General features: G+C 73.8%; 35 protein-coding genes and 6 pseudogenes. 13 read left to right on the top strand and 28 right to left on the bottom strand.

Annotated elements, in window-relative coordinates:
- The 4 genes from UG55_RS07435 to UG55_RS07420 all read right to left on the bottom strand — a co-directional run.
- A partial coding sequence (locus UG55_RS07435; RefSeq protein WP_066064676.1) for a type I polyketide synthase occupies nucleotides 1-7,938 on the bottom strand: 7,938 nt, incomplete at its 3' end.
- A 192-nt stretch (nucleotides 7,939-8,130) separates the two neighbouring features.
- Nucleotides 8,131-9,021 (bottom strand): alpha/beta hydrolase (locus tag UG55_RS07430; RefSeq protein WP_242423846.1); only part of this gene is annotated, 891 nt, incomplete at its 3' end.
- Nucleotides 9,018-9,863 (bottom strand): 2-oxo acid dehydrogenase subunit E2, encoded by an 846-nt coding sequence (locus UG55_RS07425; protein WP_396230833.1) that lies wholly within the window; start codon nucleotides 9,861-9,863, stop codon nucleotides 9,018-9,020. The genes UG55_RS07430 and UG55_RS07425, both read right to left, overlap by 4 nt.
- 62 nt (nucleotides 9,864-9,925) lie before the next feature.
- Nucleotides 9,926-10,153: an acyl carrier protein gene (locus UG55_RS07420; protein WP_066064666.1), complete on the bottom strand. Its 228-nt coding sequence runs from the start codon at nucleotides 10,151-10,153 to the stop codon at nucleotides 9,926-9,928.
- Nucleotides 10,154-10,466: 313 nt separating this feature from the next.
- Between UG55_RS07420 and UG55_RS07415 the strand changes: the two genes are divergently transcribed.
- The 3 genes and pseudogenes from UG55_RS07415 to UG55_RS07410 all read left to right on the top strand — a co-directional run.
- A complete protein-coding gene (locus tag UG55_RS07415) occupies nucleotides 10,467-11,237 on the top strand; it encodes an AfsR/SARP family transcriptional regulator (RefSeq protein WP_066064664.1) in 771 nt (256 codons plus the stop codon).
- A gap of 370 nt (nucleotides 11,238-11,607) precedes the next feature.
- Nucleotides 11,608-12,608 (top strand): annotated as a pseudogene (locus tag UG55_RS46855) (AAA family ATPase); the annotation flags it as partial.
- Between the two features lies 1 nt (nucleotide 12,609).
- Nucleotides 12,610-14,754: helix-turn-helix transcriptional regulator (locus UG55_RS07410; protein WP_206779351.1), on the top strand; the 2,145-nt coding region annotated here is incomplete at its 5' end.
- A gap of 147 nt (nucleotides 14,755-14,901) precedes the next feature.
- Here the strand turns inward: UG55_RS07410 and UG55_RS07405 are convergent.
- The 3 genes and pseudogenes from UG55_RS07405 to UG55_RS46845 form a co-directional block, all read right to left on the bottom strand.
- Complete coding sequence (locus UG55_RS07405) at nucleotides 14,902-15,930, bottom strand: LLM class flavin-dependent oxidoreductase (protein WP_242423845.1); 1,029 nt, start codon at nucleotides 15,928-15,930, stop codon at nucleotides 14,902-14,904.
- Between the two features lie 308 nt (nucleotides 15,931-16,238).
- A pseudogene (locus UG55_RS46850) lies at nucleotides 16,239-16,994 on the bottom strand (MFS transporter); the annotation flags it as partial.
- A 1-nt stretch (nucleotide 16,995) separates the two neighbouring features.
- A partial coding sequence (locus UG55_RS46845; protein WP_396230832.1) for an MFS transporter occupies nucleotides 16,996-17,675 on the bottom strand: 680 nt, incomplete at its 3' end.
- A gap of 203 nt (nucleotides 17,676-17,878) precedes the next feature.
- Here UG55_RS46845 and UG55_RS07395 point away from each other — a divergent pair.
- Nucleotides 17,879-18,544: a TetR-like C-terminal domain-containing protein gene (locus UG55_RS07395; RefSeq protein ID WP_242423844.1), complete on the top strand. Its 666-nt coding sequence runs from the start codon at nucleotides 17,879-17,881 to the stop codon at nucleotides 18,542-18,544.
- Here UG55_RS07395 and UG55_RS07390 read toward each other — a convergent pair.
- From UG55_RS07390 to UG55_RS07345, 13 genes and pseudogenes are all read right to left on the bottom strand, one after another.
- A complete protein-coding gene (locus UG55_RS07390) occupies nucleotides 18,470-20,584 on the bottom strand; it encodes an HAD family hydrolase (RefSeq protein WP_066064655.1) in 2,115 nt (704 codons plus the stop codon). The genes UG55_RS07395 and UG55_RS07390 overlap by 75 nt on opposite strands.
- Entirely contained in the window at nucleotides 20,581-21,627 is a 1,047-nt protein-coding gene (locus UG55_RS07385; RefSeq protein ID WP_066064652.1) for a 3-oxoacyl-ACP synthase III family protein, read from the bottom strand. The genes UG55_RS07390 and UG55_RS07385 overlap by 4 nt, the downstream gene beginning before the upstream one ends.
- Nucleotides 21,628-21,631: 4 nt before the next feature.
- The gene (locus UG55_RS07380; RefSeq protein ID WP_066064649.1) at nucleotides 21,632-22,057 is read right to left on the bottom strand and encodes an allene oxide cyclase barrel-like domain-containing protein; all 426 of its coding nucleotides are present in this window, start codon (nucleotides 22,055-22,057) and stop codon (nucleotides 21,632-21,634) included.
- A gap of 379 nt (nucleotides 22,058-22,436) precedes the next feature.
- Nucleotides 22,437-22,997 (bottom strand): hypothetical protein, encoded by a 561-nt coding sequence (locus UG55_RS07375; protein WP_128422885.1) that lies wholly within the window; start codon nucleotides 22,995-22,997, stop codon nucleotides 22,437-22,439.
- 400 nt (nucleotides 22,998-23,397) lie between these two features.
- Nucleotides 23,398-24,048: an RHS repeat-associated core domain-containing protein gene (locus tag UG55_RS07370; RefSeq protein ID WP_066064644.1), complete on the bottom strand. Its 651-nt coding sequence runs from the start codon at nucleotides 24,046-24,048 to the stop codon at nucleotides 23,398-23,400.
- A 57-nt stretch (nucleotides 24,049-24,105) separates the two neighbouring features.
- On the bottom strand, nucleotides 24,106-26,025 hold the full coding sequence (locus UG55_RS07365; RefSeq protein ID WP_242423843.1) for an ABC transporter ATP-binding protein: 1,920 nt from the start codon (nucleotides 26,023-26,025) through the stop codon (nucleotides 24,106-24,108).
- Nucleotides 26,012-26,504: pseudogene (locus UG55_RS33250) on the bottom strand (ABC transporter permease); the annotation flags it as partial. The pseudogene UG55_RS33250 and the gene UG55_RS07365, both read right to left, overlap by 14 nt.
- A 1-nt stretch (nucleotide 26,505) precedes the next feature.
- On the bottom strand, nucleotides 26,506-26,563 hold a 58-nt coding region (locus UG55_RS45940; RefSeq protein ID WP_304440391.1), incomplete at its 3' end, for a hypothetical protein.
- Nucleotides 26,564-26,859: 296 nt separating this feature from the next.
- Nucleotides 26,860-27,795: an ABC transporter permease gene (locus UG55_RS07355; protein ID WP_066064638.1), complete on the bottom strand. Its 936-nt coding sequence runs from the start codon at nucleotides 27,793-27,795 to the stop codon at nucleotides 26,860-26,862.
- A pseudogene (locus UG55_RS46840) lies at nucleotides 27,792-28,494 on the bottom strand (ABC transporter substrate-binding protein); the annotation flags it as partial. The pseudogene UG55_RS46840 and the gene UG55_RS07355, both read right to left, overlap by 4 nt.
- A gap of 1 nt (nucleotide 28,495) precedes the next feature.
- Nucleotides 28,496-29,153: ABC transporter substrate-binding protein (locus UG55_RS46835; RefSeq protein ID WP_396230831.1), on the bottom strand; the 658-nt coding region annotated here is incomplete at its 3' end.
- Nucleotides 29,154-29,285: 132 nt separating this feature from the next.
- Nucleotides 29,286-29,474, bottom strand: coding sequence for a hypothetical protein (locus UG55_RS27005; RefSeq protein ID WP_083986515.1), 189 nt, complete (start codon nucleotides 29,472-29,474; stop codon nucleotides 29,286-29,288).
- A gap of 394 nt (nucleotides 29,475-29,868) precedes the next feature.
- Nucleotides 29,869-30,972, bottom strand: a complete 1,104-nt coding sequence (locus UG55_RS07345) for a glutamate--cysteine ligase (protein WP_066064781.1) — start codon at nucleotides 30,970-30,972, stop codon at nucleotides 29,869-29,871.
- Nucleotides 30,973-31,541: 569 nt separating this feature from the next.
- On the opposite strand from UG55_RS07345, the gene UG55_RS07340 reads away from it, so the two are divergent.
- Complete coding sequence (locus tag UG55_RS07340) at nucleotides 31,542-33,071, top strand: alpha/beta hydrolase domain-containing protein (RefSeq protein ID WP_396230830.1); 1,530 nt, start codon at nucleotides 31,542-31,544, stop codon at nucleotides 33,069-33,071.
- Nucleotides 33,072-33,286: 215 nt separating this feature from the next.
- Here UG55_RS07340 and UG55_RS07335 read toward each other — a convergent pair.
- The 6 genes and pseudogenes from UG55_RS07335 to UG55_RS07315 form a co-directional block, all read right to left on the bottom strand.
- Nucleotides 33,287-34,269: pseudogene (locus tag UG55_RS07335) on the bottom strand (ABC transporter substrate-binding protein); the annotation flags it as partial.
- Nucleotide 34,270: 1 nt separating this feature from the next.
- On the bottom strand, nucleotides 34,271-34,365 hold a 95-nt coding region (locus UG55_RS46155; protein ID WP_313954588.1), incomplete at its 3' end, for a hypothetical protein.
- Between the two features lie 720 nt (nucleotides 34,366-35,085).
- The gene (locus tag UG55_RS07330; protein WP_083986512.1) at nucleotides 35,086-35,877 is read right to left on the bottom strand and encodes an SDR family oxidoreductase; all 792 of its coding nucleotides are present in this window, start codon (nucleotides 35,875-35,877) and stop codon (nucleotides 35,086-35,088) included.
- 104 nt (nucleotides 35,878-35,981) lie between these two features.
- Nucleotides 35,982-37,826, bottom strand: a complete 1,845-nt coding sequence (locus tag UG55_RS07325) for a rhodanese-like domain-containing protein (protein WP_066064632.1) — start codon at nucleotides 37,824-37,826, stop codon at nucleotides 35,982-35,984.
- Nucleotides 37,823-38,572: an alpha/beta hydrolase gene (locus UG55_RS07320; protein WP_066064629.1), complete on the bottom strand. Its 750-nt coding sequence runs from the start codon at nucleotides 38,570-38,572 to the stop codon at nucleotides 37,823-37,825. Before UG55_RS07320 ends, UG55_RS07325 begins: the two co-directional genes overlap by 4 nt.
- Nucleotides 38,573-39,103: 531 nt before the next feature.
- Entirely contained in the window at nucleotides 39,104-40,450 is a 1,347-nt protein-coding gene (locus tag UG55_RS07315; protein ID WP_066064627.1) for an FAD-binding oxidoreductase, read from the bottom strand.
- A 140-nt stretch (nucleotides 40,451-40,590) separates the two neighbouring features.
- Here UG55_RS07315 and UG55_RS07310 point away from each other — a divergent pair, with 140 nt between their 5' ends.
- From UG55_RS07310 to UG55_RS07290, 6 genes and pseudogenes are all read left to right on the top strand, one after another.
- Complete coding sequence (locus tag UG55_RS07310; protein ID WP_066064624.1) at nucleotides 40,591-41,487, top strand: LysR family transcriptional regulator; 897 nt, start codon at nucleotides 40,591-40,593, stop codon at nucleotides 41,485-41,487.
- 100 nt (nucleotides 41,488-41,587) lie between these two features.
- Nucleotides 41,588-43,306 (top strand): annotated as a pseudogene (locus UG55_RS07305) (M13 family metallopeptidase); the annotation flags it as partial.
- A gap of 1 nt (nucleotide 43,307) precedes the next feature.
- Nucleotides 43,308-43,543 (top strand): M13-type metalloendopeptidase (locus UG55_RS33240; protein ID WP_304440390.1); only part of this gene is annotated, 236 nt, incomplete at its 5' end.
- A gap of 215 nt (nucleotides 43,544-43,758) precedes the next feature.
- Nucleotides 43,759-44,013, top strand: coding sequence for an LLM class flavin-dependent oxidoreductase (locus tag UG55_RS33230; RefSeq protein WP_066064616.1), 255 nt, complete (start codon nucleotides 43,759-43,761; stop codon nucleotides 44,011-44,013).
- Between the two features lie 625 nt (nucleotides 44,014-44,638).
- Nucleotides 44,639-45,382, top strand: coding sequence for an alpha/beta hydrolase (locus UG55_RS07295; RefSeq protein ID WP_066064614.1), 744 nt, complete (start codon nucleotides 44,639-44,641; stop codon nucleotides 45,380-45,382).
- Nucleotides 45,383-45,414: 32 nt separating this feature from the next.
- Complete coding sequence (locus UG55_RS07290) at nucleotides 45,415-45,942, top strand: NUDIX domain-containing protein (protein ID WP_066064611.1); 528 nt, start codon at nucleotides 45,415-45,417, stop codon at nucleotides 45,940-45,942.
- Between the two features lie 28 nt (nucleotides 45,943-45,970).
- On the opposite strand, the gene UG55_RS07285 is transcribed toward UG55_RS07290, so the two are convergent.
- Entirely contained in the window at nucleotides 45,971-46,606 is a 636-nt protein-coding gene (locus UG55_RS07285) for a biliverdin-producing heme oxygenase (protein WP_066064608.1), read from the bottom strand.
- Nucleotides 46,607-47,002: 396 nt separating this feature from the next.
- Between UG55_RS07285 and UG55_RS07280 the strand changes: the two genes are divergently transcribed.
- Nucleotides 47,003-48,355, top strand: a complete 1,353-nt coding sequence (locus UG55_RS07280) for an ABC transporter substrate-binding protein (RefSeq protein ID WP_066064605.1) — start codon at nucleotides 47,003-47,005, stop codon at nucleotides 48,353-48,355.
- 104 nt (nucleotides 48,356-48,459) lie between these two features.
- Here the strand turns inward: UG55_RS07280 and UG55_RS29400 are convergent, their stop codons facing one another.
- Nucleotides 48,460-48,744, bottom strand: coding sequence for an AMP-binding protein (locus tag UG55_RS29400; protein ID WP_066064602.1), 285 nt, complete (start codon nucleotides 48,742-48,744; stop codon nucleotides 48,460-48,462).
- A gap of 370 nt (nucleotides 48,745-49,114) precedes the next feature.
- On the opposite strand from UG55_RS29400, the gene UG55_RS07270 reads away from it, so the two are divergent.
- Complete coding sequence (locus UG55_RS07270; protein ID WP_066064771.1) at nucleotides 49,115-49,885, top strand: crotonase/enoyl-CoA hydratase family protein; 771 nt, start codon at nucleotides 49,115-49,117, stop codon at nucleotides 49,883-49,885.
- Nucleotides 49,886-49,957: the final 72 nt, after the last annotated feature.

Genomic DNA, 49,957 nt, shown 5'->3' with positions numbered 1-49,957 from the left:
GATCTGGACGTCGGCGCCGAGTGCGGTGAGTTCGGCGGCGAGGTTGTCGGCGCCGGGGGCGGCCGGGCCGCGGCGGCTGGCCAGGAGCAGGTGGCGGATGCCGTGGTGGGTGACGAGGTGGCGGGCGGCCAGGGCGCCGAGGGTGCCGGTGCCGCCGGTGACGAGCACCGTCCCCGCGGCATCCAGTCCGTCTCCGGTGCCCGCGGCGGGCGCGGGCCGGTGAACCGGTTCGAGGCGCCGCACCCCGACCACACCGCCGCGCAGCTCCACAGCGCTCACGCCGGCCGAAGCGGCGGCGGTGACGGCCGCGCGCACGGCGGCCTCGTCAGGCGCCGCACCCGCGGGCAGGTCGTGCTCGACGAGCACGAACCGGCCCGGGTACTCGGCCTGGGCGGATCGCACCAGGCCGAGCACCGGCGCACTGGCCAGGTCGCCCGCCGGCACGACGAGCACCAGCCGGCCGCCGTCCGACCCGTCCGAGCGCAGGAACTCCCGCAGCCCGGCCAGGACGTCGGCGGCCCGCCGGCGCGCGGCCGACGGACCGGGCTCGGGCTCAGGTGGCAGCGTGCGGAAGGTGAGGTCGCCGGCGGGCGCCCCCGCCGGGTCGCCGGCCTCGGCAGCGGACGGCGCGGCGGACGAACCGCCCGCGGCCGGAAGCGGCTGCCAGGCGGAGCGGTAGAGGCCCAGGGCCGGGCCGGTGGTTCCGACCGTGCGGGCCGTCAGCGCGGAGAGCCGGGCCCGGGCCGCCGGTCGCAGCGAGACCGAACCGATCGTCGCCACCGGCTGCCCGGTGCCGTCCGCGACGGCGAGCGCGACCCGGGCGCCACCGTCGTCAGGGCGGCCGGCGTCGAGCGACGTGATCCGGACGCGCAGCACGCGGGCACCGGTCGCGACGAGGCTCACGCCGCTGAACGAGAACGGAAGCAGCATCGAATCCGCGGCCTCAGCACCGGTCCCGGTCCCGGCCCCGGTGAACACCGCGAGCCCGCCGACCACCGGGTGCAGCGCCGCGTCGAGCAGCGCCGGGTGCAGCTCCAGAGCGCCGCCCTGGCCCGGTGCGGGTGGGGCCGACTCCGCCTCGTCCGGCAGCGCGATCTCGGCGAACAGGGTCCGCCCGTCCGCGCCCCCGCTCCACAGCGCCCGCAGCCCCTGGAAGGCGGGCCCGTAGTCGTAGCCGGACAGGGCGAGCCGTTCGTACAGGCCCTCGATCGGCACCGGGACGGCCCCGGCCGGTGGCCAACTGCCCGCTCCTTCCGGGCCGGCGGACTCACCCGTCCCCGGCTCACGCGCTGCCGGCTCACGCGCTGCCGGCTCACGCGCTGCCGGTTCGGCGGTCTCCGGCTCGGCCGTCAGCACACCGGACGCATGGCGGGTCCACGGCACGTCGGCCGCGTCCGGGCGCGCGTACACCCGTACGTCCCGGCGTCCCGCGTCGTCGAGCGCCCCGACGGTGACCTGCACCAGGACCGCGCCGTCCGCCGGCAGCGGCAGTGGGCCCTCCAGCGTCAGCTCGGCCAGGTGCTGCTGCGCGGTGTGCCCCGCGGCGTGCAGCGCCAGCTCGACCAGTCCGGTGCCGGGCAGCAGGACAGTGCCGGCGATCGTGTGGTCCGCCAGCCACGGCTGGGCGGCGGCGGACAGGCGGCCGGACAGCACCAGCCCGTCGCGCCGTCCGGCCGGCTGGCTCACCGGGCGGTCGGCCGTGTCCGCCAGGTCCGTGACGTCGGCGATCTCGACCGCCGCGCCGAGCAGCGGATGGCCGGTGCCGCGCAGACCGGACTCCGCCAGGCCGGTGCCGGTGCCGGTGGCGGCGGCGTCGGCGAGCCAGAAGGTCCGGTGCTGGAACGGGTAGGTGGGCAGCTCGACCCGCGGTGGCCGGGGGCCGGGGAAGGCCGCGCTCCAGCGGACGGTGTGTCCCGTCGTGTGCAGGCGGGCGAGGGTCTCCAGCACGGTCCCGGTGTCGTCCCGCTCCCGCCGCAGCAGCGGCAGGACGAGGTCCGGTTCCCGGCTGCCACCGTGCCCGCTGTCACCGACCCGGCCGTCAGCGGTGCCGTCCGCGGCGCCGTCAGCGGCGCCGGCCGGGTGCTCCAGCGTGCCGCGGGTCAGGGCGGCGAGGGTGCCGTCCGGCCCCAGCTCCAGGTAGGTCGTGACGCCGAGCCGGCGCAGCGCCTGGACGCCCTGGTGGAAGCGGACGGTCCCGCGGACATGCCGGACCCAGTAGCCGGGTGTGGTGATCTCCGCCGGATCGGCGAGCTCCCCGGTGAGGTTCGAGACGAGGGGGATCCGCGGTGGTGCGTACCGGACGTCGGCGGCCACCGCGGCGAACTCGTCGAGGACGAGGTCGGTGTGCGGGGAGTGGAACGCGCCGGAGACGGTGAGCCGGCGGACCCGGATGCCCCGGGCGCGGGCGTCCTCGGCGACGGATTCCAGGACGTCCCCCGACCCGGAGATGACCGTCGCCGTCGGGTGGTTGGTCGCGGCGATCGACGCCACGGCCTCATGCCCGGAGAGCAGACCGGCGGCGGTCGCCTCGTCGGCGTCGAGGGAGAGCATGGTGCCGTCGGCGGGCAGGTTCTGCATCAGCGCGGCTCGGGCGACGACGAGCCGGGCGGCGTCCTCGAGGCCGAACACCCCGGCGAGGTGGGCGGCGGTCAGCTCACCGAGCGAGTGGCCGGTCAGATAGTCCGGCTCCACGCCGTGTGCGGTGACCAGCCGGTACAGCGCGACCTCGAAGGCGAACAGCGCGGGCTGGGTGAAACGGGTCTGATGGACGAGCGCCGCGGCGTCGCTGTCGGGCTCGGCGTGCAGGACGCTCAGCAGGGGGCGGTCGAGGTGCCGGTCGAGGGCCGCGCAGACCTCGTCCAGGGCGTCGGCGAAGACCGGCTGGGCCGTGTACAGGGCCTGGCCCATCCCCGGCCGCTGGCTGCCCTGCCCGGAGAACAGGAACGCCACCGTCCGGCGGTTGCCGGCGACACCGCGGCTCAGCCCGCGCGCCTGTGTTCCGGCCGCGAGCGCGTCGAGCAGGGCGGCGAAGTCCGCCGTGCGCCGCCCGACGAGCACCGCCCGGTGCGGGAGCGCGGCGCGCGTGGTCGCCAGCGCGTAGCCCACGGCACGGGGATCGTCCAACCCACCGGCCACCAACCCACCGGCCACCAACCCACCGGCCACCAACCCGCCGGCCTCGCCGGTTGCCGGGGTGGTGAGCGTCTCCCGCAACCGGGCGGCCTGCGCGCGCAGGGCCGCCTCGCCGCGCGCCGACAGCGTCCACGGCACGACCGGCGGCACTGGCGGCACGAGGGACACGGGCGGCACGAGGGACATTGGCGGCACGAGGGACATTGGCGGCACGAGGGCTGCCGGCGGTGTTCCGGGCGACTCCGGCTGCTCCAGGATGACGTGCGCGTTGGTCCCACTGATCCCGAAGGACGAGACGGCGGCCCGGCGCGGGCGTGCCACCTCCGGCCACGGTGTCGGCTCGGTGAGCAGGGCCGCGGCGCCGGCAGTCCAGTCGACGTGTGGGGACGGCGCGTCGACGTGCAGCGTCGCGGGCAGCACACCGTGCTCCAGCGCCTGCACCATCTTGATCACGCCGGCGACGCCGGCGGCCGCCTGGGTGTGCCCGAGGTTCGACTTGACCGACCCCAGGTACACGGGCCGGTCCGCGGGCCGGTCCTGGCCGTAGGTGGCCAGCAGCGCCTCGGCCTCGATCGGGTCGCCGAGCCGGGTGCCGGTGCCGTGCGCCTCCACCGCGTCGACGTCCGCCGGGCCCAGGCCCGCCCCGTGCAGCGCCGCGCGGATCAGCCGCTGCTGCGACGGGCCGTTCGGCGCGGTCAACCCGTTGCTCGCGCCGTCGGAGTTGACCGCCGAGCCGCGGATCACCGCGTGCACCCGGTGGCCGCGGGCCCGTGCCTCCGAGAGCCGCTCCACGATCAGCATGCCGACGCCCTCGGCCCAGCCCGTGCCGTCGGCGGCGGCGGCGAACGGCTTGCACCGGCCGTCGGGCGCCAGCCCGCGCTGCCGGCTGAACTCGACGAAGATGCCCGGGCTGGTGAGCACGGTGACCCCGCCGACCAGCGCCAGCGAGCACTCGCCGGCCCGCAGCGCGCCCGCCGCCAGATGCAGCGCCACCAGCGAGGACGAGCAGGCGGTGTCGACGGTGATCGCCGGACCTTCCAGACCCAGGGTGTAGGCCAGGCGTCCGGAGGCGACGCTGGTCGTGCTGCCGGTGAGCAGGTAACCGTCGAGGCCGCCGGCCGGCTCGTGCAGGCGGGGGCCGTAGTCCTGCGGCATCACGCCGACGAAGACACCGGTGCGGCTGCCGCGCAGCGCGGTGGGGTCGAGCCCGGCCCGCTCGATCGCCTCCCAGCCGACCTCCAGCAGGAGGCGTTGCTGGGGGTCCATCGCGAGTGCCTCCCGCGGGGAGACGCCGAAGAAGTCGGCGTCGAACGCCCCCGCGGCGGTGAGGAACCCGCCGGCGCGTACGTAGCTGGCGCCGGGGGTGGCCGGGTCCGGGTCGTACAGGCGGGTCAGGTCCCAGCCGCGGTCGGTCGGGAAGTCGGAGACGACGTCCGCCCCGGTGACCGCCACCTGCCAGAGGTCCTCCGGCGATCCGATCCCGCCGGGGAAGCGGCAGGCCATCCCGATGATCGCGATCGGGTCGTCGTCGTCCGCCGCGGCGGCCGCCCCGGCCGGGCCGTCCGCCTGCCGGCCGGTACCCGCCCGCTGGCGTGCCACCTCGTCCAGGTGCCGGACCAGCGCGGCGATCGTCGGGTGGTTGAACAGCAGGCTCGGTGCGAGCGGGAGCCCCGTCGCCCCGGCCAGCCGGTCACGCAGCTCGACGGCGGACACCGACTCGAAGCCGAGATCCTTGAACGCGCGGTCCGGGTCGATCGCGCCCGGGGTCACGTGGCCGAGGACGATCGCCACATGCGTCCGGACCAGGTCGAGCAGGGTCCGTCCCCGCTCGGGCGCGTCGAGCGCCGCGATCCGGTGGGCCCAGGACGAACCGGGAGCCCCCGCGCCGTTGGGCCCGGCGCCGCGGGCTTCCGTGCCGTCGGACGTCGCGCCGCCGGCTGGGAGCGCCGGCCGGGTCGCGGTGACGTCGCCGGGGGCGGCCGGTGCCTGGAGGGAGTCGCCCAGCCAGTGGCGCTCACGCTGGAACGGGTACGTCGGCAGCGGGACCGGGCGGACGCCGGCGACGGCGGGCTGGCCGCGCAGGACCGCGGCCCAGTCGACGCCGGCACCCCGGGTGAACGCCTGCGCGGCCGAGGCGAGCAGCCGTCCCCAGCCACCCTCGTCCCGCCGCAGGGTGCCGACCACGGCGGCCGTGTCGTGGCCCGCCCCGGCCAACGTCTCCTGCAGGCTGCCGGTCAGCACCGGATGCGGGCTCACCTCGACGAACAGCCGGTGCCCGGCGGCGAGCGCGGCCTCGGTGGCCGGCTGTAGCCGCACGGTGTGCCGCAGGTTGCGGTACCAGTAGTCGGCGTCGAGCCCGGCGGTGTCGAGCGCGCCACCGGTCACCGTGGAGTAGAAGGTGACCGTGGAGGAGGCCGGGCGGATGTCGGCCAGCGCCGCGCGCAGGTCGGCACCGACCGCCTCGACCTGCGGCGAGTGCGAGGCGTAGTCCACCGGGATCAGCCGGGCCCGCACACCGCGCTGGTCGTGCTCGGCGACCAGCGCGGCGACGGCCGCCGGGTCGCCCGCGACGACGGTGGACGCCGGCCCGTTCACGGCCGCGACCGAGACGCGCGCCGGGTCGGCGAGCGGATGGGCCCGCACCTGCTCGGCGGGCACGGCGAGCTGGGCCATCGCGCCGCGGCCGGCGAGCGCCACCAGCGCTCGGCTGCGCAGTGCGACGATCCGGGCCGCGTCGGGCAGGGTCAGCGCGCCGGCGATGTGCGCGGCGGCGATCTCGCCCTGCGAGTGGCCGATCACCGCGTCCGGCCGCACGCCGAGCGACTCCCACAGCCGGGCGAGTGAGACCATCACCGCGAACAGGGCGGGCTGGACGACGTCGACCCGCTCCAGGGAGGCGGCACCGGGAGCACCGCCGAGCACGTCGTGCAGGGACCAGTCGAGGTGCGGGGAGAGCGCCCGCGCGCAGTCGTCCACCGCCTCGGCGAACACCGGCGACTGCCGGAGCAGCGCGCCGGCCATGCCGACCCACTGCGAGCCCTGGCCGGGAAAGACGAACACGACCCGGCCCGCCTGGTCGGCGCCGGCGCGCCCCTCGTGCAGCGCGGCCGCCGGCAGCCCGGCGGCGAGCGCTTCGAGTCCCGCCCGCAGCTCCGTCTCGGTGGATCCCAGGACGACGGCCCGGTTCTCGAACGTCGCCCGGGTGGTGGCCAGGGACCAGGCCACGTCCGCGGGCCGCGGGCGGTGGCCGGCGTCGTCCGCGTCGAGATGGGCGAGCAGGCGGGTGGCCATCGCCGCCAGCGCCGCGTCGCCGCGGGCCGAGAGGACCCAGGGCAGCACCGCACCGCCGACCGCCCCGTCCACCGCCCCGTTCGCCGCCGTGCCAGGAGCCGGAGCCGGAGCCGGAGCCGGAGCCGGTGCCGGGGTCGCGGCGACGACGAGGTGGCAGTTGGTGCCGCCCATGCCGAACGAGCTGACACCCGCGACCGGCACGCCGGCACCGCCGGGCCACGCTCCGAGCCGGTCCTGGACGGCCAGGCCCAGGCCGGCCAGCCCGATCGCCGGATTCGGGCTGGTGTGGTGCAGGGTCGCCGGAAGTTCGCGGTGGTGCAGGGCGAGCACGACCTTGAGCAGCCCGACGATGCCGGCCGCGCCCTCCAGGTGCCCGACGTTCGTCTTCACCGAGCCGACCCGCAGCAGGCTGTCACCGGACCGGCCGGCGCCGAGCACCGCTCCCAGTGCCGTCGCCTCCACCGGGTCGCCGACCTTCGTACCCGTCCCGTGCAGTTCGACATAGCGGACGTCGCCCGGGTCGACACCGGCGTCGGCGTAGGCTGCCCGCAGGACGGCGGCCTGGGCGGCCGGGTCGGGAACGGTCAGGCCGGCGCCGCCGCCGTCGTTGTTCACCGCGCCGCCGAGGATCACCCCGTAGGTCTGCCGCCCCTCGGCGACCGCGCGCGACAGGGGCATGAGCAGGACGGTCGCCCCACCCTCGCCGCGGACATAGCCGTTGGCGCGCGCGTCGAAGGTGTAGCTGCGGCCGTCCGGGGAGAGGCCGCCGAAGCGTGCCGCGGCGACGCTGGTCTCGGCGAGCAGGTTCAGGTTGACGCCGCCGGCGATCGCCAGCGCCGTCTCGCCCCGCCACAGGCTCTCGCAGGCCAGGTGGACGGCGACCAGGGCGGAGGACTGGGCGGCGTCGACGGCGAGGCTCGGCCCGCGCAGCCCGAGCAGGTAGGAGACCCGGTTCGCGATCAGGGCGCGGGCCTGGCCGGTCATCGTGTGCCGGTCGATCGCCGCCGGACCGTACCGCCCGGCGAGGCTCGCGTACTCCGAGCCGATCGCCCCGACGAACACGCCGGTCCGGCTGCCCCGCAGCGCCTCGGGGACGATCCCGGCGTCCTCCAGCACCTCCCAGGCCAGCTCCAGCACGAGGCGCTGCTGCGGATCCATGGCGGCGGCCTCGCGCGGCGAGATCCCGAAGAAGTCCGCGTCGAACCGGTCGACGGCGTCCAGGAAGCCGCCGCGGGCGTACCGGGCCAGCCCGAGCTCGGCGAGCAGCGCGGAGTCCCAGCGGTCGGCCGGCGCGTCCGCCACCGCGTCCACGCCGTTCCGCAGCAGCCGCCAGAACTCGGCGGGGTTCGCGGCCCCGGGCAGTCGGCAGGACAGACCGACCACCGCGATCGGCTCGCGAGTGCCGCCGCTCTCGGGCGCCGCCCGCCCCGCCGTGCCGGCGGCCGGGTCGGTGGTCGCGTCGGCGGTCGGGTCGGTGGCCGGGTCGGTGGTCGCGCGGTGTTCCTCGGATCCCATCGGGGGTCAGTGCTCCTTCGTACGGGCTGCCTCGAGCGCGGCGGTCAGCCCGTCGACGACGGGACCGGTGACGCTCCGGAACCGAAGCAGGGTGAGGATCGTCCAGAGGCGGACCTCGTCCACGTGCCGCGGCGATCCGTGGACGTCGTCCTTCTCCAGCACCTCCAACCGCCGCAGCAGGCGGCGGAGCCNGGCGACGTCACCGGGCGGGATGATCTCGTCGCGCAGGCTCGCGGCGTAGGCGACGGGAATGTCGAGGGAGGCCAGCAGTTCGTCCGGGATGGCCCAGCCGGGCAGGTGATGGGGCAGGTCGGCGACCTTGGCCCCGGTCAGGTGGGCGAGCGTGTCCAGGGTGATCCGGGGGACGTGGGCCAGCCAGTCGGCGTCGGTGAAGAAGTCGTGCACGGGCGCGCCCGTCGTCACCACGCCGCGCAGGCGCGGGTCGGCGGCGGCGGCGCGCAGTGCCAGGTGGCCGCTGAAGCTCAGCGTCAGCGCGTAGGTCTCCGTGACGTCGGCCCGGTCCGCCACGGCGTCCAGCAGGTCGGGCAGCATCCGCCAGCTGCGCGGGCCGTAGGCCAGGCCGTTCTCGCCGATCCCGGGAAGTTCGGCCGCGATCGCGGCCACCCCGAGCGCGGCCGCGTCGGTGAGGGCCGGCGCGTGGCTCTCCTTGGTGCTCACGATGCCGCCCATCAGGATCACCAGCGGCCGGCGCTCGGTGGCGGACAGCCCGGCGCTCCACGCGCGCAGGCGCCCGCCGGGCAGGTCCAGCTCCAGGGACTGGATGTCGGTGCCCGCCCGGCGCCAGGCGTCGAACGCGCCGACCGCCCGGGCGTGCGCCTCCTGGCGCACCGGGCCGTCCACGTAGGGGAAGCGGGCCAGGTTGTAGAGCCGGACGGCGTCGAGCAGCGCGCCGCGGCGCTCGGCGTCGGCCGCGACCCGGCTCCAGGCGAGCGCCCACGAGCCGTCGGCGCCGTCCACGTCGTTGTCGATGCCGTCGAGCACCGGGCCGTAGACGTCCGCGCCGATCCCCTGGCTGCGCGCGTGCACCAGGGCGTACTCCCGCAGCTGCGCCACGTCGCTCACCGGGGCTGTCCTTCCAGGACCTCAGCCGGCACGTCATCGAGCGCGCCGGCGGCCGGTCCGGAGGTGGCTCGCCCCGCCGGCACCTCCTCCGCGCCGACGGTCTCCAGTGCCGTGCGCAGGTCGGCCAGCACGTCGGCGGCCTCCGCGCCGTCGATCACCCGGTGGTCGAAGGTCAGGCTGAGGCGCAGCAGCGGGGCGGTGGTGACCGCGCCCTCGCGTACCACCGGGCGCTCGGCGATCTGGCCGACCCCGAGCGTGATCGTGGTGCCGCCGACCGAGTGGAACCCGTCCACCGGGCGGTGCCCGAGCGAGGTCACGGAGAAGGTCCCCCGCACCGCCGCGCGCCGGCCGAGCGGAGCGGACGCCCGCCGGTAGGCGGCGCGGGCCACCGGGGCGGGCAGCCGGTGCAGTGCCCGGGTGCCGGCGAACTGCGGCATCGTCTCCGGGTCGCCGTCGCGGTACTGGTCGACGACCGCCTGGATCTCGTCGAGGGTCGCGCGCTCCAGGCCCGGGAGCACGGCCGCCAGCACGACCCGCTGGCCGGACAGGGTCCGGTCCAGAGTCAGCTTTCCGCTGACGGAGGTGAACCTCGCGATCTTCTGCCGGAGCCGGCCGCCGATCGCCGCGTTCGCCTCCGGGTGGGCCGCCAGCGTCCGGCCACCGGCGTGCAGGACGTAGCTGACGACCGAGTACCGCCGCCCCGTGCGCGCCGCGGCCTCGCGGTGCCGCAGCACCGCGCTCATGTCGACCTCGGTGTCGAGGTGGACGGGGGAGAACCGGCGCAGGTCGCCGAGGAAGTACAGCGTGTGCCGGCGCTCCCGGCGCACCGGGCGGACGTCCACACCGGTGCCGGGGGACGCCGCGGTGCCGGGGGCCGTCGTGGCCGGCTGCCGACCGCGCGGGCTCATCGGCCCGCCGCGAGCTGGTACAGCTCCGCCAGGCTGGTGGTCTCCAGCACCTCGGGAAGCGACAGCCGCCGGCCGGTCTCGCGTTCCAGCGCGGTGGCGAGGGCAAGCAGGTGGACGGAGTCCCAGCCGGCGAGATCGTCGAATGCCGTAGCCGCCTCCGGCGTCGCGACCGGGATACCCAGCTCATCACGGACGAGGTCCAGGAAGTCCTCGATGCTGTCCATACGTCGTCCTCCGTCGGGGTCGGTCGACCGAATGCTGCGTGCGCGACCTAAAGCATTGCTAATTGCTTGGAAGCTGATCCCGGTGACTGCCGTCACATTCGCGCCCCGGCGGGGCCGGGACATGTACGCGGATGCCGGCCGGGAGAAGTACGTAGTTTCTCGGATGTGGTTGTGTCGACCCACGTGTGATGATGGGCTCGCCCCGCTTCGCGTGTTGGTCCGGTCACTGGACATCCTCACCTGCATCCTGGGATGAGCAGCCTGCCGTCCCGACGGTGCGTTTGCCTGTTTCTTCGGTCGGAAGAGAGCCGTCGTGAGATACGAGGTACTTGGCCCGCTGCGGGTTCTCGGGAAGCCCGGAAGTCCGACGCTCGGCGCTCGCAAGGTGCAGATCCTGCTGGCCGTCCTGCTCATCCGGGCTGATCAGATGGTCACCATCGACCGGATCATGGACGAGATCTGGGACGGCGACCCGCCTCGGCGCGCCACGGCCGCGGTGCACGTGTACGTGTCGCAGCTGCGGAAATTCCTGTCCCGGCCGGATGTGCCGCGCCACCCGATAGTTACTCGGCCCGGTGGCTACCAGCTACAGCGCGGGGACGACGAAATCGATCTTCATGATTTCCAGAAACTGATGCAGCGCGGTCGTGCCGACGCTCGCGCGGGCCGGCACGCGGAGGCCGTCGAGAACTTCGACGCCGCCCTGCGGAACTGGAGCGGGCCGGTGCTCGTTGATCTCCGGGACAGCCCAATGATCTCCGCGTTCGTCACCTGGATAGAGGAAATGCGACTCGAATGCGTGGAGGCCCGAATCGACTCGGCGCTGTTGCTCGGGCGGCATCGCGAACTGGTCGGCCAGCTTTATTCCCTGACGGCCGAGCACCCGCAGCGCGAATCATTTTACCGGCAGCTCATGCTAGCCCTCTACCGATCCGAGCGGCAGGCCGACGCCCTGCGCGTCTACGGTCGGATACGCGACATCCTGCGGGGGGAGCTGGGGCTGGAACCGGGGCTGCCGCTGCGCGAGCTGCATGACGCCATCCTCGCCGCCGACGGCCGGCTTGACCTGCGGCGGGCTGGCTGAGGGCGAGGCTCTCGGCCGGCCACGTGATTACCACCACGCCGATCGGGAAAGGAGTAAACCCCTGCACGTCGCTCCGCGGGAAGGTAGCGTCACTGCCCATGGGCCGGTTCCGGATCCTGACCAAACGCCTTTACCGTGACGCGGTGCGAGACGCGTCCTCGCTCTGTTGTGAGATCGCCGCGTAGTCCGCGCGCACAGTCTGCTCCGCGCCGCACAGTCTGCTCGGTTGGCGATCGGTACCGCCCGCTGCCGTGGTTCGCGCGCGGCCACGTCTCGGCGTGGGGGACCAGCTGCCACCGCACTGGCCGGCGTTCGCCGAGACGGACGATCAGCCCGGCGGTAACTTCGGCGAAGGGAGCGTTGTTCCGCTGTGAGCCGCGTCGACACGATCAGCCGAGCCCCGTCCGACCGCTCAGCCGGCGGCCGGGGGCCGAACCCTCACGCGGCCGCGAGTCTCGCCCGCGCCCGCGCCGGCAGCGAGGAGGCGATCGCGGGCCGGCCTGACCGCCCCGGCCGCCCGGGCCCGGTGGCCAGCGGGCGAGCGGCCGACCTTGAGCGGGTCGTGCGTGAGGTCGACCGGCTTCACCAGCCCCTTCCCGGCACGGCCGGCCGGATCCTGGAGATCTCCGGTGAGCCGGGCATCGGCAAGACGTTCCTCCTCGCCGAGATCGAGCGGCACGCTCGCGGCAAGGGCGTCACCGTGGTCTCCGAGCAGTGCAACGAGTTCGAGCGCGACGTCCCGTTCGGCGTGTTCGCGGGCCTGTTGACGGAACGGCTCACCACCGGGATGCTCGCCGACCTGCCACCGCTGACTGCCGACGTGCTGGCCCGCAACCTCGGCCCGAAGGGCGAGCCGGGCGCCGGCGAGATCCCGCTGATCGCCGCGGACTCGGCCCGGTTCTCGCTGTACCGGGCCGCTCGGACGATGCTGGAGCGGATGGCCGCCGGCGGGCTGCTGCTCATCCTCGACGACTTCCACTGCGCTGACGAGAGCTCGGTGGAGTTCCTCGACTACCTGATCCGGCGCCCGGTCGAGGCGCCGTTGCTGGTGGTCGTCGCGCACCGCAGCCGGCAGGCCTCCGCCCGCCTGCGCAGCAGCCTGGCCCGCGGCGTGGCGATCGGCACGGTCGAGCGCCGCAAGCTGCGGGGCCTCTCGCTGGCCGAGGCGGCCGCGGTCGCCGGGCTGCCGGCGCGCAGCCAGCGGCTGCGTGACCTGCATCGCGACAGCAGCGGCAACCCGCTCTACCTGCTCGCGCTGGCGCGGGCCGGCGCGCACACCGGGTCGGGGCTGCGGCTTCCCGTCGGCGACGCCGACTTCGACCGGTACGTGGCGCTGGTCCTCGGTGACCTGCCGCTGCGGGGCGGTGGCCANGGGGGTGTCCTCGACGCCGCGGCCGTACTCGGGGACCGCTTCGACCTGCCCGGCCTCGCCGCCGTCGCGGATCTCGACGCCGCCGCCGCCTGCACCGCGCTCACCGAGCTCGTCCGGCGGGATGCGCTGCGCCCGGTCGAGGGCACCCCGCTGTACTCCTTCCGCCACCCGTTCCTGCGGATGATCGTCTACGCGAACATCGACCCGTGCTGGCGGGTGCTGGCGCACCGGCGGGCCCGAACGCTGCTGGTCGAGCAGGGCGCGCCGGCCGGCGAGGTCGCCGTGCACATCGAGCGGTCGCTCGCCGGGCCCGACGCCGACGACCTCGCCGTGCTCACCCAGGCGGCGCGGGACGCGGTGAAGTCCGACCCGCGGCAGGCGGCGCGGTGGCTGCGGGTCGCGCTGCGGGTACTGCCCCGCGACGCCCGGGGCAACGTCGCCGAACCCGGGCACGAGCTGGAGCTGCGGCTGCTGCTCGCACAGGCGCTCGGCCTGTCGGGCCGGCTGGCGGAGAGCCGGGAGATCCTGCACGAGCTCCTGCGGGCGTCCCCGGTGGAGTCGCCGGCGACGCGGGTCGCGGCGGTGACCTTCTGCGCCCTGATGGAGTGCCTGCTGGGCCGGTACGAGGAGGCGCGTGCGCTGGTCGGCGCGGAGCTCGATCTCGGGGCCCGCGACCGCCCGGCGGACGCCCTGCGCCTCATCACCGCGCAGGGGATCGTCGGGGTCTTCGACGGCAGGCTGACCTGCGAGACCGACGTCGCCGCGGCCGTCGCGACGGCACGGGCACTGGGGGACCGGACGGCACTGGTCGGCGCGCTGGCGCTGGCGGGCCTCAACGCGAGCCTGAGCGGCGACAAGGCGGGCGCGCTGCGTACCGTGACCTCCTGCGCGCCGCTGGTGGACGGACTGCCCGACACCGAACTCGCCCGGAATCCCGAGTACATCGCCGCCCTGGCCTGGACGGAGACCTACCTGGGCCGCACCGTCGGCGCCGAGCGGCACTTCCGCCGCGGGATGGCGCTGTCCGTGCGCGGCGGCCAGCGGCACATCCGGCCGCTGCTACTGATGGGGCTGAGCGTGACCTGCTACCGGGTGGGCAGGCTCACCGAGGCACAGCAGGCCGCGGGGGAGGCCCGGGACCTCGCCCGGGAGGTCGACGCCCACCACATCCGTGGGCTGGCCCTGGCACTGACCTCCCTGTGCAGCTCCTGGACGGAGCCTCGGGCCAGCCGCGCGGTGTCGCTGGCCGAGCAGGCGGTCGACACCCTGCGGGGCAGCGGCTCCTGGTGGAGCTACATCGCCACGATCTCGCTGGCGAACGCGGCCACCATCGCCGGGGACCCGGAGCGCTGCGTCGGGCTGCTGGTCACCGCCGGCGGCGGCCCGGACCTTCCGGCGGTTCCCTCGTTCCTGCGCGCGGCCTTCCAGGAACTGCTGATGACCGGCCTGGAGCACATCCACGGCAGCCGGCCGGCGTCCGGCTGGGCCGGGCAGCTCGACGGGCAGCCGGATGTCGACGAGCTCGGGGTCTCCTGCGAGCACGGCTACGCGCGGACGGTGCACGCGCACGTCATCCGCGCCCGGCTGGGGCCGGCGGCCGCCGCCGAGCTGTACGAGGCGGCCGCGTCGTCGTTCGCGGCCGCCGGAATGATCTACCTTGAGGCGTGGGCGCTCACCCTGGCAGCCCGGTGCGCCGCCGCGACCGGCCGGGGCGAGGACGCGGCGGTGATGCTCCAGCGGGCCCGCGAGCTGGCCCGGCAGTGCGGGGCGACGACCATCTACGAGGAGGCCGACAAGGAGCAGCGCCGCCTCGCCCAGCTCGCCACCGACCGCTCCGGTGCGGAGCCGCCGGTTGCGAACCGGTCCGGTGCGAACCGGTCCGGTGCGGAGCGATCGGGTGCGGAGCGGTCCGGTGCGGAGCGCGGCACCCGCGCCAGACGGGCCGCCGAATCCCCGCTGTCCGTCCTCACCGAGCGGGAGCGGGAGATCGCCGGAATCGCCGGAACGGGTAAGAAGACCCGCGACATCGCGGCGGAGCTCCACCTCAGCCCACGCACCGTCGACGTCCATCTGACCCGGATCTACCGGAAGCTGAATGTTCCGTCGCGCGCGGCGCTGGCCCGGCTGATGAGCGAGCTCAGCTGAGTCGTGCTCCGGGCCGGACGCCCAGCCCCACCGGTGGTCCCGGGGGAGATCACGGCACTGTGCCCTCGGGTGCCGGCCGTCCATCGGGTCCGGGACGGGTGAGCCCCACCGTGATGTGGCCGGTGCCATGATCTCCCCCAGGCCGGGTCAGCCGGCGCTGACGGTGGCGGCCGGCTGGTTCGGTACGGCGGCGGGCCCGCCCGTGAACGCCTGCGCGAGCAGCTCGTAGGAGCGGACCCGGGCGGCGTGGTCGTGCACGATCGTCAGGGCCATCAGCTCGTCGGCGCCGGAGGCCGCCAGCAGCTCCAGCGCGCGGCGGCGCACCGTCTCGGGGCCGCCGATGAGCTGCGGGGCGAACGACTCCCGGGCGATCTGGCGCTGCTGGGGGGAGTAGGGCGCCCGGTCGGCCTCCTCGGGGCTCAGGTAGGGGCCGAGGTTGCCGGTGAACAGCTCCAGGTGGGCGATCTCCACCGAGCTGGCGAGCCGGAGTGCCTGCGCGTCGTCCTCCCCGACGATCACGACCGCGGCGACGACCGCGTACGGCGCCGCGAGGTGCCCGGTCGGCCGGAACGCGCGGCGGTAGGCGGTCACCGCGCTCACCGTGTTCTGCGGGCTGAAGTGGTGCGCCGTGGCGAACGGCAGGCCGAGCTCGGCCGCGAGCCGGGCGCCGTTCGGGCTGGAGCCCAGCACCCACACCGGCGGCGGGGTCTCCGCCTGCGGGTAGGCGGCCACCGGCCCGCGCGGCCGGCCGCCGGGGGAACCGAGGAAGCCCAGCACCTCGCTGATCTGCGCGCCGAAGTTGTCGCCGCGCGGCTGCCCGCTGCCGCGCTGGAGCGCCTGGGCGGTGAACGGGTCGGTGCCGGCCGCCCGGCCGAGACCGAGATCGATCCGGCCGGGGTGGAAGGAGGCCAGCGTGCCGAACTGCTCGGCGACGACGAGGGGCTGGTGGTTGGGCAGCATGACCCCGCCGGCGCCGACCCGCAGCGTGGAGGTCGCGGCGGCGATCTGGCCGACGAGGACGGCGGGTGACGAGCTCGCGATACTGGGCGTGTTGTGGTGCTCGGCGAGCCAGTACCGGTGGTAGCCGAGGGCCTCCGTCTGCCGGGCCAGGTCGAGCGTGTTGCGCAGCGTCGTGGACGGGGAGGTGCCGCTCATCACCGGCGCGATGTCCAGCACGGAAAGCGTCGGTCGGGGCGTGGGGGACGGTGTTTCGGACAAGGTGGTGGTTCCCTTCAGGTCGTCGTTCGCGCGCTCCCGGCCAGGCGGCCGGCCGGGAGAAGCCGGTCGCCCGGCCGGCCGCCAGGCCAGCCAGTGCTGCCAGGCAGCCGCTAGGCGCTCGGTGTCGCGGTGTCCGTGGCCGCTCCGGAGCGGCTGGTCGCGCCCGCGGGGGTGACCAGCGGGTCCGGAGCGGACGGCTGCGGCGCGATCGTGCCCGTCGAGGTCGGTGCCGGGGTCGCCCCGGCTTCGGCCGCCTCGGCCGCCTNGGTCGCATCCGCCGCGTCGACTGCGCCGACGGCGAGCGCGTGCGGATCGGCCGAGCTGAGTTCGGAGGCCTTCGCGTTGATCACCACGATCGCCAGCACCGTCGCGACCACCAGGAAGATCACGGCCAGGCGGAAGGCCCCGACGATGCCCTCGGACAGCACGTACTGGGCCTGCTCGGTGGCGGTGTCGCCGACCGGGGAGCGCGCGGCGTCACGGCTGGCCGACCCGAACGCGGTGACCAGGATCGCCAGCCCCAGGGTGCCGCCGACCTGAGTGGTCACGCTGAGCAGGCTGGAACCGGCGCCGGCCTCCTCCGGGCGGATGCCGTAGACGGCGACGGCCGTCAGCGGCACCATCATGAGCCCGATGCCCAGGCCGATGAGCAGCAGCGGGCCGAGCAGGGTGTCGACGTAGCCGCTGTCCGGCGAGATGCCCTGGACCAGCCAGATCGCGGCCCCGGCGGCGACGAGGGCGCCGGCGGAGACCACCGGGCGCGGGCCGACCCGCATCATCAGCTGGGCGGCGATCTGGGTGGACGGCAGCATCACCAGCGTCATCGGGAGGAAGGCCAGGCCGGTGCGCAGCGGGCTGAACCCGAGCACCTCCTGGAAGAACTGGGTCTGGAAGAACAGCATCCCGAGCATGCTGGCGATCATCAGCAGGTTCACGGCGTAGGCGCCGGAGCGGTTGCGGTTCAGGAACAGGTGCAGCGGGGTCAGGGCCTCCCGCGTGCGGGGCTCGATGATGAGGAAGGCNACCAGCAGCACGGCGGCGACGGCGAAGGCGATCAGCGCCTGGCCGTCCCGCCAGCCGTCGGAGGCCGCCCGGACAAGGCCGTACACCAGGGCGCCGACGCCGAGCGTCGAGGTGAAGGCCCCGGGCAGGTCGAGGCGGTGCGGGGTGCGCGCGGCCTCGCTGAGGAACCGCGGTGCGAGGACGAGCACCAGGATGCCGATGGGCACGTTGATGAAGAAGACCCACGGCCAGGACGCCCAGGTGCTGATCATGCCGCCGCCGATCATGCCGAGCACGGCACCGGAGCCGGTAACCGCCGCGTACACGCCGACCGCGCGGTCGCGCTCCGGCCCGGCGCGGAAGTTCGTGGCGATCAGCGCGAGCGCGTTCGGCGCGGTGAGCGCGGCGCCGGCCCCCTGTAGCGCCCGCGCGGCCAGCAGCCAGCCCGCGTCCGGGGCGAGACCGGCCAGCACCGAGGTGATGGTGAACAGGGTGACGCCGGCGAGGAAGACCCGGCGGCGGCCGTAGATGTCGCCGATGCGGCCACCCAGGAGCAGCAGGCCGCCGGCCGCGAGCGTGTAGGCGTTCGGCACCCAGGACAGGTCGGTGGCCGAGAAGCCCATGTCCTTCTGGATGGCCGGCAGCGAGACGTTCACGATCGTCGCGTCGAGGGCGACCATCAGTTCGGAGATGGCGATCACGACCAGTGCGATCCCCGGCCGGCGGGTGAATCCGCCGCCGGGTGCGCGTGCCTCCACACCCGGTGTCGATGACGTGGACACTGGTACCTCCAGGCGATGGCCACCCCGCGGGTAGCGCGATTAAGGAACGGTGACGTCTACTATAGGGCTGGCCCATCGCGGACGGCAACGACCCGATGACGAGGTAGGGGGAGGTGCGCGCGGTGACAGCCACTCCGTCGCCTTCGGTGACTGATGGGCCGCCGGCGCCGCTGGCCGCCGGCGGGGCACCGGCGGCACCGGCGGCAGGCGGGGCGCCCTCGCCGACCCGCCGCCGCGGCTCGGCGCTGGAGGCGGCGATCTTCGAGGCGGTGCTCGACCAGCTTGCCTCGGTCGGCTACGCCCGCCTGACGATGGACGGTGTCGCCGCCGCTGCGCACACCGGCAAGGCGGCTCTCTACCGCCGGTGGCCGTGCAAGGAGGACCTGGTCCTCGCCACCGTCCGCCATGTGCTGCCCACACCCGACGCCATCGTGCTCACCGGGGACCTGCGGGCCGACCTGCTGGCGGTGCTCGGCTGCGTGCAGCGGACGGTCAACTCGACACATGGTTCGGTGTTGCAGATGGCCGCGCTGGACTCCGGCGCCGACTGCCAGTCGCTGATCAGCGATCTGGTGATGGGGCCGTGCGAGCGCCGGATCCTCGAGGTCCTGGCGGCGGGCGCCGCGCGCGGTGAGGTCCGGCCAGCGGCGGTGTCGCCGCTGGTGGCGGAGGTGGGCCCGGCCATGCTGCTGCGCCGGTCGATGGTGGATGGCTCACCCGTCCCCGACCCGTACCTGATCTCGGTCGTGGACGACGTCCTGCTCGCTCTGTGCGGGGTCGACAGGTAGGTCACCCGGAGCCGGGCCGGGCGCGCCGGGCAGGGCGCCGGTGTCGTGCAGGGTGAGGTGGTCCGGCACCGCCGGCAGCCCGGTGAGGTCGTGCGTGAAGATCCGCTCGCCGTCGCCGTCGCCGTCGCCGTCGCCATCGCCGTCGCTGGCGCTGGCGCTGGCACCGGGCTTGCCGGGGCCGGCGAACCCGTGCCGCGGGTAGAGGTCGGCGACGATGACGTTCTTCGCGGTCGCGCGGTAGTGGGCGACGACGGCTCCGGCACCGGCCTCGCGGGCCGCCCGCAGCACGGCGGCGAGCACCGCCTGCTCGATACCGCGGGAGAACACCCGGCAGCTGAGCAGGAAGTTCTCCAGAACGACGGTGTCGACACCGGTCCGTGGATCGGTTCCCCGGCGCAGGAAGACCGCCCCCACCAGGCCGTTCTCCCCGAACCGGTCCCGCGACCGGATCGCGAGCACGGTGTTGCCGGGAGTGTCGGCGAAGGCCCGCAGCTCGGCCTGCTGCAACCGGCGCGTCGTGGTGTGGAACTGGTTCGTGCGCAGCGTCAGCTGGCTGACCCGCGGCACCTCGTCGTCGCGCACCGGCGCGAGCCACACCTCGACGGCGAGCCCGTGCAGGTAGTCCGCCAGCGAGGAGGCCGCCGCGGTGAACTCCCGCCGGGCCTCGTCGGCGCGGTAGGCGCCGGCCCGGGCCCGGTCCTCGGCGGTCAGCTCACGGGTGTCGAACCAGCCGTCGCGCAGCAGGGCGTCCACGTGGCCGGCCGGGTCCTCGTCCACCGCCACCACGGCGACGCCGGGCAGCGTCTCGCGGACGAGCCCACGCTCGTAGGGGCTGTCGTCCACGAAGACGAAGCTGTCCACGCCGAGGTTCAGGCCGGCGGCGAGCTCCCGCAGGTTGTCGTGCTTCGGCTCCCAGTTCGCGATGACCCGCACGAAGTCGTCCGCGCGCAGGGTCATCCCCGCGTGGTCGGCGAGCGCGGCGCGCACGTTCGCCGCCTCGTTCTTGCTGACCGCGGCGACCAGCACACCCTGCGAGCCGATCTGGCGGACGACGCGCTGGAACGCCCGGAACGCCTCGCCGCGGAAGGTGTCGGCCACCTCGATGCCCTCGAGGCCGTCGTCACCGAGGATGCCGCCCCACACCGTGCCGTCGAGGTCGAGGACGAGGCACTTGCTGGTCCGCCCGGCGACGCCGCGGGCCAGGTGGCCGACCTCCCGGGCGTAGCCGGCCAGCAGCTCCCCGGAGAGGTATGCCTTCGCGTAGGCGGCGAGCCGCGGGTCGACGGCCCGGACACCCTCGGCCAGCAGCGGGTCAAGGTCCAGCACCACCACGGCGGGTTCACGCTCGGCGAGGCCGAGCAGCCGGGAGTTGGCCGCCCGCCACACGGCCCCGAGCCGGGCCCGCGACCGGTGGTCGACCAGCTGGGCGGCGTACCGCCGCGGCAGCGGCAGGGTGTTGAGGACCAGGGTGCCGCGGCCGGCGGCGGCGAAGTCGGCGACCAGCCGCTCGATCAGTGCCAGCTTCTCCTCGACTACCCGCGCGACGTCCTCCGGCCCCCACGGCAGCCCCACCTCGTCGAACACGACCGCCGGGTCGAGCACGGCGAGAGTCAGGTCCGGCCGGTGCCGGTAAAGGGCGCTGTCGGGATCGCTCAGTTCGAAGACCCAGGAGTCGAAGTCGCCGAGCCGGGGGATCGCCAACAGGCCGTGCCGGGCCAGCTCCCCGGTGAGCGCGGGCACCAGCGGCGCGAGCGTCCCGTGCCCGGTGACGGCGATGCGGACGGTGGGTGTCGCCGGATGCGCGGCCAGCACCTCGGCCGGGTCGAGCCGGGCCAGCTGCCGACCGGCACGGGCCAGCTCGCCCTCGGTCGCGTCCGCCAGCAGACCGGCGAGCCGCGGGAACGCGGCCGCCAGCTCGCCCGCCCGCGCCAGCGCGGTCAGCTCCTCGGCAGCCGTCCGCCCGGCGGCCGTACCTCCGGTGCCCGTACCTCCGGTGGTCGTACCTCCGGCGGCCGCGCGTCCGGTGGGCGCGGGGGTCACGGCGCCGCCGCCTTCTCCAGCGCGAACGCGGATCTGATCCACTTGCTCGACTCGATCGCCACCGCCACCGCCCGCTCGCCGGCGGTGAGCCGCGGCAGCAGCCGTTCGAGCTGGAAGAACGGCAGCGCGTTGCCGGTGTTGGCGGTGTCGGGCACCACGGTGACCTCCACCGCCCCCTCGACCGCCAGCTGCTCGACGATCCGCGCGGTCATCCGTCCGGACAACTGCGGCGGCAGCAGGTAGTCGATCTCTGAGCGCTTCCAGCCGACGTCGTCGAGCAGCTCGCCGAGCACCTGCTCGGCCAGGCCCGGGACGAGCTGCTCGATCGCCTTGTAGTCCTCGGCGACCCCGGAGCGCACCCGGTCCCGGTCGGCGACGCCGAACCACTCGACGACGTGCCCGGACGGCCGGCCGAGACCGCCGAGGCGCACCCGCACCTCCCGCAGCGCCACCGCACCTGGCGTGCCCTCGTCACCGACGCCCAGCACGGCCGCGCCGACGCCGTCCCCGAACATCGCGGCGCTGACGAGCTCGCCCTGCGGTATCGAGCGCGGGTCGATCGTGAGGTCCCACTGCTTGGCCGACACGTCACCGCCGAGCACCAGCGCCGTCCGGTGCCGGCCGCCGAGCAGCAGCTGGCGGGCGAGGTCGAGGGCCTGCAACGCACCCGAGCAGCCGGATTGGAGCTGGAAACTCGGGATGTCGTCGATGCCCAGCCGGTCGGCGATGACGTTCACGGTGGCGGGCATCAGCTGGTCGGGGGAGGACGTGGCGAGCACGAGCAGGTCGACCTCGCCCGGGGTGACGCCCGCCGCTGCCAGCGCCCGCTGCCCGGCCAGCGTGCCGAGGTCGGCCAGCCACCCGTCGACCTCGCCGGTGTTGAGGTCGACGGAGAGGTGACGGGTGCGCGTGCCGAGGAACGTCTCGACCCACTGCTCCCACACGTCGCCGAGCCCGAACCGCCGCGCGAGCGCGGCGTTGTCGATCGCGGGCCCGGGCAGCGCGGTGCCGACCGAGCGCAGCTGAACCTCGAGGCCGGTCACCGGGTCAGACCTCGGGGAAGAACACGAACCGCACGTCGACGTAGAGCTTGGGGTTGAGCACGCGCGCCTCCCGGATGCCCAGCAGGCCCTCGTACCGGCCGCCGGTGCCCACGATCGGGAACCGCAGCAGAACGGAGGACTGCGCCGCGGTGACGTCGAGCGGCCCCTCGTACGTGGCCGTGCCGTCGGGCAGCGTGATGTCCTCGACGTACCAGCTGAAGAGGTGGCCGTCGGACGGGCGCTGGTACACGCCCTCGGCGCGCCCGAACACCTCGCCGATCTTCTTCTCGTCCGCGTCGATGAGGTCGTCCTGGTAGGTGCCGTAGTCCCCGACCTTCGGCGCGCCGAGGACGCCGTCGCCAAGCTTGAGCTCGGTGGTCACCTCGGTGAGGGGTCCGATGATGATGAGACCGCTGGGGTGCTGTGACATGGCACCAGGATGGGAGGGGTCCCTAAAGGCTGGACTAAGCGCACCGGTGTCAGCGGGCGGGCCCCCGGTCCGCCCGGACGCGTTGACCTGAACCTGGGCGAGGAAGAGGCTCCGCGCAGGTCGCTGTCGGACCCGTCGGGTTCGGTGAGGTGCCCGACGACGTCGGAGCGGGTGATGTCACGGACGCCGCCACGGAATAATCGAAAGTGGGACCGCATGGGCAAGCGGCTGCCAATGTCCTGCGGGTTCCTGTGAATCCGAAAATACGACCGACGGCAGATAGATAGACCAGGCGAACAAGACTCGGAGCCAGCCTGAACGCCGATTAGCCTTGGTGTACCAGCTGGCCTGTGAGTGAAGAAAAATGAATAACAAAGCGCTAGCTAGTCCAGATGTCCAGGAGAATGGCCACCCAGACGGGAAGGAGCGCAAGCTCGTACATCGGCGGCCTAACGAAACTCCAACGGACCGGACCGTCGAGAAAGGTCGCCCGCGACTCCCGATACTCCAGAATCTGCTTGTGAATATCCTGCGGCGCCGATCTCCTGTTGAACATCAGAGAGTAGTTCATGGCCTCGACGGCGGTGGCGGTATAACTCTCGCCGTCGGCGGTTATCGTGAGCCATTTTCCCTTCGAATCGATGTCCTCGATGCGAGACCAGGGGATCCTTCGTTGAATAAACGGCCCCTTGATCAACAGAAAGAACGGACTCGCGACAATCTCCGCCCGAGAAAATATTATAATTCCGGCGTAACCGAACCCAGGGAGAACTAAGTCGTAGGCGTTGAATCCTTTATCGCCCTCGGGTCGCTCCCCGACGGCGATTATTAAGCCGGTCGCGAGCATGGTTCCCATGATCACGAATCCGCTCAACCTGTTCGCCTTGCCGTACCATCTTGGCTGGCCAGGTCTGGCAGTTTCATTCCGGATCCTCGCCACCTCCCCATCCTGCAGGTCACCGTGGACATGATCGTGTGCGACTGCGGTAATAGTAGCCGACACCCGCCTGTGCGGCATGCCCGCCCCACGGCCTTCGCCGTGCATGCGAGGGGAAGCCCGAGATGCGATCCATCCGCGTTCTAGCGCCAGGTCGCGAGTACCGAGCCCCCAGGGCGCCTAGCTTAGTCCCCGCAAGCCCCAACCCGACCACTCCGCCACGAGTGTTGGTCGCAGCATTCGAGCGAATGATTTCCGGAATCCGGGACCTCGAAAAGTTCCGCTGCTCGCTCGGGCGGATNCCCCCGCCGCCACAATTCCGGCCGCTATGCAGGTGCCAGCCGAGAAAAAGACGCAGGCACCGAAGCCCGCAAAACTCCCGGCGCGGGCTGCTTTCTTCCAGTTACCATCTTGGCTTTCTCCACTTCCCGTCGGGGTCGAAGCTGTTGTAGGGGTCCTGGTGAGCGTAGTCGTAGGGGTTGTCGGAGCAGCCGGGGACGGGGTCGACGGAGAGGAAGTGGCCGATGTTGGGGTCGTAGAGGCGGACGCCCATGAGGGTGAGGCCGGAGAGAGTGTCGCGGGAGCGTTGTTTGGCACCGAGCCAGCTGTAGCGGGGGTAGGCCGACGAGGGGAAGTAGGGGGTGCCGAACTCGGTCGATTCGGCGTAGCTGGCAGTCGAGGTGGCAGACGTCGAGTCGTCGACGGTGGCGACCACGTCGCCGTGCAGGTTGGCCAACTGCAGCGTGACGGCACCGGTGTCGGTCTGGACGGCGGCGAAGTCGCCGCCGATCCCGGTGATGTTCCCGGTCCAGCTGGACGCCGGGCCGGACCCCAGCGCGTAGGTACGGGTCGTGGCGCCGACGGTTTCGGAGGCGAACAGGTCGTAGCCGTAGCCGCTGGTGGTGAGCCGGTCGGCCTGGTCATGGAAGAAAGAGTAGGTCGACGGGCTGGTCGCTGTGGAGCATGTTCCCGTGGTGCTGCCGCGGGCGTCGGGATAGCTGGTGAGCGCGGTGCGGTTGGAATCGGCGTCGTAGGTGTAGATGCGGGTGGCCACTGATATCGGATGACGATGGCACGTGCTCGAGTTTCGCTCGGCCTCGACGATCGCTGATCAGGTGAGGGCCGCGGTGTCCAGGCGTGGAACGGCGGCGAGCAGGGCCCTGGTGTAGTCGTGGGTGGGTGCGCGCAGCACCTGCTCGACGTCGCCCTGTTCCACCAGTTCACCGTCGCGCATGACCAGGACCCGGTCGCAGGCGTGGTAGATGACCCCCAGGTCGTGCGAGATGAACAGCATCGCCACGCCGAGGGCGTCCTGGACGTCGGCGAACACGTCGAGGATCTGCGCCTGGATGGACACGTCCAGTGCGGACACCGGCTCGTCGCAGACCAGCACTTCCGGTTCGGGTGCCAGCGCCCGGGCGATGGCGACCCGCTGCCGCTGGCCGCCGGAGAGCTGGGTGGCGCGCCGCGGGAGCACCCCGGCGTCGAGCCCGACGAGGTCGAGCAGCTCGACGATCCGGTCCCGCCGCCGGGCCGCCGCGCGCCGGCCCGGCGCACCCAGTGCCTCCCCGACGATCCGTTCGACGGTGTACCGCGGGTCGAACGCGCCGAGCGGGTCCTGCGGGACGAGCTGAATGCGGTGCCGGTCCGGCCGCCGGGCCGCCTCCGACTGTCGTGACCAGGGTTTTCCGTGCAGTGTCACGGTGCCGTCGTCCGGCTCCAGCAGGCCGAGGACGATCTCCGCCGTGGTGCTCTTGCCGGAGCCGGACTCACCGAGGAGCCCGACCGTCTCGCCGACGCGCAGGGCGAACGAGACGCCGCGGACGGCCGGCCGGCGCGAACCGTCCGGCCCGCGGAAGCTCTTCCAGACCTCGTCGACCTCGATCACCGTGTCGTCGGCGTGCCGTGGCCGGCTGCGGGCCGGGCCCGCCTGCGGAGCGGGCCACGGCTCGTCCGTGCGCCAGCACCAGGCACGGTGCGCGGGGCCGACCTCGACCGCCGGTGGCTCCGCGGCCCGGCAACGTGCCTCGACGAGCGGGCAGCGGGTGGCGAACCGGCAGCCGGCGGCGTCCGGCGGGGCGACGGCCGGCTCCGTGGCCGCGTCCCGGCGGATCGCCAGCCGGGTGCCGCGGGCGTGCGCGGACGGAACGGCGGCGAGCAGCTCACGGGTGTAGGGATGACGCGGCGAGCGCAACAGCTCCTCGACGCTGCCTTCCTCGACGAGCGCACCCGCGTACATCACCGCGACCCGGTCCGCCAGCCGGCTGACGACGGCGAGATCGTGACTGATCAGCAGGAGGCCGACGCCGTCCGCCTTGCGGGCCGCGAGCAGGTCGAGGATCTGCGCCTGCACGGACACGTCCAGGGCGGTGGTCGGCTCGTCCGCGAGCAGCACGGTGGGCTGCCCGGCGAGCGCCGAGGCGATCAGCGCCCGCTGGCGCAGCCCGCCGGACAGTTCGAACGGACGCTGCCGGGCGCGCACCGCGGGCTCCGGCACCCTCGCCTCCGCCAGCAGCTCCACCGCCCGCGCGGCCCGCCCGCCCCGGGGGACCAGGTGATGGTTGGCCAGGGTCTCGGCGATCTCGGCACCGACCGTCCGCACCGGGTCGAGGGAGGACAGGGCGTCCTGGAGCACCAGCCCGACCCGCCGGCCGCGGATCCGCCGCCAGTCCCGTTCGCGCAGGTCACGCAGGTCCTGGCCGGCGAGTTCGAGCCGGTCCGCCGACACCGACCCGCCGGCGCCCACCAGGCCGACCAGCGCCCGGGCGGTGACGCTCTTGCCCGAGCCCGACTCGCCGACGATCGCCAGGCATTCGCCCGGCGACAGGGTGAAGCTCACCCCGCGGACAGCCGCGAGCGGGCCCCCGCGGGTGGCGAACGTGACCCGCAGGTCCGCCACGGTGATCAGCGGCTCGGTGCCCAGCGGCTCTGTGGCCAGCGGCTCCGTGCCCAGCCGCTCCGTGGCCAGCGGCTCTGTGGCCAGCGGCTCCGTGGCCAGCGGTCCCGCGCTGGTCGCCTCAGAACTTGCCAACGGGATGTCTCCCCTCGAACCGCCGCTGCAGGTCACGGCCGACGATGTTGATCGCGATCACGGTCACGGTGATCGCGAGCCCGGGGAAGACCGCCATCGCCCAGGAGATGGTCAGGAAGTCCTTGCCCTGCGCGAGCATCGAGCCCCACTCGGCGGTCGGCACCCGCGGGCCCAGCCCCAGGAAGCTCAGCGACGAACCCGCGACGATGGCCGCGCCGACACTGAGCAGCGCCAGGACCAGCAGCGGGGCGAACGCGTTGGGCAGCACGTGGCGCAGGTACACCCGGGCGCGCCCGGCGCCGAACGTCACCGCGGTGCGCACATAGCCGGCCTGGCGGATCACCAGTGCCTCGCCCCGCACCAGCCGGGCGAACCCGGGCGCGCTGGACAGGCCGATGGCGATGGCCACGTTGGTGCTGCTCGGGCCCAGGACGGCCACGACGAGCAGCGACAGCAGCAGGCCGGGGAACGACAGCAGGNCGTCGGTGATCCGCATCAGGATCTCGTCGACCGCCCGGCCGCAGGTGGCGGCGAGCATCCCCGTCAGGCAGCCGAGGAGCAGCGCGATGCCGGTCGCGCCGACCCCGATGAACAGCGACACCCGAGCCCCGTGCACCACCCGGCTGTAGACGTCCCGCCCCAGCTGGTCGGTGCCGAACCAGTGCGCGCCGCTCGGCCCGAGCAGGGCGTTCACCGGCTCCACCGCGTTCGGGTCGGCCCGGTCGAGCAGGCCCGGCCAGGCCGCGGCGAGGCCCATCAGCACCACCACGAGGGCGCTGATCGCCACACCGGGGCCGATCCGCCGGTGTCGCGCCGCGGCCGGTTTCGGCGTGGTCACCGGACGACCTCCTTCATCCGCGGGTCGATGACCCGGTAGAGCAGATCCACGGCGATGTTGAGCAAGGTGAAGATCGTCGCCGCCACCACCGCGATGCCGGTGACCAGCGGGAGGTCACGCCCGGCGATGGCGGTCGCGGTGATCCGCCCCAGACCCTCCCGGCTGAAGATCGTCTCGACCAGCACGGCTCCGCCGAGCAGCGTGCCGATGATCCATCCGGCGAGCGTGACCATGGGGATCAGCGCGTGCCGCAGCGCGTGCCGCAGCCGCACCGCCGTCTCGCCGGTGCCGCGGGCCCGGGCGCTGAGCACGAACGGCTGCTCCAGCGCCCGCTCCAGGCCCTCCCGCATGACCTGCGCGAACACACCGATCAGGCCGAGTGCCAGGGTGACGGCGGGCAGCACCAGCCCGTCCAGGCTGTCGCCGCCCGCCACCGGGAACAGTTGCAACCGGAACGAGAACGCCGTCAGCAGCAGCACACCGACCCAGAAGCCGGGCGTAGAGATCATGAGCAGCTCGGCCGCGGACGACAGCCGCCGCCACCCGGACCGGCGCCCGGCCGTGGCGACGGCGAGCGCGGCCGCCACCACGAACGCGAGCCCGAACCCGGCCAGCGCGAGCTGCACCGTCGGCCACAGCTGGCTTCCGATCACCTCCGCCACCGGCTGGTGCAGCTGGTAGGACCGGCCGAGATCACCGCGCAGCAGCTGGCCGAGGAACCGGCCGTAACGGACGGGCAGCGGCCGGTCGTACCCGAGCTCGTGGCGGGTCTGCTGGTAGACCTCCGGGCTGGGGGCCGCGCCGCCCATCATCACGTGCACCGGGTCCCCGGGCACCACCTGCAGGGCCCCGAAGGCCACCGTCGCCGCCCCGAGCACGACGAGGACCGACAGCGCCAGCCGGCGGGCCAGCCACCGCGCGGTGGACGTCACTTCGTCGGGTCCAGCCAGGTGTCGAAGAACGTCAGGTTCGAGGACTGCTCGAAGCGCAGACCGTGCACCTTCTCCGCCGCACCCACCAGGTTCGCCCCGACGGTGAGCGGCACCGCCAGCGCGTTGTCGATGATGTACTGCTGGGCCTCCGCCCAGTTCTTCGTCCGCACCGCCGTGTCGGTGGTCGTCGACGCCTCGTTCAGCAGGCGGTCGAGCGTGGCGTCGTTCAGCCCGTACAGGTTGCCGCCGCCCTTGGTGATCCCCTGGTCCGAGGCGAACGCGAAGCGCAGGATGTCGCCGTCCGGCCGCTGGTAGCTGCCACCCCAGATGTCGAGGTCGGCGGCGAAGATGTGCTGGCTGAAGGTGCCGACGTCCTCCGTGACGTACTGCAGGTCGATGCCGACCTTCTTGGCGTCCGCCTGGACGCCCTGCGCCACCACGCCGCGGCTGTCGCGGTCCAGCTGCGCACCGGTGCGCCAGACGACGGTCAGCCGCTTCCCGTCCTTCGTGCGGAAGCCGTCACCGTCCCGCGCCGTCCAGCCGGCCTCGTCGAGCAGCCGGTTCGCCAGCGCCTGGTCGACCTTCCAGGTGCCCTCCAGCGACTTGTCGTAGCCGATCGTGGTCGGGCTCAGCAGACTCCAGGCCCGCCGGTACTCGCCGAAGTACACCGAGGTGACCAGCTCGTCGAGGTTCACCGCCNGCAGCAGCGCCCGGCGGACCCGCACGTCCGACAGCGGCTCGCGGGTCGGGTTGAGGAGCAGCGAGAAGGTCAGGCCGGGGGAGTCCGCGCGCAGGTACTGCAGCGAGTTGTTGGCCTTCAGCGTGCGGATGTTCGCCGCCGGCACGTTGTTGATGACGTGGACCTGACCGGAGGCCAGCGCACCGAACCGGGCGGTGTCGTCGGAGATGAACTGGAAGGTGATCCCGTCCAGGTAGGCCGGGCCGTCGTGGTCCGCGGCGTCCGGCGCCCACTGGTAGGCGGTGTTCTTCGCCAGCACCAGGTCGCGGTTCTTCGTCCAGCTCACGAACGTGAAGGCACCGGAGCCGACGGGCTTGGTGCACAGTTCCTCCGCCGAGCGCCGCAGCGACGCGGGCGACTGGATGCCGAGCGAGGGCGACCCGACGCTCTGCAGGAAGGTCGCGTCCGGCCGCTTGAGCACCACCTCGGCCGTCCGCGGGTCGATCACCCGGGTCTCCTGGTAGGCGCTCAGCAGCGCACCCGCGTACAGCGACTTCGTCGCCGGGTCGACGGCGTGGTCGAAGGTCGCCTTCACCGCGGTGGCGTCGAACGCCGACCCGTCGTGGAACCGCACCCCGTCGCGCAGGGTGAACCGGTAGGTCTTCCCGTCCGGGGAGATGGTCCAGCTGGTCGCCAGCCACGGCTTCGTCTCGCCCGCCGAGGTCTGCGAGACGAGCGAGTCGAAGATGTTGCGGTTGATGACGCCGGTGACCGTGCTCGGGTCGTAGCCCGGGTCGAGGCAGCCGGGCTCCTAAATGGTCGCGTAGGTGAGCTTCCCGCCGGCTACCGGCTTGGCGTCGGTGGCCGCCGGGCCGGTCGCGTCGTCCGAGCCGCCGCACGCGGCGGCGGTGACGCTCGCCAGCGCCAGTACAGCGACGAGGCTGGTAGTTCGCCGGACGGCCCGCGTGCGCCGCCCGCCCCCCTGGATCATGGTGTTCATAACTTCCTTATCAGTTGGTACGGCGGTGCCGCTGGTACGGAGCGGCCGCACCGGCGGGACGGCCTGGCGCGTCACGCCGGGCCGCGTCGGCATCCGCGTTGTGTCGGCCTGCCGGGCGCGGCGGACCGGACCGGACCGGCCCCGCGACCGGCCCCGCGACCAGCCCCGGGCCGGTTGCGGATCCGGGTCCGGGGCTGGGGCTGGGGCTGGGCCGACCGTCACCCGGCCGGCGGAGACACCCGTTGGTCAGGCCGGTTCGGCCACGCCGCGGGCCAAGATTCGCAGACCGGTCGGCTGCTCCACATCAGAAGAACTACGTACCTGTGCCGACAGCCGGGGGTGTAGGTGCCGAGGGGGGAGCGGCACCAGGGAGGATCATCAGCTGGTGGGTCGGCTATCGCGGGTCGGTCTCCCGCGTGATCAGATCGACGACGTCGGACATCCGGCCGCGGCGGCGCAGCGCGGCGCGTTGCCGGTCGGCACCGGTGCCGCGGCTGAACAGGTCGTCCACCATCCCGGCGACCGCGTCCAGGTCACCGGCCGCGGCCAGGGCCGGGGTTGTGCGGGTCACCAGCTGGTCGACCAGCGTGCGGGCCTTCACCAGCTCGCCGGTGGTGGGGTCGAGCAGCTCGCCCTTGAGGCCGTCGCGGGCCGCCCGCCAGGTGGCGGCCCGCAGCACCTCCGGCCGGGTGTCGGGCACCGGCCGGCCGTCCGCCCAGTCGGCCGCCGCGGTGGTGACGAGGCCGCGGGCGAGGGCCGCCAGCAGAACGGCGTCGTCGACCGAGAGGCAGACGTCGGCGACCCGCAGTTCCAGGGTCGGGTAGCGGCGGGAGAGCCGGGCGTCGAAGTAGATCATGCCGTCGTCCATCGCCGCACCACTGCGGACCAGCAGGTCGACCACCCGCTCGTACTCCGCCGGGGAGCCGAACACGGCCGGCGCCCCGGCCGTCGGCCAGCGCGCCCAGACCTGGGTGCGGTAGCTGGCGTAGCCGGTGTCCTCGCCCTGCCAGAACGGGGAGTTCGTGGACATCGCGGTCAGCACCGGCAGCCACGGGCGCAGCCGGTCCAGGGCGCCGACCGCCTCCTCCGGCGACTCGACCGCGACATGGACGTGGCAGCCGCAGGTGAGCTGTTCCCGCGCGGTGATCCCGAACTCCGCGTGCATCCGTTCGTAGCGCGGTTTGGGGGTGACGGTCGGGTCGGCGGGGGTGGGGCTGGTCGCCGTGGCGGCGAGCGCGACGCCCTCGGCGCGGGCCGCGCGGGCGGCCGCGTGCCGCAACGCCGACAGCGACGCCCGCAGCGCCGCGAGCGAGGTGTGCGGGGCGGAGCCGCTCTCCACCTGCTCCGCGGCCAGCTCGACGTCGAGGTCACCGTCGAGCCGGCCGCCGTACTCGCTGCGGGACAGCACCCGGGGGGCGGCGGCCCGCACCGCGAGGTTGTCGGGATCGAGCAGGAGGAACTCTTCTTCGACGCCGACAGTGCGGGGGGAGGCGGTCATGTGGCACTGCTTCCCCGGCGTGACCACCAGTAACGTGGCGGCCGCCACGGCCGCGCGCCTATAGCGGGTCTCGTGTTCGGTCGGCAGGCACCACGCGCGCGCGAACGTTTCCAGCTCGGCGGTTCTTCGACCGGTCGAGGGTCACCCGGTAGATCCCGGGGATGGGATGGTGCCCGGGCTCGTAGTCGATCTCCGTCGCCGCCGGCTGACGCTCGTTCCCCCTCCGCCCTCCGCCCGGCCAGTGGTTGCGTGTGATCAGTGGACGGGCCAGGCTCCGCCGCATGGCCTGGAACCGGCGGGCCGCGTCGTGGACGCGTCCGGCGTGCCGGCTGCGGGTCTCCTTTCGACAGAGGTGGGCGATGAAGAACTTCAGAACCGGCTCCCGCTACGGGCGCGCCGAGGCGGGCGGCCCGGTGCGGAGGCGATCCGGATACCCGGACGGCACGGACGCGGCGGGTGCCGCCGCCGGGCCGGGTGGTGCGACCGGGCCGGCGGCCGGGCTGGGTGGTGCCGGGCGAGGGCACGATGGTGCCGGTGGGCGGGGTCGCCGGCGGTTATCCCGCCGCCCGATGCGCGGGGCGGGTGTGCTGGCGTGCGCGGCGGTGCTGTTGCCCGCACTGGCGGCCTGCTCGGGGGATGTCACCGGCGGTCGGGGCGGTTCCGGCGGCTCCGGGTCCGCGGAGGGCGAGCACCCCGAACCCGCCCCGACGGCGGTCACCCGGACGGTGCCGCGGGCCGGCGGCCCGGCGGCGGACCTCTCGGCCGAGCTCACCGGGGGCAGGGGCGTGTTCATCGGGGCGCCGACCCCGGCGGACCTCGAGCCCGCCGGCTATGTGCAGCACGAGTACGCCGCCGTGGGCACGGCCACCTCCTACCGGGCGGCCGGAGAGCTCACGCCAGACGGCCGGTGGACGTTCGCCACGGACACCACCGCGCCGTACCGCACCCGGGTGCTGGTGCGCCGCCCCGCGGCGGCGGACCGGTTCAGCGGCACCGTCATCGTCGAGTGGCTGAACGTCAGCGGTGGCGTCGACGCCGACCCGGAGTGGACCACCCTGCAGGAGGAGATCACCCGACGCGGCGACGTCTGGGTCGGGGTCTCGGCGCAGCGCATCGGCGTGCTCGGCGGCCCGGTGCTGGTCACCGCGCCCGGCGGTGAGGGCGTGTCGGGCCGGGGGCTCAGGGCCCTGGACCCGGCCCGGTACGGCTCGTTGAGCCATCCCGGCGACGGCTATTCGTTCGACATCTACACGCAGGTCGCCCGGGCCGTCGGGGCCGGGGCCGGGCTGGGCGGCGCGAAGCCGTCGGTCGTGGTCGCGGCCGGTGAGTCGCAGTCGGCGGCGGCGCTGGTCACCTACTACAACGGCGTGCAGCCGCTCACCCGCGAGTTCGACGGCTTCTTCGTGCACAGCCGCGGCTCCGCCGGCCTGCCGCTGGTCACGGGCGACCAGCCGGCCGACCTCGCCGGCGCGCTGCAGGGCACGCCGACGATCTTCCGCACCGACCTGGACGCGCCGGTCCTCAACCCGCAGACCGAGTCCGACCTGCTCGGCGTGCTCAACTCCTACAAGGCCCGGCAGCCCGACGGCGACCGCTTCCGGCTCTGGGAGGTCGCCGGCACCGCCCACGCCGACGCGCACCTGCTCGGCCCGAACGCCAGCGCGATGAACTGCGGCGTCCCGGTCAACGACGGCCCGATGCACGTCGTCGGCAAGGCGGGGCTGCGGGCGCTGAAGACCTGGATCACCACCGGCCGGGCTCCGGAGGTCGCGCCGCGCATCGAGGTGACCGCCGGCGGCACCCCGGCGATCCGCCGGGACTCCGACGGCATCGCGGTGGGCGGTATCCGCACCCCACCGGTGGACGTGCCGACCGCTGTGCTGACCGGTGAGCCCGGGCCCGACGCGTCCATCATCTGTCTGCTGCTCGGTTCCACGAAGCCGCTGCCCGCCGCCAGGCTCGCCGCGCTCTATTCCGACCGGGACGTCTACCAGCAGCGTTATGACGCCGCGGTGGAACACACGGTCAGCGCGGGCTACGCGCTGGCCGATGACCGCGCGGCGCTGGCCGGGTTCGCCGGCCCGGACGCGCTCGGATGACGCGACGGGGGGTTTCCCGGGGCCGTGACCAGACCCCGGGAAACCCCCCGGATCGCCGTGCCGACCGCGGTGCCCGGCCGAAGTGGGTGCCCGGCTGAATTGGGTGCCCGGCCGGAGTGGGTGCCCGCTAGCTGAAGTCGGTGAAGGTGGGTTCGGTCCAGACGTGTTCCCGGGTGACGGGCCAGCAGATGAACGGCTTGGTCCGGTCGCCGACNGGTTCGAACTTCCCGTCGTGCACCTTGACCACGGTGATGCACTCCTGCTTGTAGCCGTGGGTCACCGGGTCGTCCTCGGTGGGCGGGAAGTGCTGGCGGCTCCAGTCGATCGGGTCGGTCAGGCCGTCGGCGCTGTAGGCGGTCATCCGGTTGGTCGCGGCGATCACCGACTCCCGGGTGAAGCCCTCCCCGGCGGCCTTGATGCCCTGGTAGGCGAGGTCGGCGTCGATCCAGCCGAGCAGCGCGTACTCCGTGCGCTCGGCCTTCGTCCGGTCCATCCAGGTGAAGAAGTCCTTCAGCCCGGAAGTGCCGGGGTCGGCCTCGAAGGGGCGGAAGCGGGGCAGGACGTAGTCGCCCTCGAACAGCGAACCGCCCTCGGCGACGAACTTCTGGTCGTAGGTGTTCTGGTGCACCATCGGCACCGAGCCGATTCCCTGGCGTTCCATCTCCTGGGAGAACGTCTTCATCGAGTTGAGGTCGATGCAGCCGACGACGAGCTGGGCGCCGGCCTTCTTCATCGCCGTCACCTCGGGGCCGGCGCCGTTGGGCAGGCCGTAGGCCAGGCTGTCGTTCGCGTAGACGATCTCCTGGCCGAACTGCTCACCGAAGGTCTCGATCGACTTGACGACGCCGTTGGCGCAGTTCTTGGACGCGGGCGCGACCCCGATCCCGAGTGCGGCGATTCTGGTGGCGCCGGCGAGCCTCGCCAGGTAGGGCCAGTACGTCTGGGTGCACTCGATACAGAAGACCCCGGTGGAGCTGAACACCGACTCCTTCCCGACCATGTCGGTGGCGTTCGCGGGCAGCCCGTAGACGGGTATCCCGGCCTTGGCGAGCGCGTCGTAGCCGCTGGCCAGCAGGGGTGCGGAGAACGTGGCGAAGGTGTCGTTCGCCGAAATGATCTCCAGTGACGCCTGCTGGTTGTTGCCCAGCTGGTCGTCGATCGTCCTGGAGACCACCAGTTCGCGGCCGAAGAGCCCGCCNTCGCTGTTGCGGTAGGCGAGATAGGCGTTCACCCCGGAGGCGAAGCAGTCCAGGATGCAGGTTCCGAGCGGGTTGTTGCTCCTGGTCCCGACCATCGCGAACCGGATCTCGCTGTCGGTGACGCCGGGCGCGGTGGACCCGCCGCCCGCCGACGTGCCGCTGCTGGCCGGGGGCTTGTCCGTCTCGCCCGTGGAGTTCGAGCAGGCGGCCACGGCGAGCGCGAGGGCCACCAGCAGAACGGGCAGGGTGCCTAAGCGGGTACCCGGCGGCTTGCGCCACGGCCTTCGCCGGGGCGTTTCCCCTGGGCCGCCGCGGGACCTGCTGTCGGAACCGTTCACCTGTTGCTCCCTTTCGAAGGGGGCGCGCTCGTCCACGGCTCTCGGGTGCCCTGGCGGCGGGTGCCGTCAGACGGTGGGTTGCCGGTCGAACGTGCTGGGGGTGGTTGGGCCTGGCCGGCGCGGCGCGCCACAGTGGGCCGACCGCCGGGCGGGCCGCCTACGTGACGTCCGTCATGTCCGGCCGATCTGGCGCAAAAATATATACATGTATTCGGGTCGTCAAGGGTGGTGCCGGAGGTTGTTCCGGTGGCCCGAAAAAGGGTCCTGATCCCGGAGGCGGCAACGCCCGAACGCAAGCCAGGCCGCGAACGTGCGGGCCGGGCAGGGGTGACGCCCGCTCGCGGGCCGGGGTGGGAGTGCCGGGCCAGGCGACCTCGACCCCGCCCGGACCCGCAGTCAACATCTAAAGGTCTTGGCGGTCCAGTGGCCCGTATCGAACCAGCGGGTGTGCCGTCGGCGGCGGCTGTCGGCGGCCGCTCAGAACTGGGTGCCGCCGTCGATGTTGATGACAGCTCCGGTCAGGTAGCCGGCGCGGGGCGACAGCAGGAACGCGAACAGCTCGCCGACCTCGGTGGGAGTGCCCGGCCGGCGCAGCGCGACGTCCATGTGCCACTCGTCGACCATGACCCGCTCCAGCAGGCCCTCCGGCGGCACTCCGCGCTGGGTGGCGAGGGCGTGCCGCAGGCCCGCGAGCGAGTCGGTCTCGATGGCGCCGGGGCAGACGCAGTTGGCCCGCACCCCGGCGGCGCCGTAGGCCCGGGCCACTGTCTTGGTGAAGGCGGCGATGCCGCTCTTCAGCGTGAGGTAGGGCAGTCGATCGGGGTGGTAGGCGCGCATCCCGTAGGCGGCGGTGGTCACCACGGTGCCGCCGCCCGCCGCCACCAGGTGGGGGACGGCCGCCCGCACCGTGCGCACCGTTCCCATGAGCACGTCGTCGAAGGCCTGGGACCACACCTCGTCCGTCGCGGCTTCCAGCGCGCGGTGCGAGCCCTTCCCGGTGCCGGTGGTGACGGCGATCCCGGCCAGCTCGCCGAGAAGATCGACGGCCTCGGCCACGACCCGGTCGGCCTCGCCGGGGGCGTTGACGTCGCCGACCACCGCGGTGGCGTCCGGGCCGAGGCGCAGCGCGGCTGCCTCGGCCCGCTCCCGGTCACGGCCGACGACCACCAGCCGGGCACCCTCGGCCGCGATCACCTCCGCCGTGGCCAGCCCCATACCGGCGGTACCGCCGACCACCACGAACCCACGACCACGCACCCCGAGATCCATCTCGCCGGCCGCCTTCGCTCACATCCGAAACATCTAGATGTTCACCGTAGGGCCGGCTGGCGAGGCAGCGCAAGCCGCTGCCTCGCCGATCAGGTCAGGTCAGGTCAGGATGGCTCCGGGCCGGTCGCGGCCGGGCGGGCCGGGTCCGCCGACCAGGCGGACCAGGAGCCCGGGAACAGCGTCGCGTCGAAGCCCGCCGCCGCCAGCGCGGCGATCTCGTGCGCCGCGGTGACACCGGATCCGCAGTACACGCCGACCGGGCCGCCGCCGGCGCCGACCCCCGCCGCGGCGAACCGCGCGCGCAGCCGCTCGACGGGCAGGAAGCGGCCGTCCGGGCCGAGATTCTCGGCCGTGGGCAGGCTGCGCGCCCCGGGAATGTGCCCGGCGCGCGGGTCGACCGGCTCCACCTCGCCGCGGTAACGCTCGGCGGCCCGGGCGTCGAGCAGCACGCCGCCGGCACCGGGCAGCGCGGCGGCGGAGTCGGCGTCCAGCACCGGCAGCTGCCCGGCCGACAGCTCGATGTCGCCCTCGTCGGGCCGGTGGGCGCCGGTGGCCAGCGGCCCGCCCGCCGCGTTCCAGGCGGCGAGGCCGCCGTCGAGGATGCGGACGTCGCCGACACCCGCCCAGCGCAGCAGCCACCAGGCCCGGGCCGCGCTCAGCCCGCCGACCGCGTCGTAGACGACGACCGGCTGCCCGGTGCGCAGCCCCCAGCGCCGCGCGGCCCGCTGCAGGTCCGCGGGCTCCGGCAGCGGGTGACGGCCCTGAGCAGCCGAGGCCGGCGCGGCGAGCTCGGTCTCCAGGTCCACGTAGACCGCACCCGGCAGGTGCCCGTCGAGGTAGTGCTTCTCGCCGTCGGGGTCACCGAGCGCCCAGCGCACGTCCAGCAGCGCCGGCGGCCGGGACCCGGCCAGCTCGGCGCGCAGGGTCCGCGGGTCGACGAGGACGGTCGCCGCGGCGAGCACCTCGGCGAGGTCGTCGACGGGCAGCGAACCGGGCGCCGTCCGCTCGGCCACGGCGCGCTGGACCCGCGCGGCGAGGCCGGCGTTCACCGGGGCGCGCCGGCCCAGCTGCCGGGCGAGCAACGCGATCTCCCCGTTGAGGAAGTCCGTCTCGGCGTCCCGGGCGCGGGCGAGGCTCTGCCAGGTCGAGCTGCCCGGCCGCTCGCGCCCCTCGACCGGGTGGATGACGAAGTCGTCCAGGCGCGCGGTGCTCTCCGTCGCCAGGTCGGCGATCCCGAACCCGGCCGCGGTGAGCACCGCGCGGGCCTCGGCCACCACCAGTGCCGCCGCCCGGTCGCGTTCCGGGCCGGCCGGGTAGAGCGCGTCGAGGGCGAAGGTCACGCTCGCCAGCAGCTTCGCCGCCTTCCACCGGGAAAGGTCGGCGACCAGCTGCGTCTCGAAGCCGGCCGCCGCCAGATCGGCCGCGATCGCCCGCGCCGCGTCCGAGGCGGGCCCGTCCGGGTGGCTCCCCAGCCAGAAGACGCCCACCACGGGCGCCCCGGGCGAGGCGATCTCGCCGTCGGCGACATAGGTCGACGGCACCCACAGCACCGACCCGACGACGGTGGAGAAACGGCGCAGCGCGGCGCGCTCGGCCTCCAGCCCGTTCTGCACGGTGAGGACGGGCAGCACCTCCCCGGCCCGCCACCGGCCGCCGGCGACCGGCGCCCGCGCCCACTCGGCGAGCGCCTCCTCGGCCTGCTGGGTCTTGGTGGCCAGCACCAGGACGTCGTCGGCCTCCAGGGCGATCTCGGCCGGACCCCCCACGGCGGGCAGGTCGAGCGTGCGGGCGCCGTCCGGCCGGAAGTAGCGCAGCTTCCCGGCCCGGGCCAGCTCCAGCTGCCGGCCGCGGGCCACCAGGACGGCCGGCCGGCCCACCCGGCTGAGCTCGGCGGCGAGGGTGACCCCCGCGGCACCGGCACCGATGATCACATAACGGGGCACCGTCATCCCTCCCGCAGCGGCTCGGTGACGGCGATCGGCGCGAGGTCGGAGCCCGCGCGCAGGCGCTCGAGAAACTGTACGACGGCCGCGGCGACCGTGCGGTGCGTCGCGTCGTTGAGGGCGTCGTGCCGGCCGCCGACGATGGTGACGAGCTCGGCGCGGGGGACGGCGGCGTACCAGCGGCGGGCTTCGTCCACCGGGCTCACCGCGTCGTCACGGCCGTGGACGCCGAGCACCGGCACCCTCAGCAGGCCGGGGACGGCCGGGTCGAACCACTCGTCGGGCAGGCCGGCGAACAGCGCCGCCCGGCGGACCGCGCCCGCGCTGATGCGCCCCTGATGGGTCGGGCAGGCGGTGCGGATCGTCAGCTCGTCGTCCCACTCCGCCGCCGGCGCGGCGGACGGCGCGGTCGGCAGTCCGGCGAGGATGAGCGCCGCCACCCCGTCGAGGTGGCCGGTGGCGGCCAGGTGGGCCGCGAAGGCCGCCCCGGCGTCGGAGCCGACCACGACCCGGGGCAGGTCCGGGTCGGCCTCGGCGATGACGCCGAGCAGCTCGTCGCGGGCGCGGTCCGGCTCCGCGCTGGGCGCGGCGACGGCGTGCACCCGGTAGGCGTCGGTGGCCAGCCGGCGGCCGAAACGCTCGTACACCTGGGGCGATTCACCCCGGCCCGGCAGCACGACCAGCGTCGCGCGCAGCGGCGGCCCGGCGGACTCGTGCCAGGTGGAGACAGTGGCCTCGCGCGCGAGGGTCATCAGCGACCTTTCGGTGGGAGATGGGGTGGGATGCGCCGGACGGGCGGCCCGGCGCCAGGTGCGGGCCGACCCGCCCGCGGTGCCGCGGAACCGCCCTTCGCCGAGGCCCGAGTGGCCGCGGGCTGCCCGGCCGGCGGGCTGCCCGGCCGGCGCGGGCCGCCGCCCGCCCGGAGGGCCTGCCGACAGCGGTGCCGCGGCGTGGGCGTGGGCGGCGGGGACGTCCGGCACGGGGAACCGCCCCCTCGGGGGCGGGCGTCAGCGACAACACATGGCGCAGTGACGCATGAAGTCGATCACCCGGCGCCTGGTGAGATGCCGCCCGGCCCCGGCCCCGGGCTCGGCCCCGGAACCGGGCGGAAGAGCGGCTGGGCGGTGGTCGACCGGCCGCGGCGCGGGACGGCCCGCCGGCGTGATCTCCACCATGCCGATCAACCTAGTAGTTGCCCCCAGGAGTGACCAGCGACGATTCGCGATCGTGGCGATCGCGAGCGCTTATCGGTAACCGCGGCGGCCAGGCGCCGGCCGCCGGCCTCAGATCGCCTTGCCCGGGTTGAGGATGCCCGTCGGGTCGAAGACCGCCTTGATCTCGCGTTGCAGCGCGTCCACGTCCTCACCCAGCTCGACCCGCATCCACCGGCGTTTGAGCACGCCGACCCCGTGCTCGCCGCTGACCGTCCCGCCGAGGCGCAGCGCGGTGCGGAACAGACCGTCCGCGGCGGCCTCGACCGCCGGGTCCGCCGGGGTCTGCCCGGGGGACAGCACGATGATCGGGTGCAGGTTCCCGTCGGCGGCGTGCGCGAAGGTGTGGATCGAGGTGCCGGTCGCCGCCGCCGTGTCGCGCACGGCCGCGACGGCCTCGGGCAGCCGCGAGCGGGGGACGCTGATGTCCTCGATCAGCACCGGCCCGACCCGCTCGAGCGCGGGCAGCGCGGCGCGGCGCACGGCGGTCAGCCGGGCGGCCTCGGCCGGGTCCGTCGTCACCTCCAGATGCCCGGCGCACTCGCGCAGCACCCGCGCGGCCGCGGCCGCCTCCTGGTCCGCGGCGGCACCGTCACACTGCAACAGCACGAAGGCGGCGCCTCTGGACCGCAGGTCGGTGCCCAGATACTCGTCGATGCGCGCCAGCGTCGGCCCGTCGATGAACTCCGCGACGGCCGGTACGACGCCCGCCGCGCGGACGGCGGCGACCGCGGCGAAGGCGGCCTCGGCGTCCGGGAAGTAGCCGGACAGGGTGGCCGTGGCGGCCGGCAGGGGCCGCAGCCGCAGGGTGGCCCCGACGATGACACCGAGCGTTCCCTCCGAGCCGACGAACAGCCCGGTCAGGTCGTAGCCGGTGACGCCTTTGATCGCCCGCCGGCCGGTGTGGATGAGGCGGCCGTCCGCCAGCACCACGTCCAGGCCCAGGACGGCGTCCCGGGTGACGCCGTACTTCGCGCAGCGCAGCCCGCCGGCGTTGGTCGCGATGTTGCCGCCGACGGTCGAGATCTCCACGCTGGCCGGGTCGGGCGCGTAGCGCAGCCCGTGCCGCCCCGCCGCGCGGTCGAGATCGGCGGTCAGCACCCCCGGCTCGACGAGGGCGAGCTCGTCGCCGGGCAGGACCTCCACGATGCGGTTCATCCCGGTGAGGTCGAGCACGATCCCGCCGTCGGCGGCGGTGGCCGCACCGGCCAGCCCGGTTCCCGCACCGCGGGGCACCAGCGGCGTTCCGGTCCGGTGCGCGTGGCGCAGGACGTGCCGCACCCCGGCGACGCCACGCACGGAGGCCACGGCGGCGGGCCGCACGTCCGGGGTCCAGCCGGAGCGGTCGAACCGGTGCGCGTCGAGCGTGGGGGCGTCCGTCCGCCAGTCGACCTCGTCGTGCGGGGGCAGTGCCGTCATCGGACGCCCGCGGCGCTGGCCCGGGCGGTCGCGGCGCTGGCCCGGGCGGTCGCGCGGCCCCGAAGCTGGCAGCCCCGCGACAGCGAGCCCAGGCCCCGGTTCCACTGATCGCGAAACGATTTCACGGTTATCCTATCGACATGGGGGGCGTTCTCGACATCGTCGCATTGCGCAGCCTCACGTCCATCGCGGACTGTGGCGGCTTCCGCCGGGCCGCCGACAGCCTGCACCTGTCCCAGTCGGCCGTGAGCCAGCACGTCCGGCGCCTTGAGCAGGTCTGCGGCTGCCCGCTGGTCACTCGCAGCCGCACGGGGGTCGGGTTCACCCCCGACGGTGCGCTGCTGCTCGCCGAGGCGCGCCGGATCCTCGCCGCGCACGACGACATCCTCGAACGGCTGCGGCTGGCTGACGCCCCCCGCCGCACGCTGGTCATCGGTTCGACCGAGCACGCGGCGGACCTGCTGCTCCCGTCGATCACCGCGCGGCTGCGGGCCGGCTTCCCGGGCGCCGCCGTCCGGTTCCGCATCGACCGGGGCAGAGTGCTCAACGACCGGATCGACACCGGGGCGATCGACGCATCGCTGTTCATCGGCGACGTGCGCGGGCGTGACGCCCGCCCCGCCGGCCAGCTTCCGCTGGCGTGGTTCGCCGCGCCGGGGTGGCAGCCGTTGAGCGGCCCGCGGCCCGCCGTCCCGATCGTCGTCATCGACGAGCCCTGCACGATCCGCCGCCGGGCCCTCCAGGTCCTAGCGGACCACGGCATCGAGGCGTCCGTGGTCTGCGAGGCCGGTCACCTGGCCGGCGTGCTCAACGCCGCCCGCGCCGGTCTCGGCGTCGCGCTGCTCGCCCATGTCGGCGGGCCGCCGGAGGGTCTGGAGCTGCGTCCCGACCTGCCACCGGTCGAGCCCGAGCCGCTGCACGTCCGGGGGCGCCGCGGTGCGCCCAGCGCGCTGGTGCCCGCTGTCGCCGAAGCGGCCAGGGCCCTGCTCACCCCCGCCGGGGCCCCCGCCCCGCCCGCGGCGCCCGCGGCGGGCTGACCGCCGGAACCCGGGGGCGTGTCCGGAACGTTCTGCTGGTCGACGGGCCAGGTGCCGACATCCTTTCCTGAACACCCCGTCGGAGGGAGACTTCCGTTCTGTGAGCATCCTCGACGACGCCCGCGCGGGCATGGACCTCGACGTACGACCGCAGGACGACCTCTTCGGCCATGTGAACGGCCGGTGGCTCGCCGAGGCGGAGATCCCGTCGGACCGCTCCAGCTGGGGCCCGTTCGTGCAGCTGGCCGACGCCGCCGAGCAGCAGGTCCGTGACATCATCACCGACCTCGCCGCGCAGGACCCGGCGGATCAGAGCGAGGACGCGCGGAAGATCGCCGACCTCTACAACTCCTTCATGGACGTCGAGGCCATCAAGGCGCTCGGCGTGGGCCCGGTGCGGCCCCTGCTGGACGCCGCGCGCGGCCTGGCCGACATCCGCGAGCTCGCCGCGTTCCTCGGCGGGTTCGAGCGGATCGGCGGCCGCGGGCTGTTCGGCTCCTACGTCGACACCGACGACCGCAACTCCGACCGGTACCTGTTCCACCTCGTCCAGGGCGGGCTCGGCCTGCCGGACGAGTCGTACTACCGCGACGAGCGGTTCGCCGAGATCCGCGAGAAGTACGTGGCCTACCTGACCCGCATGCTCGGGCTGGTGGAACACCCCGATCCGGCGGGCGCAGCGGCGCGGATCCTCGCCCTGGACACCCGGCTCGCCGGCGGCCACTGGGAGCGGGCCGAGACCCGCGACGTCCAGAAGACCTACAACCTGCTGACGGCGAGCGAGCTCGCGGCCCTGTGCCCGGCCTTCGCCTGGGACGACTACGTCGCCGCGCTCGGCGGGCAGCTCACCAGCCTGGACTCGACGCTGGCGGAGGTGTGCGTCCGGCAGCCGTCGTACTTCGAGCACCTGTCGACCGTGCTGACCGACACCCCGATCGAGGTGTGGCGCGAGTGGGCGCTCAGCCACGTGCTCCGCTCGGCGGCGCCCTACCTGACGGACGAGTTCGTCGAGACGAACTTCGACTTCTACGGCCGCACGCTCAGCGGCACCCCCGAGCAGCGGGCCCGGTGGAAGCGCGCCGTGGCGTTCGTCGAGGGCGCGATCGGGGAGGCCGTCGGTGAGCAGTACGTCGCCCGCCACTTCCCGCCGCACGCCAAGGCGCAGATGGACGACCTCGTCGCTAACCTGCTCGCGGCCTACCGCTCGTCGATCTCCCAGCTGGACTGGATGACCGAGGAGACCAAGCAGCGGGCCTACGAGAAGCTGAAGACGTTCCGGCCGAAGATCGGCTACCCCGACCGGTTCCGGGACTACTCGGCGCTGAAGGTCCGCCGGGGCGACCTCGTCGGCAACGCCCAGGCCGCCGCCGCGTTCGAGACCGACCGGGAGCTCGCCAAGATCGGCGCCCCGGTCGACCGCGACGAGTGGTTCATGCTCCCGCAGACCGTGAACGCCTACTACAACCCCGGCACCAACGAGATCTGCTTCCCGGCCGGGATCCTGCAGCGGCCGTTCTTCAGCCCGGACGCCCACCCGGCGGAGAACTACGGCGGCATCGGCGCGGTCATCGGCCACGAGGTGGGTCACGGCTTCGACGACCAGGGCGCCCAGTACGACGGCGCCGGCAACCTCAACGACTGGTGGACGCCCGCCGACAAGGCCGCGTTCGAGGTGAAGTCCAAGGCCCTGGTGGAGCAGTACAGCGCCTTCGAGCCGCGCAACCTGCCCGGGGAGAAGGTGAACGGCGCGCTCACCGTCGGCGAGAACATCGGCGACCTCGGCGGCCTGACGATCGCGCACACCGCCTACGTGATCTCCNAGGGCGGCGAGGCGTCCCGCGACGACCGGCGGCGGCTGTTCATGAACTGGGCGTATGTGTGGCGCACCAAGCGCCGGCTCGAACTGGAGCGCCAGTACCTGACCACCGACCCGCACAGCCCGCCGGAGCTGCGCGCCAACATCGTGCGCAACCTCGACGAGTTCCACGAGGTCTTCGAGACCACCCCCGGTGACGGGCTGTGGCTGGACCCGGCCGAACGGGTGCGTATCTGGTAGGGGTCGGGCGGCTGCCGTGAAGCTTCACGGCAGCCGCCTCCTACTTAGTACGATTTCCTCGTCGGTGGTCGCGCCGACCCTGGCCGCGCAGATGGCCTCGACCTTTCAGCGGCTGTCGGGCGGGCGGCTGCTACTCAACGTCGTCACCGGCGGCGGTCCGCGTCGCCGCCCGTCATGCCGACGTCTACCTGACGTGGGGGGAGCCGCCGGACGCCGTGGCGGCGAAGTGCGCCGAGGTCCGCGCCGCCGCGCTGGCGGTGGGGCGGGCACCGCGGTTCGGGCTGCGCGCGCACGTGATCACCAGGGACGCCGCGGAGCAGGCCTGGGCGGCGGCCGGCGAGCTCATCGCCGGGCTCGACCCGCCGACCAGCACCGGGGCGGTACCGTCACAATCGGAGCGAGTGCTACTTTCCGGGCATCGCGCTTTCCGGCCGGCGGAACCCGAGGACTGGTACGCGCAAAACTGTTGACATTCGCTTCGCGGCCACCGAGAGTCATACTATGCCGTGGCTGGGTTCGTCGACACAGGATCTTGCGTCGGCACAGGATCTTTCGGCGGTACCTGCTCTTCCGGCGACGCGCGGCCTGGCCCCGAGTCCGTCGAGCTCAGGGGTTCTGCGCGCGGTGCGCCTCGTGACCCGCTGCCACATTGATTTCCTGCTCGTCTCCTCCGCGGCCTGTATGCGGCCGTCCGCGGGCTGAAAGCACCGGACCTCGCTCGGTCCGCGGCTGCCCGTAGGGGCGCTTCCCGCGGTTCTCCTCGTTGCTCGCCGTGCCCGGCTTTCTGCGGTCGGGTACAGCGTGTGAATAGTTCGGCCCAGGCCGGACATCGCGCCGGCCGGCTGACGACACTGCCCGAGTGTCTCCGCTGAGCTCGCGAAACGTTTCCCATCGGGCTCGGCGGAACCATCATTCGGCCGGATTCCNGCGGTCGTCCCCGGCGGAGGCACCGGCCTTCCGCCGGAAACCGGCCACTGGTTTCCTCGGCCGAGGAAACACCGTGTTCTTCCCGGTTTCGCGACCGAAACCGGATCCTTCCCCACCTGGGACAGCCGGGCCGCCGGCGCGGATGTCCCCGTTCTCAGGAGCAGTTGGATGTCCTCTTTGACTGGCAGCCGACAGACGCCGGTGCGGTCCAACCGTCAGGTACGCGGATATCTCGGTCGCGCCGCGACCCGGGTGTGGCCGGCAGCCGACGGCAACGGCGTTCCCCGGGCGTCGATCGTGCTGATGCCCGGCCGCGGTGAGGAAGTCGCGCTCTTCGAAGGGATTGCGGTCAGGCTGGCGGTCGACGGTTACGACGTCACCTTCCTGGCGTCGGGCGAGCGCGCCGACGTCGCGCTCGCCGAGGCGCGGCGGCCCGGTGCCCCGTTCGTCCTGCTCGGCTCCGACACCGGGGCGTTGCGCGCGCTGGACCTGGCCGGGTCGCCCGCGCTGCGGCCGGACGCACTCGTCCTGCTCGGCCTGCCGTTGCTGCACCGCCCGTTCGCCGGCGAGGCGCTCGCGGAGCTGCCGCCGCGGGCGCTGCCCGATCTGCCCACGCTGCTCATCCACGGCCGGCAGGACGACGTCAGCCCCCATCACCTGGCGCGGATCATCACCCGGACGGTGCGGACGGCCACGCTGGAATCGGTGCCGGGCGGCCACCGGATCCTGGCCGGCCCGGGTGCGCGGCTGGTCGCGGCGCTGACCGTGCTGTTCGTCGAGTCCCTGCTCCAGGGGGACGGCACGGCACCCGCGGGCGGCTCTCGGATCGGCCATCCCGCCGCGCGGCCCGCCGTCGCGCGGTGGGCCGCGGACGTGCCCCGCCAGATCGGTGTCACCGCCTGGGGCCGCTGACCGCGGGTCGCGGCCCGATTATCGTCGGGCCCATGCGGAATTCGTTCTGCTCGTGCTGCGGTACGAGGTATCAGCCCGATGCGGTGTGGCCGCGGGTCTGCGCCGGCTGCGGGGAGACGACGTGGCGCAATCCGACTCCCGTGGCGGTGGCGCTGCTGCCCGTCGCCGAGGCGGACGGCGGGCACGGGCTGGTGGTGGTGCGCCGCGATATCGAGCCGGGCCGCGGCGAGCTCGCGCTGCCCGGGGGCTTCATGGAGGTCGGCGAGGTCTGGCAGGAAGCCACGGTGCGGGAGTTGCGCGAGGAGACGGGAATCGTCGCGGCCGCGGCCGACGTACGCCTGTTCGACGTGCACAGCGGGAACGACGGCGGGGTGCTGCTGGTTTTCGGCCTGCTGCCGGAGCGGCCGCGCGCCGACCTGCCGCCGGTGACCGCGACGGACGAGACCACGGAATGGCTGGTCGTCACCTCGCCGCGGCGGCTCGTCTTCCCGACGCACACGGAGGCGCTGGCCGCGTATTTCGCGCGCCGCGACGCGCGGGTGCCGGCCGCCGCCTCCTGAGCGGTGCTTCGCGGGCCGCCCCGGCGCGTCAGCTCAGGGCGGCCTCGAAGGCGAGGAACGTGCCGATGGCCGCCGCGACGACGGCGTCGGCCCGCGCCCGGTCCGTGCCCACCCAGCGGCGCATGACCTGGCGCAGATCCCGCCAGCGGCGGCCGACCTGATCCCCGTACGGGGTGAAGTAGGTGGACGCCGCGGCCAGGTTGGCGCGGGTGCTCAGATTGCGGGCGATCAGCTGGCCACCGAGGGTGGCGCCTTCCGTCACATAAAGCGCGCCGAAGCCGCAGGCCACGTCGCTCACGGCGGGCACAGCCGTGGACGGGAGCTCGGGCAGTTCCGCCGGCGTGACGCCGAGCGTGCCCAGATCGCTGGTCAGCCGGCCGAGCTTGCGCCGCCCCGGCCAGTCCAGCAGCGGGTCGTCGAACTCGCCGAACAGGGTGTCGAGCCGCGGTTCCAACACGGCGTGAACGCGGTAGAAGGAGATCATCAACGCCCGGTAGCGCGCATCCGGGATGTCCGGGTCCGCGAGCCCCAGGCTCGCCTCCACCCGCTCGTGTACGACCGCCGTGGAGCGGCGAAGGCGCGCCATGATGTCGTCGTCACCCCGTGGGGCGGGCGGGCCGATCGCGTCGGCGCGGTCGTGGAGCTCCGTTGCCGCTGCTTCCATCCACCCAGCGTAGCCAGGTCCCCGCTGCCGCCGGGCGAATTCGCGGTCACCGCCCGCGATCCAGCCCGAAACGGCTGGTGGCGTCACCGCGGCCGCCAGCGGGCCGGGATCGCCATGGAGTGCGGTGGCCCCGACGGGCGGGACGCCCCCGCGCGACGCCGCCCGACTTCCGCCCGACTTCCGTGGGCCCCACCCCTTGCAAGTTCGTACATATTATCCAATCATGGGCGGGTCTGGACACCCCTCGTGGAAGGTTCGCGCCGCTCCGCACCGGGCGGTCCAGGCGGGTGGTGTGACGCGGCTTCGCGGCCGCGGGGGACCGGGCGTGCTGCTCCGGTGGAGAAGTTCGACCACGCGGCCGCTCGCCGGCGGGCCGACGATCGAAGGATGATGTGAATGAAGATCAATAAAAAATCGTTCTTAGTACTGGTGCTGGCCGGTGCGGTCGGGATCGCCGGGTGCGGCGGCAGCGACGGCGGCGGCAGCACCGACACCGCAGCGGTGGATTCCGCCCTGCTGAAACTGGGCCCGGACCAGGGCTGGAACCAGACCGACGTCACCATCGACCCGGCCGCCCTCGACTGCCAGGGCAAGGCGTCCGACCCGCACCGCGGCGTCACCGACACGTCGATCAAGATCGGCGGGCTGGTGACGGCGACCAGCCCCAGCGGCATCGCGTTCGCGGACGCCGAGGCGGGGGCCAAGGCGCGGTTCGAACGGGCGAACGCCGAAGGCGGGATCGCCGGCCGCACCATCGACTTCATCGGCGTGCGTGACGACGGCGGCGACCCGGGCCGCAACGGCGCCCAGGCCAACTCCCTCGTGTCGAGGGAGGGGATCTTCGCCGCGGCACCGGTCATCATCGCCACGTCACCCAGCTACATCGACACGTTCTGCAAGGAAGTCACGCCCTTCTTCGGCTGGGGAACGGACAGCGGCTTCTGCGGCAACACCATCGGTTTCAGCATCGTCGGCTGCCAGACGCCGACCGCCGAGCAGCGGGTCGCGGTGAACACCGGCCCGCCCGCGGCCGTGAACGCCCTCATTCCGGCGGGCACACCGAAGAGCATCGCGATGATCGGCCTCGACAACGACTCCGCGCGCCAGGGCAACATCACGATTGCCCAGGGATTCCAGGCCGCCGGGTTCGACATCGCCTACTCCAAGACCCCGATCCCCGTCTCCGGCCTGTCCGACCCGACTCCGATCGTCCAGGCGGTCATGACGTCCGACAAGGGCCGGCCGCCGACGGCGGTGTTCATGGTGACCCCGGTCGGCGACGCGGTCAGACTGCTCGGCGCCTTCCGGGCCGCCGGCTACACCGGGATGCTCCTGACACCCTTCTACGACCCGCGACTCGCGGGCGCGAAGGAGCTCTCGGACACCTACGCCGTGATGCAGTGGCAGCCGGGCCTTTCCACCGACGTGCCCGGCATCGCCCAGATGCTGGCGGACTTCAAGGCATCCTCGCCCGACCTGACCGACAGCCTGCCCGCGATGGCCGGCTACTGGTCGGCCGACATGCTGGTGAAAGCCCTGGAGAAGGTCGGCCGTGACCTCACGGTGGACGCCCTGCTGAAGACGCTCAACAGCGGCGACTACACCAACTACGTCCCCGGGGCGCTGCCGGAGACCCGCTGGCCGCTGAACCACAGCACGCCGTCACCCTGCGGGACCCTCGCGCACCTCAAGGACGGCAAGTGGACCGCGCCGGCCCTGTCCTGCGGCGCCATCACGAAGGTCTCGTAACGCGGCTCGCTCACGGCCGCGCGTCGCCACCCGAGCGGCGCGCGGCCATGATCTTCCCGGTGGCCACGCTGGCCACCATGGCCACTGCTGCGGGCGCATCGCGCTCAGTCCCGGTAGTGGGGGACCGGGGCGATCGGGTTGAGGCCGGTGAGGCACTGCCCCGTCAGCTGGTCCCAGGAGCCGTCGGCGACGAACCGCGCCAGCGCGTTGACGGCGACCAGGGGCACACCCGCCCACGGCACCCCGAAGCTCGCCTCCAGCAGGACATGGGTGTTCGGCGCGAGCACCGCGACGGGTCGCCCGCCGGCGGGCCCGACCAGCGCCCCCGCCAGGCGGCGGCACCGTTCCCGCAGGTCGCGGTAGTTCCAGCGGTGTTCCCCGTCGACCACCGCCAGCCGGTCGCCGTGCGCGGCGGCGGCGCGGTCGAGGTAGGCCGACCGGGGTCAGCGGCTCGAACGACAGCGCGTCGAACCCGGCCCGCGCCGAGGTCGGAAACCCGGATTCGTGGGGCGCGGATTCGTGGGGCACAGCCGTCTCCTTCGCATCTGGTTTCTGGTCGTAGTCTCCCGCCGCGCGCCGGGCCGGGTAGTCCTGAGACAAGGGACCCTCATTCAGGTACGGCTTGACTGCGCGTAGGCGGTTCGGGCCAAGGTGGTCGGGGACCAGCTCGGCGGCAGCGTGCCAAAGCGACCGTGGCGCTGGTCTCCGCCGGCAGGGGGCCGGCCTCGCGAGCGAAATGAGTTGACTGAGGTGTCCGAGGTGTCCGAGGTATCGGAAGTGGCGACCGAACGCCGCGGCGGCGTGCTGGTGATCACCATCAACCGGCCGGCGGCGAAGAACGCGATCACCGCGGGTGTCGCGCAGGGTGTCGCGGCCGCGCTCGACGAGCTGGACGGCTCCGACGAGCTGTGGGCCGGAGTGCTCACCGGCGCCGGCGGCAGCTTCTGCGCCGGGATGGACCTCAAGGGCTTCCTGCGCGGCGAGTCGCCGACGATCGAGGGCCGCGGATTCGCCGGGCTGACGTCGGCCCCGCCGCGCAAGCCGCTGATCGCCGCGGTCGAGGGCTGGGCGCTGGCCGGCGGGTTCGAGATCCTGCTCGCCTGCGACATCGTCGTCGCCGCCGAGACGGCGAAGTTCGGCGTCCCGGAGGTCAAGCGGGCCCTGGTCGCCGCGGCGGGCGCTGCCCTGCTGCTGCCGCAGCGCGTCCCGCTCGGCGCGGCCCTGGAGCTGCTGCTGACCGGTGAGCCGATCACCGCCCAGCGGGCCTACGAGCTCGGCATCGTCCAGCGGCTGACCCCCGAGGGCGGCGCGCTGGACGCGGCCGTCGCGCTGGCCAGCACGATCGCCGCCAACGGCCCGCTCGCCGTCGCGGTCACCAAGCAGATAGCGCGGTCGGCCTCCGACTGGACCCTGGAGGAGGGCTGGAAGCGGCAGGGGGAGCTGATAGCGCCCGTCTTCGGCTCCGAGGACGCCCGCGAGGGCGCGACCGCGTTCGCCGAGAAGCGCCCGCCGGTGTGGAAGGGCCGCTGACGCACCGCGGCCGGTACGGAAGCACTGAGTCGGTTCGGAAGGCCGGGGGGCTGAGTCGAGGCCGGTGACAGT

Source organism: Frankia sp. EI5c (assembly GCF_001636565.1).
Taxonomy (GTDB): domain Bacteria; phylum Actinomycetota; class Actinomycetes; order Frankiales; family Frankiaceae; genus Parafrankia.
The sequence above is the reverse complement of the archived record's forward strand: the minus strand, read 5'-3'. Positions and strand labels throughout refer to the sequence as shown.

Bases quoted from the DNA above. Each gene is read 5' to 3' on its own strand.
- UG55_RS07280 (WP_066064605.1), top strand. From the start codon at position 47,003: ATGAAGATCAATAAAAAATCGTTCTTAGTACTGGTGCTGGCCGGTGCG.
- UG55_RS07320 (WP_066064629.1), bottom strand. From the start codon at position 38,572: ATGACCCTCGCGCGCGAGGCCACTGTCTCCACCTGGCACGAGTCCGCC.
- UG55_RS07330 (WP_083986512.1), bottom strand. From the start codon at position 35,877: ATGGATCTCGGGGTGCGTGGTCGTGGGTTCGTGGTGGTCGGCGGTACC.
- UG55_RS07295 (WP_066064614.1), top strand. From the start codon at position 44,639: ATGTCCTCTTTGACTGGCAGCCGACAGACGCCGGTGCGGTCCAACCGT.
- UG55_RS07420 (WP_066064666.1), bottom strand. From the start codon at position 10,153: ATGGACAGCATCGAGGACTTCCTGGACCTCGTCCGTGATGAGCTGGGT.
- UG55_RS07315 (WP_066064627.1), bottom strand. From the start codon at position 40,450: ATGACGGCACTGCCCCCGCACGACGAGGTCGACTGGCGGACGGACGCC.
- UG55_RS07340 (WP_396230830.1), top strand. From the start codon at position 31,542: ATGCGCGGGGCGGGTGTGCTGGCGTGCGCGGCGGTGCTGTTGCCCGCA.
- UG55_RS07285 (WP_066064608.1), bottom strand. From the start codon at position 46,606: ATGGAAGCAGCGGCAACGGAGCTCCACGACCGCGCCGACGCGATCGGC.
- UG55_RS07325 (WP_066064632.1), bottom strand. From the start codon at position 37,826: ATGACGGTGCCCCGTTATGTGATCATCGGTGCCGGTGCCGCGGGGGTC.
- UG55_RS07310 (WP_066064624.1), top strand. From the start codon at position 40,591: ATGGGGGGCGTTCTCGACATCGTCGCATTGCGCAGCCTCACGTCCATC.
- UG55_RS07345 (WP_066064781.1), bottom strand. From the start codon at position 30,972: ATGACCGCCTCCCCCCGCACTGTCGGCGTCGAAGAAGAGTTCCTCCTG.
- UG55_RS27005 (WP_083986515.1), bottom strand. From the start codon at position 29,474: ATGAACACCATGATCCAGGGGGGCGGGCGGCGCACGCGGGCCGTCCGG.
- UG55_RS07380 (WP_066064649.1), bottom strand. From the start codon at position 22,057: ATGTCACAGCACCCCAGCGGTCTCATCATCATCGGACCCCTCACCGAG.
- UG55_RS07290 (WP_066064611.1), top strand. From the start codon at position 45,415: ATGCGGAATTCGTTCTGCTCGTGCTGCGGTACGAGGTATCAGCCCGAT.